This window comes from Enterococcus sp. LJL51, from assembly GCF_049894025.1.
Lineage (GTDB): Bacteria > Bacillota > Bacilli > Lactobacillales > Enterococcaceae > Enterococcus_L.
In genome coordinates, this window is the sequence record NZ_JBNEQE010000014.1 from 57,672 (window position 1) to 101,910 (window position 44,239).

The following is a 44,239-nucleotide window of genomic DNA, read 5'->3' on the forward strand; positions in this document are numbered from 1 at the left end:
TTTTTAAATATTTGTTTTCTATCATAAAACGAATATATGAACCAACACGTCTCAACATAGATTTCTCACTGTAATTATCAAAGTACAATTTAACAATTCGGGTTTCTTTTTTTCCTGAGTTGAACGAATATTTAATAAAGCTATACTTTCCAAATACCTCCTCAATCACTAAAAAATAATAAGGTGTTTCTAACAAATACAGTTCTGCACCATTTGTTTCTAAAACAGCAAAACCAAGTTTTCTAAGTTTTTTAGATACTAATTCCTCCTCCACTAAAAATATACGCCCTTTCTTTAAAGTCATATTTTTTTACATACAAAAAGCGACTAGCCTTTGAAAACTAACCGCCTATTTTAACTAATTATTTTTTATTTTTTGATTCGTCACTTTGTCCTGTAACTGGTCTAGTTGCACCTTTCTTCTTAACATCCAGCGCTTCAATAGTAACAACCATGTTTGGCATTTGCCCATTATTCATATTCCGTTCAAATACTTTCGGCTCAACCAGCTCAATTTCATCATCCATTTTTAGCTGAGACAGATCCACCATCGGATTATCCTCTAAGCTAATTTTCGCTCGAAATTCTGCTCCTTGTTTTTCTGATAAAAACTCAAAGCGAACGGCTTTAGCTACGCCTCGTTCACCATCTTCTCCACGTTCTTCTTGATCAGAGATTTGCTCCAGAAAAGTCAATTTCCCAAAAGTTTCTTCAAAATTGATTAATGATGTAATATCATTTCCATCTACCTTAATTGATGACATATTATTTTTCCCCCTTCATTTTCAAACCATCTGCAAAAACACTACGCTCTACAAATCCAACATAATCCGTTTCACGCCTACCACTAGAACTTGTATATTGGGAAGAATTTACTCTTCCAACCGAATGTAAACTAGGATTAATAATTTCTACTTCTTGATTAGGTTGTACTGTTACTCCAGATCGTGCTGGTACAATTAGCTCGAATGCACCAAATTGCGGATTTCTTAATGAGTAAATTTTAACCATCATACTTTTTCCCTCAATGGTCATCGTCCGCTGCTCAACTCTTCCATTTGCCTTTGTATTTTTTAAAGCCTCGTCTTTTATTACAGGTTTTTTTAATGTTGCCATAGTTTTATTCCTTCTTTCCAATTTTATTCTTGATTATTAAGATAATAAGAATGCCTAGAGAAGCGAATCTCTAGGCATAAAAAAATAAGCATTCCATAGCGAAATACTTTCAATTATTTAGTTGGTGTTTGTTGTTTCTTTTTCTTATATAGCAGATACACGCCACAGCCAACTCCAGCAAGCAATGCCAATCCGATGATTGTTAATGTCTTTCCTACTTGTTCACCAGTGTTAGGGAAAGAACCTTTTGTAGCTGCTGGCTCTTCATTTTTAGGTGTCTCGTTTACTGCCAACAAAAACCCTTGATTTTTGTCTTTGCCATCGATATTGTGTTCAACATCTTTTTCATATTCCTTTTCAGTAGGTTTGTTAAATCCATATTCTTTCCAGAAATAAGTTGTTCCTTGCGGGTCTTTCTTATAATCGTACTCAGCAATTACTTTTTCAGTAATTTCCTTATCAGTAACTTTATAATCTACTTTTCCAGAACTCCAGACATCTTTTTGAGTACCATCTTGATACACAGCAACTAGAATGGCTTCATAAGCTCTTTCTGTTCCCACAGGGATATTTTCATGAGTAATCTTTAAATCATCATAGAAAGTGATATTATCACCCCATGTGAACGTGTTTGTCTTTCCATCACCAATATGTGCTTGTGTACTCATACCAACTTTTGGTTTTTCGACAAGAACAGCTTTATCTTTCAAAGTATATGTTCCCAAATCAACATTTTCTCCCTGAGATAATTCAAGTTGTGTAAGTGTTTCTTCGGAAAGAATATTTCCAGATTTTTGGTCTTTAACAGTGAAAACGAAAGAATCAGATTTTTTATCATAGGTATGACTAATTTCAATTGGATCAATGTCTTTATAGCCCTCAATGCCTTTTGTTTCTTCCAGCAAATAATTATCAAGCGGTAAATCAGAAAAATCAAAGTATCCTTTTTTATCATCTACAGTAGCAGTAGTAGCTACTGTTTTTTCTTTTGTACGCAAGTTAGTTAATGTAAATTCTACACCATTTTTAAAGATTTCATTGGTTTCATTTTGGATTAGCTTTTGTCCGTCCAAATTCATTCGAATTACATCATCATTACTTAAAGCATTATCAACAACAACTGCTGTGTGCTGGTCTTTATAAGTTAATTCTACAAAATGCTTTGTTTGATCTAAGACATAACCTGTAGGAGCAACTGTTTCTTGCCAGTAATAAACTCCTAAATCTAATTTATCAAGCATAGCAGTTAAATCTTTGCTCAACGTAAATTCTTCCAACATAGTACCATCCTCTTTAAAAAAGCCATATTTAGCATTCGCTAAAGGATAGTTAGGGTTTAAAGGTGTACTAGATTCTGTCGTTTTATCCTGTTTTGTTAACGTACTCTTTCCAGTAGCCTTTTCGTTTTTAAATTCTACAGTTGCCGTTTTACCAGCTTGAATGATAACCGATTTCGTATTGTTTGTTGCTAAAACATATGGAGCAGGTACAAATTTTTCTGTTACATCAACTTTCGTATCATGAATAATACCGTCAATAACAGCCTCGCCTTTCTCATTAGTTTTGGTAGCATGAACTTTACCTGATTCAACTTCCTTCACCTCAAATTCAGTATTAGGAACCAGCTCACCAGTTTTTTCATCTGTTTTAGTAATTTTCACTTCGCCTGTTCCAATAATTTTTACTTGATATTTTACAAAGGGAGGGTCACTCCAAATCCCCATTTTCTGTGTGCTATCTGTAAATTGAGATTTAGAAATCAATGTTCCAGAGCCAATCTCTCCTCCAGGATTTACTGGTGGAATCCCAGCTCTAGTTTGAGGTAAAAGTACATCAGTTAATGCTGTAAAAGTAACCACCTTATTATGAAGACTTACCAAGTCAGCACTATCATCCAGCTTCACTTCAATTTTTCCATCTTTTACAGTACCATTTACTCCATTAGTATCACTCACTGCAATAGAATTTTCTCCATTTAAATATCTACTGGATTTACTTGTTACTGTTTGCCCCTTAGTAAGGGTATCCATCGGACTATTGGTTAAATCCTCTTTGTTTCCTTCTTTCATAGCTTTTGCAGTGGCTTTTGCCCATTCATCCTGACTGCGAGCAGAAGATAGTGCTGCTGAAAGACCATATGGAGCATAGCCTTTCAAAAGAGTATAAACCTCCGCCTCAGAGAGTTTCATTAAATTCAAATGATCTGGAATTTCATTTATACCTAAAACATTGTCAATATGAACCCCAGCATGATTAGCTAAATCATTTTCATAAAGATACATTGCCGCATTCATATAAGCGAAGTCAGATAAAACCCCAACATCACTATATTTTTTTCCAACAGAATTATTTGTAAATCCATACGCATTAATCATTCTAAGCATTCTATTTAAATTGACACTTAGTCCAATATCGGAAGGATTATCATAAACATTTGTTGGTGTACCTACTGAATTTTTCAACAGAGGTTGTAAACAAGCCCAAAGATTGCCATTCACATCATCTGGAATTTCCAGAGAGCTATCCTTTACCACTCCCTGCGGAATAATTCCCACTTTTTGACCATTGATATTCACAAACCCCAAATATCCGTCATTATCAGTAACTAATTTCCATTCAGAAACGTAATTGTTACTAGACACAACTTCTGCTAATGCTTGTGAACTATTCATTAGCATTGGAGCGATAATGCTTAATAATGCTGCTCCAACTCCAATTTTCTTCAATTTCTTTTTCAGATTACTTTTCACTAAAAACTTCCTCTCTTATTTTAATCTCAACTATTGCTTTACAATTATTCAGATATTTTATTTATTAAACCTACACTATTTCTTTGCAGGAATAACCAGTAAAATCACTTCTAGCTCTTGGTTGATACATAACCAATTCACGCTCACCTCCATATTTTGTGTATAAAAAAAAGACAGCCTTTTTTAAGCTGTCTGATGTACTATGATTTTATCCGTATACAGCAGATATTCCGCCGCTACTTCCTAAAAGATTATTTTGTAATAGTTCTCGTCTCTTTGCATTCACCCACGCTATCGCCTCTTCTTGTGAAGAATAAACTGGAGAAGTATAGTAGCCTCCATTCTCATCTTCCACCCAACCTTGATATTTTACTGTAGGCTGAGGTGTTGGATCGGGTGTAGGCGTTGGTGTTGGATCAGGTTGAGCTGGTGTTGTGGGTGTTCCTCCAGTTTGCGAGTTGCCACCTTGAACTGGAACTCCAGCATTGCTGTTAGAAGCCGCAGAACCACCACCAGCCGAATTATAATCTTGTGCTGGTGTATTTTGTTGTCCCTCATTAAAATTGGCCTCAGTATTTGTTTGAGCTGCTGCCTGTTCATTCGCTACTTCTTCATTTTTATCTTCTGCTGTTACTTCTGTACTATTACTATCTACAGATTCTTTCTTCTCTTCATCTGATTTTTTCTTAGCGCTAATTTCTTTTTTTACTTTATCCAATTTTTCGTCTAAGCTTTTTTTACTTTTCTGATTCTTAATTTTATCCACTTCTTTTTTTGCAAAATCATACAATTTTTGGTCAGTAGAAATTACTTTATCCTTATACACTTTTTCTACTGCCACTTTAGCAGTTTCAATTTGTTTTACTTGATTTTTAGCAGTATCAATCAATTCATTTGTTGCTTTTTCAAATTCTGATTTTGTTTCTTTTACATAAAAAGATTCTTCAATATTTTCTAAATTCTTAGTTGATAAATCATTTTTAATAGGAAGATTTTTATCAACTTCATCACCAATGATTGCTTCCTTTTCAAAAAGCATATTAACCTGTTTTTTAGCACTTAATGTTTTTTCTGCTTTGGATAATAATTCTTCACTCATACCTTTATAATCTAAAGCAGTATCTTTTTGAATACCTCGTGGAACTGAAACTCCTTCATATTCCTTCTCAATACTTATTAATCTTTCTTCCAGCGTGGTTATCGTTTTTTCATCTACATCTTTTGTTAAAAAATCTGATTTATCCTTGCTGAACAAATTATTCGAATCATTATAAATTGCTTTTAATTCTTTTTCTTTCATTCCTAATAATTCTAATGCTAATGTAGTTTCTTTTTGGTATTGGTTATCTGCATAAACCTTATAGCCAGCACCACATGCAACAATGATTAAAGCAATACCAGAAATAATAACTGCTTTTTGTTTTTTTGATAACGATTTTACTTTATCACTTAATTTCATTTTCTTTCCTCCTATTTACCCTAAATGGAAATTATCTTATACTTTTAATTAAAAATCAATTCCAGTTAAGTATTTTCTTTGCAACAAATTTTTCAACCTCTTCTTTATAGTATCGTTCACGAGCAAAGAAGATTTTTTCTACTCTCAAGCTATCTAAAACTCCAGCCTCATCAAAAAATAAATCTGTTGCTACAGCGGATTGTTTCATCATTCTTTCACCAATTTTTTGTTTTAATTCATGAATTTCACTTTCATTTTCATCCACATTCAAACTAAATCGATGGAGTTGACTATCTACCTTTTGGAAAAATTCGTTCTCTAATGTCTCCCAAAAATTATCCAACTGTAATTCTGAATCTAAAATTGCCATATTCTTTTCCTCTTCTCTTCTTATTTTTCTGTCACTATTTCATCAGTAATGATTACTTGCTTTTCAAAATCTCTATTCATTTTTTTCTCACAAATTCTTACTAGCTTTTCTAAAAGCTGACTAAAGATTTTTTCTATATCCGTATCAGTCAGCATGATTTTTTTATAGGATAAAAAATACTCCATATAAAAATCACTCATGCGATCATAGAGATATTTATAATGTTCTACAAAGTAATCGTAGCTTTGCCAGCACCTATACACCTGAAATTTCTTAATTAAAAACCCCCGATACTTTTCTTGAATTTTTTCTAATTTTTCCTTCACGTTTTTCTAAATCCCTTCATACACTAATTCTTTTTCCTTTTTTGATTTTTTATGAACAATTATCATCCTTCCATTACTCAAATTTCTTACAAGCCATTTTGATGGATTCAAATATTGATTTCCAATTTTTTCTCGTGCAATACGTTCTTTCATCCTTCTAGTCGGTCGTCTATCTCTTGCCATCTTTTTTCCTCCTAAATTTTTACTTGATAATAAAGTTTTCCATTAATCCGTATGTATTCCAAAGCAACTTCTTTGCTTTCTTTAAAAAAACGAATGAAAGTAATTTGTTCTGTTTGTTTCTCTATTGCCTGAGCCTTAAAGAAATCTTTCAACAGAACTACTTTCATTCGTTCTTTTCTTGCATATTCTTTTAACAATTTCATCCCTTCACCACTACTCAACATTCTTGTTTCCATAATTTTTCCTTTCATGTTATTTATTTTTCAGTTTACATATTCTAGTAATTCCAAAGTAGCTACTTCAACCTTAGAGAAATATATACTTTACATATAGAAGTATGCGAATTATAATTGGTCTAGGTGGAGGGCACACTTTAAACCCCATTAGATAAGTTTTTTCACTCTTTAACTATTCGTGAAATTATTTTGTCCTCCACTTATTGCTTGTTATTTTTTTTACATCTTTCAAGTGTTCTCAGCTCTTTATCTGTAAACTTTACTACTTCAAAATCCTCTTTAAATGCATTCTCATAATCTCTTATTGCATTCGCAGCCGTTTTTTCTGATTTATATACCTTAATTTTGTGGATGTTAGGAAAACCTAATACACTTCTTTTTCCTGAATCAATCCTCGTAACAGAAACATATCTATTTCCCTGATGAATAAAGCTACCTGTAACAAAACCTCTTAATCCATCAACATTACATCGTATTCCGTACATGTTATTCATCCTTTCTCAGTGTGGAGTGGTTGCTACTCTATAAAAATAAAACGTTGATTCGGACTTAACGTAGCATGATAAACGGTTTTTCCATTAATATCTGCTATAAATGGGAAGCAGCTTAGCCCTTCTTCTTCAATAAGAAACGATGGTATTGCAACCTCTTTTTCTTTAAGCAGTTCTTCAGCATAATAATTTTTATCTAATCCATACCTTGATAAAACATTTTTCAACACTTCAATTTCTTCTTCCATTCAAACCTTCCTTTCTTAGTGTGGAGTGGTTGCTACTTTACAAACAGTTTCATCATTTCACTATAATCTGTTGGAAAGTATCTTTCTTTGAAAATTTTTAATTGATTACTTCCATCTTCATTACATATATCAAAAAGTATTGCTTCCATTTCTTCATACAATTCAATGAGACTATTTTTACAAGCATTTACATCCCCTAAATCTTCTGATTGCTCTAAGTCTCTTATGATACTTTCAAATGAATTGCTATCCATTCATACCATCCTCTCTTTCTGTTGTGGGGAGTGGTTGCTATTCTTCATTACTTTCTTCGTATATTTCAAATCTTATTTGCTCAATCTCATATCGAACTGTTGCAACTACATCATCAGCATTTTCAGCATTCATTTCTCTAATTTTTTCAATCAGAACCTCTTTTTTTCTCTCAATAGTCCTATTCATTACCTACTTCCTTTCTTAGTGTCGAGTGGTTGCTTAATCAAGAATTTTTACCTGATTTCTAATTTCTCTAACAAATCCTTCAACAAATTCTTTTTTCAACATTTATTCCTCAACTTCCTCTCCATCAACAAACAGTGTTCTTGAAACCCTGTAATCATTAGAAGTAACTACATCATCCTCAAAATATTGTCCTGATAAAAATTTCTTGATCGCTTCCTCTTTTGAACATGCCTCGATTACTACTCCACGTTCTCTAAGTTCTGACCATTCAAATGAGAAATCCATTTCGTTACTTTTCATCAGAATAGCCCTCTTTTTCCAATCGCCTGTACTCGATAAGACCTTCCAGCAATTTCACCATAGCTTCGGTGTTATCTTTTAAATGTTCATCTGAACAAAACATACTTCTAACTTTCAAAAATTGTAGCTGGTCAATAATAAATTTCTCTAAATCAAAAGTTACACCGTCAGCAGTTTCTGATTCTTTTTCATCAATCATTAACACACTAACAATCCCTGCCGCTCTTCCTTTACAAATGATTGCCTCCAACTCTTCCATTATTTCTTCCTCGCTTTTCTTTTTTAATAGACTTAAAATACTCATTTACTTCTCCTCTCTTCTTATTCATATTTATCTAGGTCTTTATAAATCATTTTCAATGCTCTGCGTATTTCTTCATCGGTTAAAACCCAACTATCCTCAATAAATTCTGTCATTCCTACCAACATGGCACCCGAAACTACTAACAGCATCAGTAATTCAAAACTAAATTTAAAATTATTTAAAAATAAATAACATAATGCCAGCACAATTATTGCTACAAATCCACACACAAAACTTTTAAACATAGGTTGTTTTCTAATTCGTTGTACTTTTGTCAAATCAATCAATGAAATGTAAAATTCCTCTTTTCTCTTCAATGTAAGTTGTCGCTGCTTTTTGAAGTTCTCCTCCTCCTTTTTCTTTTCTTCACTAACTCTCTTACTTAATTTGGTATACTCTTCTCTACTCATAATCTCCTCCCGTTTTTCTGCATTACAGCAAAGTCAATTCTTTAACTAAACTGGAATACAGAAAAAGGACACTCTTAAAATAAGATTGTCCTTATATTTCTGCTATTCTATTGATTAATCAAAGCTACTTCTCCTTTGAAAAAGAACTTTTTCTACTTATGGATTATAGCTTTGTTTTTTTAATTCAGATTCTTAATTCATGGCATAGAATGCTGATACTTTAGTATCTCAAGAAGTTTCCTGCAAGTTCCCAATTAAGGTATGAAATCAGAACTCCCTACATTCATTTCTTAGAATCATCTTCAATGGCTAAGAGTTTCCCTCTATCTCGGCGCATTAATAGATTGCCACATACGGTGTACCAGCCCTGCCGCTTCTCGTTCATGCTTACACATTCCTTATCATTCGAAATGCTGCCACCTTTAGAAGTAACTTTCATCCAATTAGACACCGATCTATCCTAAGCGGGATTTCCCCATTGCCTCATCCTTTAACTAATAAGTTAAAATCAGAAACCTAGCCCTCAGCTATAGACAAGAAGTTCTAACCTTTGAAAATTCATGAACACTCAGCTTTACTCTACTGCCACCTTGCTAAACAATCATAGGCTGTTCTGCACTACCTCAAAAAGACTGATAACCTAAATCGAAAATATCATCCTTGCATTATTTCGTAAATTCACTTAGAATAAAAGTGTCGAAGTTTTACTATAAGTGTTTGCGAAACAGAAATTTATTTTCTTTTCGTGAATGCTTTTTTGTTTATTCAATTACTAGGTAACATTTCGTTTCCTTAATTACATATTATACTACGTTTTGTAGTTTGTCAACACTTTGTTTCCTATTTTTGCTATAATTACAAAAGAACGTCGAGGGAGGGTATTATGGTGTTTAAAGACCGATTACTAGAACTAAGAATAGCCCACAATCTAACTCAACAAGAGCTCGCTGACAAACTAAATGTAGTTAAGCAAACCGTTGGCAGCTGGGAACGTGGGAGAACTGAACCATCACTAGAAAGTCTAAATGGCTTAGCAACTGTTCTACACACAACTACAGATTATCTAACTGGGCAATCTGATTTTACTGAACCCGACGAACGATCTATCGAAGCAACAACTCGTTTAATTTTCCCCGACAAAAATCCTATTTTTACGGAAATTGTTCAGAATTTAACTTTATTAAACAACAGTGATTTATTACATATAAACGCTTTAGTAAAATCTTACGTTGAGCAAAAATAGAAAAGAGCTGAGTAAATTCTCAACTCTCTTTTTTTATGTTCTCTAAAACTCTTAAAAAATGAATTATGACAGTTGGGTCTTCTGTCTCATTAATAAGTTTTATCAACTGCTCCTTTTTTTCGTGCATAACATCCACCGCCAAAAAGTAATTATAGAAAGTGCTTTATCATAAACGGGTCTGATTATAATAGTTTATAGTCATTTTCTACTGTTTTATTTATAACGATTTGTTATACTATAATACAGATTAATTAATTAACAGAGCAAGAAAACATTGTGCAATGAATGCTTTCTTGCTTTTTTCATTACTTGAGGTAATTTACACTCCTCCAACAAATCCCAGAGTGACAATTCCCCACAAAGTAGTCAGAAACATTATCTCACCTCTTTCTAATAGTATGATTATAATTTACCAGATTCATCAAAACATAGATATACTTTAAAGTAAGATTTTCAATACAGCAAAATTTAGTCTTAAATTCTCTTATAATCAGAAAAAAAACATGTGTTTTCTTATAATTATTTGCTATAATGCAAAAAAGGAGGTGGAAATACTGAAAACAGGAGATTTATTTCGTTTTTTCAGATTAAACAATAAACAAAAACAAAAAGAACTCTTAGATACTAATGTATCTACATATTCAAGAATCGAAAATAACACTAAGGCTGTAAATATTGATGAATTTAGCACAATAGCGGACAGATTATCAATTACAGCAGAAGAGTTTGTTCGCATGTCTGATTTAGACAAAAAGCAAAACGATTTCATTTCACTTTTCAGATATTGTTCTGAACATCCTAAAAACAATGAAAAGAAAAAGAGGCTTCTCTCTCACTACTTTAATAAATCAATAGAAAAATTGAATTTAAGAGAACTTAACAACTACATAGCGATTAAGTTAATGTTTTGTGCAGTATATGAAGAAGTTGAAGATATCAATGAAGAAGAGAAAGAGTATATTTGTAGTTATATCGAAAAAAGGACATTTTTAACACACTACGATTACAATCTTTTGTTAAATGCAAGTGCCAGATTCAACAAGAAACAGGCTGAAAGAGTTGTAAGGAAGGCAATCCCTGTCAAGAATGAACTCGAAAGATCACATAAAACAGTGATCTTTGCATACAATATCATGCGAAACATCATAACTATGCTTATCTACAAAAGTGATTATGAGACTGCTGAAAAATATATTTCAATGACAAAAGAACAACCTGTCAATTCTTCAAACTACGAACAAAGAATGAATATAGAGTATCTCCACAACTTAGTTCAATATCTAAAAACAGGAAAAAAAGAATATTCAGAAAAAATTACACGTTACATCAGAACATTAGAAGATTTAGGACTTAGCGAAACAGCAAAAGTAGTTGATGAAGAATATGAATACGTTATAACGAACAAAGGAAGAGAAGTAGATTTAGGTGGCGGGAACCATCCTATTAGACACATAAAAGAAAATTGATTAGTTATTACTACATGCTTACTTTGCTACAATATCTTCTTTTTTTTGATGATGACAAGCCAAAAAAATCAAAACAAAGAGCACTATCTATTTTCTCTTAGATAATGCTCTTTGTTTTAATTTCATTTTTTTCTAGTGAGAACATTTTTGAGAACAATAACAACATTTTTGTTCCCAATGCACAAAACAAGACTTTCAAGAATGCTGATATTACCGCTTTTTTACGATTATTCACGTCTTTTATGAAATCGTAATAAAATGATTTTCTAAAACATATACAGACAAACAGAATCTTATCTATTAACAGATAATCCTTACATATTTTCAAATGATTTACCAAGAGATTTCAGTGCTTCAGTAAATTGTGCTAAATCAATTGAAGAATTGGTTACTACAGCAAGATCTCCAAGTGCTTTTGTAGCTCTATTTACACTCTCAATAGGAATACTTTTGGTAGCACTAAGAATTAGCTCCGTACCCACTTTCAAACTATTAGTAAAATCAACTCCAATTGGATACAAATCATTTTGTGTAAGCATTTGCTTAATTTCAAGGTCAAAATCTTCATTCAATTTTACAAACAACTCACTAGCTTTTGCATAAGTAGCCTTATTTATGTTGTGCGCATGCATCACGTTATTACGGAATTTTTTTATTTCAGAAAAGTTATTTTTAAGTAATGGAATAGAGTTTCCTCCATTAATTTTATCCCAAATTGTGTTTTCCTCAATTTCTCCAATTACTTTCAGAACTTCTTCTTTTGAAAACGAACCATCAAGAATAAATTTTGATTTATCATTTTTATTTTTGTTGACGATTGTTTTAGTTCCAGTTATAAATTTTTCATCTGTAAATAACAGCCTATAAAGCTCCCCAAAGTCTAATTTTTCTAATTCTCCATGTAAATCATAAAATCTTCCCTCATCACTTTTTATTATAGCAATGTATACAAATTCTCTAAGTTTTCGTTCCATTTTATTAATTAGTTTAAACAGTTTTTTGTTAAAATACTCAGATGAACCGCAAGATGTTAAGTATATTTCATCCATATTTAACTTTATCTTAGTATTAATTTCATCCAATAAAATTGCGTTTTCCATACTCTCTTCTTTTGTTGAATAAAAAACCAAGACCATATCTTCTACAATCTCAAATTTATCTACTTCAACTATATCAGTAGAATATTTTTTTAGTTCTTCTAATCGAACTGATTTGGCAATATAGCTGTTTTTCACAATCCAACCTCCTAATTTACATCTATAAATAAATCTTCAATTTGCTTTTTCATTTTCTTATATAATAGAACCCATTAATTCAGTAATCAAAATTATGTGTTCTCTAAGTTTCACAATTTTTAAGTTTTCGACTTGCTCAGCTCCCCCTAATCCCAAAAGAGGAACATAACCAAAACATTCTTCAAATTTAGGAACACCATTGATTTCTATAGCCTCAAGATAAGGAGCCCATCTTAAATCCTCTTCTCTAAAATCTTCATCAGATAAATCTTCAAAGAAAAACTTAAATCCAGACATTATTGTATCTGTCACTCCATATCTAAACCTTATTATTCTAACAAAATTTCCTTCCCAAATAATCAAGTCTCCCAATGCTGTAGCAAACAAAACAATCCCATCATGGAATCTTTGACTTCCTTCAATTAATAACTCTTGAAAATCATCAGGATTTACGGATTTTATAAATCCATTTAAAAATGTACCAAATCCGTATTCTTTCCAGAATAATAGCATTTCTTCTGGTATTCTATCTTGATACTTTTCAATTACTTCTTTACTGGCTTTCTGCTCTATTACAAAATCATCAAATAATTGATTCATAAATATTCTCCTCTTCTGCTTATTCAATCAACTTAACATTCAAATACGTATTTTTCAACTGCTCTGGAGTCATGTCTTTAGATACCTCATAGATATATTTATCAAGATCATTTATCCTGTATCTCCACTGTGCACCTAGTGAAGAATTTATATTTGCATCTCCTACGCCTTGTATATTCCAAGGGTATCCACCAGCTACCATGTCTGGATTATGCAAGGCAGCTTGATTCTTAAGCCATTCTTCAGCTTTTACTTTTGCGTCAGTTCTTGAAAGTCCCTGATTTCTTAAATCAAGAATTTTTTCAGCCAATGCTTCTTGTCTAGCGGTTTTCTGAAATTCTGCCGCACTATTACTACGACCGTTAGAAAGATATTCTTGACGATTTTTCATATATTCTTCAATCGATAACTGATTCATCCCATTTTGCTGATCTTTCAGTTGTCTTGCAAACTCTTCTGCATCGTGTGTTGATTTTCGATTAAAACTGATTTCAAATTCATCTACGATTTGTACATTCTTTTTCGCATTACGCATTTCACCAGTTTTTTCGACAATCTTATAATCTCCGACATCATTCAGTTTGTTGAATAATTTCAGCTCTTTTTCTGTTAACGATACGCCATCCAATAATTTATTACCTAGTCTGACATTTTCTATTAAACTGAGTACTTTTTTGGCAGATAATACTTCTAACACTGTCCAAAATCCTGCTTGCATCCATTCACCAAAGGTTAAACTCTCTCCTGTAACAGGGTCTCTTCCTAAAACAACCCTGTACAAGTCATAAGCACCTGAAAACTCACCCGCTACGTTTAACATGTCCTTTAAGCTCTCCTGCATGGATAGCCAGACATATTTTTCAGTCAATTCTTTATCATATTTTCCATTCTTATAGACTTTTAACTGGACATCTTTATCTCTGCCCCAATCAACTGTAAACCTAACAGACCTTTTTTCTGGCTGATTCTCATTGAAATCTGTTAACCGATTAAACCAGTCCGCTTTTTTATAGCTTCTTGGGGCATATCCTTGCGTAGGGGTGAAGTGTTTTTGTGTGCTGATTTGTCTCATCCCTGTTTTCAAGTCTGAGATTGTCCCCTTTACATCATCAAATACATTTCCATGTTTCGCTTCAAAGTCTCGGTATTTCGTCAGTAGTTCAATTTCTTCGGTAAAGTAACTGGTGCTTGAATCTAGCCCGCTCAAGCGATTGGCTAGGTTGCCTAAAACATAGTCCTCAGCCTTCGCCATTTCGCTGATGATATCTCGTCGCCTTGCTTGAATAGCTGTAAGCCTTGCCTGCATTTCTTCAAGTTTATCTGTATCCAGCTGATTTCTAGGTGCTCCGACTTCTGACTGGAAATCAGATAGATAAGAGGTCAAAGTTTCTGAGGTGGTCACAACACTATTCCAAATCCCTTTTGAAAGAGTAGGGTATACATCAAAATAACTTTTTGTGTTCTTCCACGCTGTTCCGTCTAGCTCAGAGGTTTCATTTAGTTCGTTTGCAGCATCTGACACAGCAGATAGTGACGAATCTAACCGCAAAGCGACACCATTTAGAGCGTTAGCCACCTGAGACAGTTCAGCATAATCAATCTTTGGCATAGTCATACACCGCCTTTTGCTGTCGTCTTATCTGGTCTTCTAACTCTTCTCGTGCGACTTTCGTTTTTCGTTCCTGTTCGTCTAGTTCTTCATACTCTGATTCTAGCATAAAGCGACTATGACGGGCGGTTTCTTCCCGCTCATGTAAGCCACGTTCGGCGTGAATATTTGCTGTTGTGCCGTCTGAAAGAAAAGCAATTTCATCTAATAAAGCCAGTTCTTCTTTGTTTAAGTGATTGTATTCTTCCATAGCAGAGTTCAAATATTTTTTTGCTTTTCCAAAGATTGTTTCTTTTTCCTCCGCTTTCCAGTGTTCCTGCTTTAGCTCGTTTAACCGTTCGAGCTGTTTTTCTTTCTCGTTTACATTCTTCTCATTCACTGAATCACCGCCCCGCTACTTTTTCATCAGTTCGCTGTAGTGTGGTTGCCAATTTAACCAGATTCGCACTGTCAGCGTTTAGATTTGCTGAAAAGTTTTGAACGATTCTCGACAGATCAGAAAGACACGTTTCTAACCCTGAAACTGCTGGACTTGACGAATAAGAGATAGTAGCATCCAGTTTCATTGATAGTGAACTAGCGCCAGATAATTTACTAGCGATTGCTGCTGCTTTTTGTGGATTATTCTTTAACAATCGTTTCACTCCTCTTGATTTCTATACAAATTTTATTGTAAGAAATTGATAAGTAAATTGTATCATATACTTATTCATGAGAAATAATTTTTTTTAACCTTATCTATGAGAATATAATTTGACTTATTACTTCTCTATATTTCTTTCAGAGCACAAATAAATCTTCATCACTGGAATAGTAACAAGCAAAAAAATCAAAATAAAGAGCACTATCTATTTTCCCTTAGATAATGCTCTTTATTTTGATTTCATTTTCATTCTAGTGAGAACATTTTTGAGAACAATAACTACTTTTTGGTTCCCAATGCACAAAACAAGACTTCCAAAAATGCTGATATTACAGCTTTTTACTTATTGCTTACACCTTTTCTGAACTCATGTAAAAATAACTTCATCATATATTTGATCTTTATCTTAATAGGCTCTAAAAACATACTTTTTTCACTTTTCAAACATAGACTTTATCATTTCTACATCACTATCTTTTCTATTTGTGAATTTATCTTCTAGTTTCTCAGCACCTCGAAATAAATCATATACTGTATCACTAATATTAAATCTACTGACTATTTCCCTTGTTAGATTATACACATTTCCTATTACCAATCCTTCGGGGAGTACCTCATTAAATGTTTCAATTTCATTGAAAATTTTTTCTTCTAATTTTTGAATAAGTTCTGACTCTATTAATTCATGATCTTCATAATCATAACCCATGCCAGCAATTATCTCACTAGCAATCGCGCTATCTTCATATATTAATTCATCGTGTATCTCCTCAATAACGGTATCTTCAAGAGCAGCTTCAAATATCTTCATAGAAATATTATCATTAATTAAATGATTATCTTTCATCTTACTGTATAGATTTATAATGGACCTTCTATCCATATTTTGAATTATAAGAAGCAGTTTATCATTAGAACAGAAAACTTCCGATAAATCATAAAATTCAAACATTCCATTGTGTAATAATTTTGTTATTAATAAACTGTAATTTCGAAATTTTGCCGCTTCCAAGTTTTCATGGGCTCTTTGTACCGATTTTTTAACTTTCTCAAGCAGATTTGCATCCAATATCTCATGTTCTATTACTTGTTCTAAAAAGTAGTAAAAACTTGAATTACGCAATGTTTTAACTTCCAATATATTATCAGAAAATAATTTATTCATCAAGATTTTATCTGATTCATTAGATTTGTTATATCTGATAATTTGCTCAAAAAAAACTGCGCTTTTAATAGTCTTCAATTGCTCGTTCTCATTTATACTAATTTCTTTTAAGAGATAATCATTAATTGAAGGATTCAAAACTGATATAAACCTTTTTTTTCTTTAAATCTTATCGTTACCAAAGATTCTGTTAATCGTTTTAAAACTCTATTAAAATGATTCGTGGTGGTATCTAAACTTTTTTCATTTCTGATTCTTGAATTGAATGCCTTTTCTAATTTATCACTTTCTACATTGGTATCTGTTAATGAGTATAGCGTATTCATGAAACATCTGTCTTCGATACTCATTCTATTTTCAAACTCGTCTCTCCATATATCTGCTGGATGATCTAATTTTTCTAAAACATAGTTATAATATCCTTCTGGAGAAATCGATTGATAATTTCTTTTTTTCGTAACGTATTCAATAATCCGTGGATTATAATTTTTATGAGAGACAATTTTCAAATAATTATTATCCACTTTTATATTCTTAAAATATGCACTAGGTATTCCGTTGAAGTATAAATGATTGTATAATATCTTAGCTTTTTCATATTTTGAAATTTTATCTAAATCAATTAGATATTTCTGAAGTTCGTACCTATTCATCAAATCATTAAATTTTAATGACCATTCCATCGCTTCATTTAATATAGTAATTCTGCTATTTAATATTATTTTTTTGCTACTACTTCTACTAATAAATGATAGTAGTGTTTTCAATTCATTAGGCTGATCGTCCCTCAATCTTAAATAATGCTGTCCCAAAAAATCATCTAAAAGCACAAGCTCCTTTTTTTCCAATTTTAAACTTATTGATTTTTTTAAATCAGATAAATTATTGTTAGTTGCATACTTTATCGCAAATCCTTGCTCGATGTAATGTAAAAGAAGCATCTCAGAAATTGTACTCTTGCCTACCCCAGGAGCACCTACGATAATTAATACATTATTCTCTTCTAACTTATCTATAGCCTCACTATACGAACTAGTACTAACAAATAATTCTATTTTTGATTTAATATCCTCGATTAATTCCGCAGAATCTAGAAAAACATTCTGATTTTGTATAATTGAAAGTACATTGGAAGCATTAAGCCATAATTTGAAATTTTGTTGAACTATTTCAGAATTTTTCTCCATTTCCAGAAAAGAATCAATATCATTCTTCCCCCATATATTTGAAATATCACTCATGTATTTTGAAAATAAATTTAGTATTTCCAATTTATTTTGTCGAGTTAAAGGTTGTGTAGTCATAATAAAATATTGTTTTGGTCGATGCTTATCCACCTTTGGTAATTCTTCTTTTAAGGAACGGAATAATTGTGAATATGAGCTTTTAGCATAATGCTTCGCTTGGATTAAAATCTCAGGATGAACTTTGCTATCACATATATCTATGCCTTGGTCTACTCCTCTAGGAAATACAAATAAAGGTTTATTTAACTTAATCTGCATTATATCTCTACATAAGATTTCAAACTCATAATCATTTAGCATTGTATAATCAAACATTTAATTTCTCCTTATTAACCTTTTCTCCCATGACTGTTGCACATAATGCTAGCTTTATTACAACTTCCTAGTAAGTCTATTTTAGATTTCATTAGAAAGATAACGCTGAGGATTTTAAAAATTGCTTTCATATTTTCTCTTGGTTTCTAAATCATAATTTAGTTGATATAAATTTCAGAGTATCTACCACTATTCAAGGGTAACAGTGAAGGTAACAAAAACTACTTTTTAAACTTTTATGATGTAACTACAAAAATTGAAAGTAGAGTAATAACAAGCATTCCAGCATTATCATACCTGAACCATTATTGAATCTTTATTGGTTCAGGATACTGCATAATTCTTTATACTTCCTTTCATATCGAGTGTTTAAAGCCATTATCTTCCATTATTTTGGCTCGCATTTGCTATTAGTAAACGTCCAAGATTCAACAAAAGTTAACGTAATAAAATTTCCTTAATCCGTGGATCGTTAAAATCATCAATAACAAAGTCAACTAGCCCAGTTTCTTCCAGTTGCTTATGATTTTCGTCAGTAGCTACCGCAATAATATGTTTTGCTTTAGCATTTGCCGCACCAGTCAATCCAATGAGCGAGTCTTCAAAAATAATCATCTCACTTGGCGATGCGTTAATATTTAAAGCGGCTTGAATATAAAAATCCGGAGCCGGCTTGCTTTCCAAGATGCCATCATTATAAACTACCTGATTATAATCAAACCAGCGATCCAGTTGAAAAATCTCAAAATAAAAATCAAGATTGACCTTGGGAGAAGCAGTCGCAATATTCATAGGAAAGTTATGCTCCTTCAAAAATTCAAAATAATCCACCACTCCTGGAATTAGCTGTTGGTGCTCTTCCTTCACTACCAAATCGCGGTAAAGTGCTTCTTTGCGGTCAGATAATTCTTCGCCCTCTGTTTTCGTCAGAGGCTTTCCTAAGATTGCTTCCATAATCAAATGATTCGTTCGACCATGAACCTGACTAAATTCCTCTTGGGAAAATTTACGCCCAATCAGCTCTTGAATAAACTGCTGCCATGCTTCCTCATGTAAATAGGAATCACTAAATAAGGTTCCATTAAAATCAAAGATAACAGACTGCATCTTTCTCCTCCTCCATCTGACTGCACAGCAGCGCAGTACATTATTATCTTTTATAATAAGAATTCAATCTTTTCTTCTCAAACAAAATCAGCACTCTATACTCTTTTCTCATAAAAATAAAAAAATCATTTTTACGACAAAAAATCAGCCGCCTTCTGAGTGCTTCTGTACATCTTAGCAGCCAATTTCTTTCTTTAGCTCTATTGTCTATTTTAACACATTCCTGTTATCAAAAACAAAAAGTATTCCTGTCATCTCAACTGATTATATTTCTATTTTTCATTTGCAGTCTTCAACTTTTTTTGTATGGCAATTTTTGACCTTTTCGATAATATCCGACATAAAAAGTCGAATGATTCCCTTACGAATTATGATATGATGTGGATACTAAAAAAGGAGATAATTACTTATGAATTGGATGAAACAAATCAACGAGGTAATCGAATACATCGAAGCAAACCTTGAAGGGGATATCAATAATGACGAAATCGCACTACTAGCTAATTGTTCTATCTATAATTTTCAGCGAATGTTCTCTTATATTGCCGACAAATCATTAAGCTCTTATATTAGAGAACGGCGCCTGACCAAAGCTGGTGTCGCTGTCCAGCATACCAAAGAATCCATTGGTACAATTGCCAACTGCTACGGATATGATTCTCAGGATTCATTTGCCCGGGCTTTTAAAAAATTTCACGGGGTTCTTCCTTCCGAGGCAAGAAAAGCTCCTCATTCCTTAAGGTCAACCTCTAAATTGCATTTTGAATTGACTGTCAAAGGGGATTTTAATATGAACTATTCTATTGAAGACTGGCCGCAGTTTTCAATAGCTGGATTTATCCACAAGCTGGACAAAGAAACTATTTATCAGTCGGTTCCCCAGGTGTGGGAAACCCTATGGCGCTCCAAACAAATAGAACAGCTAATTGAATTGTTTAAGCAGACGGATTATCGACCTGCTGGCTTCATCGGCTCAAGCATCCATGATTCAGAAAATACTGTTGACTATTTGACTGGCGTTACTAATTATGTTGACGCTCCTGATGTATGCTATGCTGCACCACTAGCAGGGATGGAGGAAGTCACCATTCCAGCTTCAACCTGGATTATCATTACAGCAAACGGAAAACTACCGGAAGCCACCCAGCTTCTCTATCAGCAATTCTATAGCGAGTGGCTGCCAAGCTCTGATTATGTATTGTGCGATATCCCTATAATAGAAAGCTATATGCAAAATGACAGACAGGAGATATGGGTTGCTATCAAAAAAGCAGGAGACCGCACCTGACACTGTCAAAAATTGCTTCTGACTACTGACAGGTGAATAGCTCCTTTAGTACAATGAATGTATCCATTAAAAATCAATCGTGTATTTCTTGTATTAAAGGGGGATAAATAATGAAAATCGGTGATAAAACTGTATTCGGCAGCTATCAATGGCGAGTGCTTGACATAAAAAATGAGCATGCTTTGCTGCTGGCAGAAGATATTGTGGGACAACAGGCCTTTCATGATAAGGCTGAAGATGTTACATGGGAAACTTGTGCATTAAGAAAGTACTTAAATACTGAATTTCTGCACCAATTTAATGCAGCTGATCAAGCTAGAATTGCCGCAGTAACCAATAAAAATTCAATCAATCAGTGGTATGGCACCACAGGTGGAGAGGATACGGAAGACAAAATTTTCTTGCTGAGCCTTGAAGAAGCCGCTTGTTATTATTTTGGCAACAGCAGTAGATTGCTCTATCATCCGGGAAAGAATCAAAAATACTGGTTTCAAAGAAAAGATGAAAACAGCGTCAATAGAAGAGCGCAGCTTGACGGCTACAGCTGGTGGTGGCTTCGCTCAACCGGCCGTGACAAGCGGAGAGCTGTTTACATCTGGGGCAACGGCACTATTGGCATTCAAGGCAATGGTACCTTTAACTACAACAGTCAAGACTGTCATCCATTAACCGGAGATAACAGCGGCGGCATACGTCCCGCTTTATGGCTGAGTTTATATTAAATGTTCAACAAGTTTTGACTATCTAAAAAACCAAACAAGTCCCTTTACTAATCATGAAAGAGACCTGTTTGGTTATTTCTTCTATTAAATATTTCGATTATCATTAATAAACAGGAGAATCGATGAAACAGTGCCCGTTTCTCCGAAATCAACACTAATATTTCTTCCCACTAACCCATCGCTCATCGCCTGCTCAATCGTTTGTTCAAAAAACAAGGTCTCTTCCGCTGCCTTCTCATACTCTGGCGTAAAGGTAGCCAGCTTGTCATCAATATCCTTCACCTTCGCCAACTTCGCAAAGCCTTCGACTGCTTTCAACGGATCAGCCATATACAGCTTGTTGTCTTCTGAGTAATGAGACAACTCAACCTCTTGATACTTTAATTGCGCCTTTTGACGGTCCGCATTCCATTCATAGGTCAGCTCTACTTTTCCATAAGCATAATATTTTCCATCTGCCCATTTGTAGGGATACGCGGTCGTAAACCGCAAACTATTCCCCGTAGATACCACTTCACATATCGGTTTCTCTTTGGTTGTTTCACCGCTCTTAAGCTGCTCATCAAAAACCGCTTCTGCTCCCTCATAAAGCGCAGGGATTTTCACCTTAAATTTATCCGTCATCAGTTCTTTCGCTTCTGTTTGATCAATCTCAAGATAATCAAACTTGCCAAACCATTTTTCTCTCTTTTCCGCCCAAACAATCGCTTGATCTTCACTGGAAAGCGTTGCTGCTGCAGGGTCTTCTTTTTTCCCGCAGCCTGCTGCCAACAGACAGCCCAGCAGAAACATAGGGATTAGTTTTTTCATATGTTTTCTCCTTTTAATTTAAAGTAATGATAAGTCAAAGGTGAGCGGCTCTTGCTCTGGAAAATCAGCGGCTGTAAAGGTCAATGTCACCTCGTCTGTTCCATTGTCCAAACGGTATACACTCACCGTTTCTCCGCTCTTCTCTGGGTCGATTGGCTGCGCTCTTTTTTCCCATAAATCACCAGCTTCATTTTCACTCTCTGATTCAGGTAATTCTGTTCGCTTTAAGGTCTTCTCCTTTTGCGTTAGAACGATGCTCTGATCAAAGACTTCTGGCAAGATTGCTTCAGTGCCTAAATTCTTCACTTTGTAGCGAATCACAATCAACGAATTCCCATCGGCATCCTTTGCCTTCTGAAACCCGCGAATGTCAAACGCCACCGCGTCATTTTTCACGCCAATCCCTTCGATTTCCTCTTCGGTTGTTTCCTCGGTCTCTTCCTGCCACTCTGGATCCACCTCGGTCTGTTCTAAAGAAAGTACTGATTCTTCAATGATTTCTGAGCGCTTCTTATACCCGCCGTCATCGGCAGAATAATAAACAATCTGAACAATCCTATCCTCCGTCTGCAGGTAGTAAATGTGCGCCCATACCTCCACCTTACTGAACTTGGTAAAAGCGGTGTACTTATAGGCTTCTTTTCCGCCCCACTCCAGAGTCTTCATGTACATATCCTCTGGATCATCATAACCATAGGTTTTGGCCAGCTCCTTGCGTCGGTCTTTAGCGAAGGTTTTCATGTCAGCTTCCTCTAAACGGTTCGTACTGACAAACATAAAGGAATTACTATTGGTATCGCTGGCGCCTAATACTGCACTTTGTCCATATTTTTCTATCGGATTCGAATCCAGCTCCCAGCCGCTAATCAGCTGAATCTCATAGGACACGCCTTTATCTGAAAAAGCTTCCTTCTCCTCAGATAATTTAGCCGAACAGCCGCTAAGAAAAACAACGAGTAGTACCAAACTACTGATGATTTTTTTCATATTAGTTCTCCTTCGTTTTCTGTTTTCTTAAATAAAGTAGATAGAACACGAACACACCACTACTTCCTATAAATAGACCAATCCCCAGCTTTAACCCCTGAGGGAAGTAGACAAACTTAATCGTATGGGTACCTTTTTCCACAGGAAGCGTCAATAATGCTTCTTTAAAGGTTGGAATCTCTACTTTTTTCCCATCCACATAAGCACTCCAGCCCTTATCATAAGGAATGGTCGTTAAGATTACCTGGTCCTCTGCCAACTCAACCGTTGCTTCTGCTGTGCGGCCCTCTACTTTAAAGTTCACACTCTTCTGTTGAATTTTCTCCATCATCTGATCAAATTTTTCTGTATCCAGCAATAACGCATCCGGCTTAAACATGCGGACGACAGAGCTTTCTTCATTTGTAATGGACGCCTTCACCTTTACCGTTTTGGCTTCTTCATAGTAGCCTAAATCATAATACTGACCATCTGAAATTAACTCACCCGACAAGGTGCGACTTCCCACCGTCACACGAATGTTTCCACGATTGGAGGTATCAAAGGTTGTAGGCATTAGACTAATATATGCTTGTGTTTTAGCCGGTACCTCTACTTCCCAGTGAAGCACCAGCGGGTCAGAAGCACTTTCCCGGACATATTGTACCTCTTCTCCATTTCGATGCATCACGCCATTTTCCAGCTTGGTCTGTTCAATTTCCGCAACCTTAAAGACACTGTTTTCTTCCTCTGACAGATAACGAAGCAATTCGGTCTGATTCGCCACGGCATCTTTTTTATAAATGCCCTCATCCGTAAGCATACCCAACGGCAGAGCATATTGATTTTCGTACAGACGATAGGTTCCGGATTTTCCCACCTCTTTGAAGCCAAACTTGCTAATCCGTTCGCCTGAAAGATTGTACTTAATCCCTATCAACGCATCCATCACCAGGGTATTGTTTTGATATTTAATATTTAAATTGGTCCCATTCGACCGATACCCCAACTGATTCAAGTATTGGGAAGAATGCCGGTTTCGAATTGAGGAGAACATCGTCACCCCACTATAGCCGTATTTAAAGCTGTCATTAAACATCCCCGTCAGATTTTCCATGCGGTAAAACTGATCATTGCTTTCCTTAGTTTGAGTCACCAGCTGATCAATCTCCTTATAATTCTTGGTATAGGCTGTTCGATCCGCATATCCCCAGTCTGAGCGAATGCCCACCACCATATAGTACGCATTCACCCCTGTTTCTGTAAGCATGACCAGACACAACAGGCCAAACATCACGGAGTGCCGTTTGCCCTTTTGGACACCGATCCATAAAACCAGATAGAGAACAAGATAGACCATGGTGAAGATGAGCGCCAGCGGAGTCAAATAGCCATAACGCTTCCGATTGGCCAATAGATAGGTCGCTAAAAACAGACCGATGACCACTAATACACTTGTAGAAAAACGATCCACATCCGCCTGCTCAAAGCGCTCCAATCCATACCCTGCTAGTAAAATGATTAGGAAAGAGAAGAGGAAGCTAAAACGATACAAGAACATATTGGGACTATGTAGACCATGCCAGAAAAGATTTAAGGGAGAAATGTACACACTGGCAATCAATAAAACAAACAGCGAACCATACAGTAGTTTATTCCGTAGAGGAATTTTTTTAGAGAGAAAATACCATAGGCAAAAGAGTAAGGGAAACAACCCTATATAGATAAACGGTGCACTGCCATATTTACTGGTATCGTACACGCCAACCATACTTTTCGTGAGTAAATCCCAAGGGCCTGTATTCCATTGCCAGAAAACAGATAACTGATCCAGACTCTCTCCATTACTGCTTAAATCCAAGATTGTCGGTAAAATCGTCACCATCGAGGCCAAACCAGCTAAAATGGAGGTAAGTAAGTATGAACCGATTCGGGAAACATAGCGTTTGCGGTCCGTAAACAGCCGGCAGAAAAAGTACAGAAAGCTGAAAACCCCAATCATAAAGGCCATATAAAAGTTCGACAAAAACAACAGTAAATAGCTAATAAATAATAACCCCGGACGTTTTTCGTCCATCAGCCGATGAATCCCTAAGAAAATCAGCGGCAGATAAACCAAGGGATCCAGCCACATAATTACTTCAGAATACGCCGTCGCATAGCTCATCAAAGCATAACAGACACTCAGTGCCAGATATAACCACTCGGATAGCTTAAAAGTCTTTCGTGCAAAAAACCAAAAAGAGCCGCCTACTGCGCCAAATTTTACTAAGGTAATTACATAGAGGGCATCCGGCATATGGATATTATCAAAGAAATACACCAAAGGTGTAAAAAGCCCATTGAGATAATAAGCAGACAGTGCCCAAAAATTTAGACCTAAAGAGCCGCTCCAAGTATAAAAAAGATCTTGTTTGCCATGAAGAACATTATTCATCGTGGCATGAAAATTCGCGTATTGAACCAAGGCATCACTTGCCAGCACCGTCCGGTCACTTCCGTAGTAAATACCATTTAAGTAATAACAGATTGCCATAATAACCACAGGGATCAGTACACTCGCTGCGCCAAAGGCCAGAACCTTTCTGTTTTGTATTAATATTTTCATATGTACCTGCTCCTCATTTTTCTTATTCTTTCTCACTAACGAACGCCGCCTAGTTTAGTAAACGGAAAATAACGGAAAACAACAACCCCTTCGATTTGTTCGTCTTTGATTAAGCCTAGCCAACGGCTATCAGTGGAATGATTACGGTTGTCTCCCAAGACAAAATAGTGCCCGGCAGGAATAGTTTTCATGTTTTTGAGCTGCGCTTCAACGTCTACTGTAATATTAACTTTTACTGTTCCATCCGGCAGATCAATGGCCCGCTTGTCCGTATTGCTGGCGACAGGGTTGTTCGTCTTCATTTGATGATTAATGAACAGCTTGTTCTCCTCCAGCCAAATAACATCACCAGGCATCCCAATGACTCGTTTGACGTAAGTCTCGTTCTTCTCCTCTTCCGGGTGGAAGGTGATAATCGCATAGCGCTCAGGTGCTGCTCCTTTTCGGACAAACACACGGTCACCGTTTGCGAATGTCGGTGCCATCGATTCACCACTCACCACATGGGTCCCTATGTAGATAAAAAAAAGAAAGGCGCCAATCACAAAGAATAAGAAGAAAACATTCTTAAGTATCTGATGAGGCTCCTTTCCCCGGAAAACAAAGGGACGCTTTCTATCTGGTGATTCAGTTGTTCTATGTTTGGTTGTTTTTTTCTTTTCTGTCATTTTTTTGCCCTCTTGTTTTTCCCTCTAGAAGTATCTCGCTGTATGAAATGGCAGTAGCCTTAGCTCAACGACTCCAATAATATCCTTTTTATTAATTAATCCGTAATTTCTGCTATCAATTGAAAACTTCCGATTATCTCCTAATACAAGATACTGCCCTTCTGGAATAACCGGCTGTTTTGAAACCTGCTGCAACGTAAAATCCTCTGTGAGGATATAGCCGCCGGATTTTGCCTCCGCTGCAGCGGCTTCCAGAAAACGCTCGGGAACCAGTTTGTAATCAATAAACAGTTCATCATTTTTATAGGCCACATGCTCTCCCGGCAAACCAATCACCCGTTTAATGCTTCTCTCTCCCGTTTTAGGGTCGTTAAAATAAACCAGACGGAAACGTTTAATCCCCTTCCACTTATTCACAATTAACCGGTCCTTATCATTGACTGTGGTAGCCATGGAATAACCGGTCATTTTTGGAAAACGAAAACTGGAACCAATAACAATAGTAAGCAGCAGTGTTGTAATAGCGAAAGCAAGTAGGAGGTCTTTAAGCAGGGAATGCTTCGGCCCTTTTTTTCGCAGCCTTTTCTTGCCCTTCATCCCTTTACCAGCTCCAGAGGTACGCTTTCTTGGCTGGTTCTTTCCCACGACTGCTCTGCCAGTAGTAAAACCTGACGGTTTTGTTTGACGTTTCCTCTGGGCTGGCCTCGGCTCATTTTTCTTTTTACGCTTCGTATGTTTAGTCGGTTGTTTTCTTCGTTTCCTTTCAGGCGATGACGCTTTACCTGAAGAAGGCACTCGTTTCTTTGTTCGTTTTTTTACTTGCTCTTCCTTCATCTGCATACACCACAACTACTTCTGTTTCAGTGAAGACTCATTGATACTGAATTTTTTAAATACCTTTTGTTCATGTTCCTTCACCTTTTCAATGTCGCTCCGGTATTCTCCCCGTTTTTCGGCATTTTCCAAATTCTCACTGCTTAAAGTACTAATATTGACCGCTAAATCCTTTAACATCGAGAAATGCCGATTAAGCAGCTTCTGTCCATCCTCCGACAATCCTTCTGAAGCAATTCGAACAGTGACGCTTCCTAATTGCGACGTTAAATCCTTCAAATTCTTTACCGTCTTTTCAGCACCGGCTCCGTTTTCCACAGATTCCAGCTGCTTGTCCATTTCATCAATTAAATAGTAGCTTTTCGCAAGTGCCGAAGCATCATCAGCTGTCAAATTGGTTAGCTGATAATAACGGGCATAAAACGCACCGGCTCCGCTGGATACACCAACAAGCAGACAAATGATTACGCCCATTAATTGATTCTTTCTTTTTTTCTCTAGCTTCTTCCGAACACGAATAAGCTTCTTCCGCTTTTTCTTATTCTTAACTTTGCGCCCTTTCAAGGCCTTGATTTTCTTACCTGTCGACAGGCTGACGAACAGATAAAGGAAACTGAATAACAAAAAGAGGATAGCACTAGATAATAACCCTATAAAAGACATATCCAAAACACTCATTTTACCCTATCCTCTCTTCATCGTTCTTTATTTTTTCTTTCTTTTTACTGCTTTTTTCTTCTTTGACTTTTTGTTCTTACGCACAAAGTGAATCACCAAGAAGAGGAGTAACACAACTAGAAAGACAGCACCCACAATCAGCACAATTAGCTTCCAGTCAATTCCCCGTTCCTGTGTTAACGCCACATCCTGAGAGTTGAATTTGTCCGCCTCTTCATTGGTAATCGTGAAATCTTCCGTCCACTCCCATTTCTTTTCTCCAGCAGACACTACAATATGAGCCGTATAGTCGCCTGCCACCATGCGGTCTCCATTCATTTCAACTGGAAAATCAATCAGTGAGTTAGGAGCCATCCGCATGCCCGCTTTTTTGGTGTCATACAGGACTTCATCTTCCCCTTTTTTGGTGATTTGAACATCTGTTGTCGCCTCTTCAAGATACGCTGGCTGAACATTTGAAAAATTCACATAGACTGAATTTCTATAATTGAATAGTCCGGCATAGACTTTATTGAAGCTTAGATCAGGCGCAACAGGTGTATCTGTTTCACTTAACAACATGCCGACTAAAAAGGCATACTCATTGATGACCCCTGTCTTTTCTGTTTCATCTACTTCTTCTGTGCTCACTCTCTTTAGCTGAATTCCTCCGGAAATATACCCGTTAAACTCTTCCTCCGGCATAGTAATATCCAGATTCAATGCCACAACTGAGGCTGGTGGAATAACTACCTCTGTTGGTGCTTTCACTACATCGACAAAATCATATTTTAGCGATGCATCATTTTCAATTGCGGTCGGACCATATTCAATAACGCCGTTGGCGTTAGTCTTTGCACTATTAAGCGAGACACCCACTGTAATTTCTTCCTGCCCACTGTTAGACAATTCAATTTGTACTGTCTGCTTTTGTCCAGGGCTCATTTTTAAATCAAAATAACCAGCTGTACCAATCTGATTTTCAGGCTTTACTACGTTGTAGCTGAACCCCATCCCATCCTGAGATGCTTCGGCTTGTACGGGAATGAATGAAACCACGATTGTTGTAATAAGTATGTATAATAAAAAGAATGCTCTTCCTTTGCTTTTCACGGGACCTCTCCTTTACGGGTATGTTTACATAAAAGTAAAGCGTCGATTCAATTGAACCGGCGCTTTACCGATCGCTCTACTTAAAATTATAGAGTTTCAGACAATGTCCATTCGATTGTTGCAGTGTATTTTGTGTTGAAGATGTTTGTGCTGCTAGGAATATTCATTTTGATTGAGCTTCCTGCAGTTCCTTGTGCATCATCACCAAATGTAAGGAAGTAGTAGCCTTTTCCTTTGTCTTCTTCAGTATTTTGTGCGAATGGTACAGTTGCAGCACCTTCGCTTAATACTTGTGTACCACTTCCGTTACCAAAGATCATAGCTGTTGGTTGTAATGCTGGATCTACACCATCAGCAGCCAAGTTCATGTTTGTGTAAGTGATTGAAGCACCATCAAGATATTTGTCTGTTCCGCTTACGCTACCTTTGAATTGCTCTTTCAAACGGCCGCTTAATTTCCATTTTTGATCCAAAGTAGAACGAATGTCTTTGATTGCAACAAAGTTTTCGATTTCTCTTCCGCCATCTTTAAATGGTAATGCCCAGTATTCTCCGCTAACACCTACTGTTGCAGCGTGCTTGTCGAAATCTAATGGTGTTACTGCACGGATACCAAACTCATCGACTGAATGTGTGGTTAAACCAGTAATTGGTTCACTATCACTTGTTGTTGGTGGTGTCAGTGGTGGTTCTGATGTGTTTTTAGTGAACTCGATATCTGCGTTGCTGTCTTTTACGTCATCAACGGCCTTTACTGCGTTTGGCGCAACAAGTGCTACCCCTAGTCCTGCCAATAGTGCTGCGCTTAATACTTTACGTGTTAATTTCATGTTGTGTTTCCTCCTAAGTTTGTGTGTGTGTGATTTATGGTAACTCGGCTAATATCCAAGTTAGCACCGTTGAGTAGTTCACCGGATCTTTTTTGGTTCCTCCGGGAACAGATAGTTGTACCGCAATGTTTTCGTACGTCTGTTGATTATTAAATACCGAATCTGTTACTGCCTTGCCCTCCTGCATTCGCGGTGACAAGGTGGCTGGAGCCCCAGCGGCATTGTCTGCCGAGGCGCCAAACGCGATGCTCCAAATACCGTTGCCGGTTCCAGGCTTCGCTTCAGCCAGATTATAGGTATCGCCAATGTTGCTCAGGCGAATAATATCTTTAGAGACAGTGGGGGCATTATCCAGTCCTGAAACAGAATTTGTCCAGGATTTATCAAAGGATATTACCGCACCATTCAATTGCGTATTGGTTGTCTGATCGTTTTTGAACTGCGTTTCCTGACGAACCTGCAACGCCCAGCCTTGAGCGCCCCCTCGAAAGTCAGCCACCTGAATGAATGTGCCTCTGGCACTGGTCTCATCCAAAAACAGCTGCCCATTGACGGGGTAAAGCTGATCCTTGTCAGAACGTTTATACTGTCCGAAATTCAACTGAGGAACAAAGTCCAGTCTCAGCTTGCCAGATGTACTTGGCGTTTCTCCCGGATCAACAATTGTTCCTGGGTTTTCCGGATCGCGGATGCCTTCTTCCTCATTCAAGGTTAAGTCCACCACTGCGTTCCCATCTCCGGAATTTTCAGCAAATACCTGATCAGATGGATAAATACTTAGAAATAGAATCGTAAGTATCGCGGAAAAAGCTGCCACATGTTTCATAATCAGTTTTCCTCCTTACGCTTGTTTTCTCTACGTTTCATCCAGAAAAATAGTAGTACCATTCCGACTACAACCGCCCCTGCAATAGATAAGCTGGTTTTCACCAGTTCCCCTGTTGAAGGATATTTACCAGTCGGCTTTTGTACAGGAGCAGGTGTACTGCTTGTACTTGTACTGGAACTAGAGCTGGATGACGGTTCTGTACTATCATCGTAAAAGCCAACGACTCCCGTTGTCTGAACAGCTCCGCCATTAACCTCACTTGCCTCTGCAGACTTTCCTGCAGTAACAGAAAATAGTCCGAGTACAATAGAAGCAATGACAAAATAGGTTGCTTTTTTCATTTGTTCATTCCTCCATTGTTATTTTGCATCCGTAAGTGTGAATAATAGTTTTGCTTGATAGCTCCCCAGCTTTTTAATACTTCCAGCCGGCACTTCAAAGACAAAGCCGTCTCCTTTGGCCGTCCACTCATTTTGAGTAATATCGTAGTCTCCCGGTAAATTGTGGGTATGAATCAAGATTTCTTGCGCCACACCTGTTAAGGCGTATTCATTATTGCCTGCTTTGTATTTCAACGCATTAGGCAACACTTGACTCCCATTAGTAAATGGTGTCGTTAATGTCGCTAACATTTTCCATTGATCCAGGTTCCCGCGATTATCCGATACCACTAAAGGTGAACCAACAACTGTTGGTTTTTCTACACGAGTCTTTCCGTTTAAGTTTTCTTTCTGTGAACCAAACTCAAGAGAAGTTGGTGCAGAAATTAACTGTAGGGTTCCGTGGATTTCACCACCTGGCACGCCAATTTCATTGGATGTCACAGTAATTGGCTTAAATGGTCCCGCTGGATTGATTGGTCCAGGAATAAATGGATTATTGTCTTCCTGCGGTGAATAACCATTTGCGTCCGCTGTATTCTTAATATCCACGCCAACTTTACTGTTATTAACGGTGGTTTTAAAGGTCACTGTATAACTGTAAAGAGCAGGAATATCTCCAACTTTGATTGACAATACGCGCGTACTTGGTTCATACGTGAAAGTATCAGGCTGTAATGGAACATCTGTAACCGTTCCACCTGCATCTGTTTGTTTAATAGTGATGCCATGATCCGTTGAGTCGAATTCCATTCCAGCTGCTAGTGTGTCTTCCAACACAACACCTGTCCAGTCTTCAGAATCAGCTTTATCATTTTTCACCGTTAAAGTGTAGGTTAGTTCATCGCCAACAGAAGTAGTCGCGCCGCCACTAGATACTACTGATTTCTTCAAATCAGGATTATCTGGTAAAACATCCGCTGTAATTTTCCGCAGGGCTTCATCAAAACGGTCATCTTCATTGCCAACCTTGACTGCATCATGGTAGCCAACATAAGCATCATAGCCATCTACTTCTTCGTTAATATTCCCATAGACGCCATCCGGCTCTTGTGTGTAGGTTACCGGCAATGTGTATGTTGGTTCAGGATTGATTTCTGTTGTATCCTTCAAATAGATATCAACTTTATCCGTTTTATTAATGTAGCCTGGCAGGTTAAGCGTCCAAGCACCGCCGGAAACAGTTGTTGAGACGATTTGATTTGCATCATCCTTCAACCAGCTTCCATTGACTTTAACGAACACTTTCGCGCCGTCTTCATCACTGGTCCCTTTCAGCTGTTTAGTTGCATTGGTTACATTTTCAGTTGAAACTGCCTGAGTCGGCGGTGTGACATCGATTGCTTCAACAACGCCCGTTTTGATATCATCCGGCCCACTAACGTGAACTCGATTAGAAGTTGAATCAGCGCCACCACGCCATGCAGCTAGAACTTCAATAGTCATACCTTCTTTAACAAACTCACCATTCGGCATTGGGACAACAAACATCCCGCCGCGGGCTGCTTCACCATAAACTGATAAACCAGGACTTGAATCATCCTTACCAATCGTTTTTACAGTTGTAGTAAATGCTCGCGAACCGTCAGGATTTTTGACTTCCACTTCCACGTACACTTCATCAGTCCAAGCATCACGAATGTCATCCAGACCTTCCGGTACAGAAGCATGTCCGTAGAAATACTTGTCAGCATTCGTTGGCACACGCAATTCATCAATAACCGCTGAGGCATTATTGGCACTCATACGTGAGTATGCTTGTGCTCCAACAGAACCATAAGAATCCACGTTTGTGTTAAATTCAAGCGGTACGTTAGTATCAGCAATAGTACGGAAATTTGCACCAGTTAATTTATAGTCAAAAATCGACCATGCTCTGAATGGATTTCCATCTAAGTTAGACCCTGATTTCCAAACAGATAAATCTGAGTTTTTAGAAGTCATAACTGAAGATGAACCACCTGATAATGCATATCCTCCACCTGAACGATTATTTCGAAGATCGAAATATTTTGGTGCATCTAAATCAAAGGACAGTGTCCCTGCATTGATTGCACCACCTTCATTGTTACTATTAGTTCTTCCTTCCAAGATATAAATTGCTCCTGGACCTACTGTTGCTCCTAATGTTGATGAAGAATAAATCGCTGGCCCTTGATCTGCAGAGATATCAACTAGACTATCTTTACCTTCCAAATTGAACGAGCCTGTTCCAGTGTATTGAATTCCGCCTTTGTCGCTATCAACAGCATTACCACTGTTACCTTCATTTATGATACGCAGCTGTCCAGCATTAGTAACATTAACATGGTTATTATCACCGTACATCCGAATACCAAAGGAAAGCGAGTTTTTGTTTTCAATAATTACCTGACCGCCATCGATATTAAAGGTCTGAGTTCCTCTAATTCTAAAACGTAAGGTTGCTCCTAAAGTGTAATTAGTTGCACCTGCGGAATCTTTAATCAAATGCATTTTGGCACCATTTGTTACATTAAATACCGAGTTTTGCGACTGCATTTGCAGTGCAGAAGTACGAACATTGGTACTGTATAGCTCAGCCCCATCTTTCAGGTTGAATACAGAACCGTCACCCTGAACACGCATTGTAGCGCCATCATTCATTGTAAAATCTACATTATCTGATGACATGTCTAGCTTAGTACCAGCACCAGAAATATTAATGGTTGCTGGCTTATCTGTATGTGCACCATCACCAAAATCATATGAGAGTGCTAAAGCTTCTCTGATTTTAGAGTGAACATTCATATACGCTCCACCAGACATATTCAGTTCATTTTTACCACGAACCCAGTAACCAATAGTATTTGCATTAATATTCACTCTTGCATTTGGCTCAACAGTAAACTTAGAAATCAAACCATAGATTCCATGAGATCCTTCTGCACCACTTGCATAGTTAGCATTAGCAGTTACAGTCTCTGCTGTTCCATTATTAGTGATAGCAACTTTCGCGTTTTCTTTGACTAACACTTCTGCATTACCCATTAGGAATATGGCTGCATCACTGTTTGCAGAGTTACTTGCTATCTCTACATCAGCACCGGTACCAACAGTAAAACCTGTTCCGTAAATTCGGTGACCTGTTCCTGTTGGTGTTAATTTGAACGTTGCATTATCCTCTACAACAAACTTATTCACATAAAATGAGTAGCTTGTTGTATTTGTTGTATTCGTATATTCAACATTCAGATTTGCACCATTTCTAACGATAAATTCTGCCGCATTCGACTTAACCTGAGTAGTATTTACTCCACTCGCAGTTAGATCCAATGTTGCTCCGCTCATAACATTAACTGCACCGGCCGCATCAATCTGTGTGTTGTTCGCCCCGCTATTGGTTCCTTTAACAGTAGCACCAGTTTCCAACACAACATCTCCTGACGCAGTAATTACACTTGTATAGGTAGATGATGTTGTTGTTTCCAGAAGCGAACCTGTTTTGGCTGTAAAAGTACCTGTATTGATAATCTTGGAATAGTTTCCAGAAATCGCACCAGTTTTTACGGTTGAACCTTCATCAAGAAGCACACTAGTAGAGGCGTTGAACCCATAATCATTGGCTGACGCTGTACCATTTATAGTCCATAGACCCATATCGACAACTGCATTTTTCCCAACCACGACTGTCTCTCCGGTAAAAATCGATGACCGATAATTAGATTGTGCAAATGTAACGTTCGCACCATCCGCAATATTCAACGCTTTCGCTTTGATATGAGATAAATCAGCTGCTGAATACATACGAAACTTATTATTTGTTCCACTAATATTAACTGTTGCACCTACCGCATCAATCAGTCCGCTCTGTGCAGCTGTAGTCTGAGTACCAGTCGTAACATTATTCACATTGATAATCCAGTTTGCTCCATCACCTGAAAAAGTTGCTGTTCCCGGTGTTGTGTACTTATGAATATCTACATTATTCAATGTTAAAGTAGTAGTTTGACCAACGCTGCCTAAAATCACCCCATTCGGTGTTCCTGTACCAAAATTAATTGAAAATCCATTCCCATTAATTGTGATATCTCTGGAAATACTTCCTGGAGCAGTTGTTGTTTTAGCAAATGATCCACTTAAATTAATTTCTGAAACATTTGGATCTTGCAGCGCATTAACAAAGCCTCCCCAATCATTCACATCAGCAGGCGCTGCCTGAGCTTTTTCTGCTCCTATAAAGCTAAAGCAAAATGAAAAAACGACGATTCCTACTAGTTTTACAAAATGTTCAGCTATATAAGAACTTTTTCCGAATTTCATTTTCTTCCTCCTTTCCTCTAAAAATAGTTGTCTAAATAAATAGACAGATTTATTTCAAATTCCTTCCAAATAGTGATAAACTCAGAAATTCATATTGTGTTTTCCTTCTGTCATTTATCCTTTGTCAGAAAATGAAACCTGTTTTAGGTCACCCGTAATACTCCTTTAGTTCTGCTTGCTTTATCCAAAAACCGTTATAACAACCTTTAATTAAGTAGCATGTAGCCCTTTGATCGTACTGTCTGAATCAATTTAATTTTTCCAGTTTCGTTCTCAATTTTTTCACGTAAATGAAAAATCAGGTTAGCCACACGATAGTTTTTACCATTAAAAGGCTCTTTCCAGACACTTTCAAAAATTTCTTTATATGTTACTGCTGTATTTGCATTTTTATATAGAAATTCTAAAGCCTTGTATTCAAGCTTAGTCAGCGGAATTTCCTTTTGCCCATTGATTTTCACACTAGAGTTTCTAGCAAGCAGTTCAACAATCACTTTCTTCTTATCTTCTTTAAAAACTGTTCGACTTTCTCTTGTAACACTGCCTTGTCGTTTTTTCTTCGATACACTATTTGAAATTATCAGCTGCAGCTCATCCGCTTTGCAATCCTCGGAAATCACGCCTACAGCCCCCAGCTGAAGATAGACAACCTTCATTAAATTAGGAGAGCTTGATGAAAACACCCATACAAATGCATCTGAACTCTCTCTGATTTTGACTAGCAGCTGACAAGTGTAGCTGACATCTTCTTGCGGATTTTCCCTAATGATCACTGCATCCAGCTGATCTATGTATCGTTCGAAATTTTCCATTGTTAACGGTACTACATTGATATCATTCTTCTTCAGTTCTTCTGAATAAGGTTCAGCAAGATCTGCTGACAATGCAATAATACCCGTATTCACACTTGTTTTGATCATGATTACCTCCTCAAAAGCATTTTTCTTGATAGTTAAATGAAAATTATGTATCCGTTTATTCAAACACAATTGTTATTTCTTAAAAACATGCAAAAATCTAAATGAATTAGAACAACTTTGATTTTTCATAAAATCATTACTTTAAGAAATAATAATTTGTATTATTAAAAAAATATTTAAATTTTTAAATCCAAATTAATTTTATATCAAAACTTTTTTAAAGTCTAGATGGTTTATGATTGTTTTTCTCTCACCTTTTTAATAAAAAATCAAAATAAATGAGAAAATCAAATGAACAAAAATCTGATAGAAAGAAATAAAGCGCAATAACAAAGATTATTATCATCTTTAAGCTACTATACAGCTCATTTAAGAGTCGCTATTAAATAATGAATATTTAAAATAAAAGAATTTTCGATATAATAGACCTTACTAATCAACAATTTTCTTTACTTTTACTGACAAAAAAGAAAAATAAACTAAACTTTATTTCTTTTAATTCAAATAAATCAAATTATTTGTACTGTTTATTTATTTTGGTTTCTAAGATAAATTTAATCTCTAAATACTACATTAAGTTGATTATTTTGAAGCGGTAAGCTTTAAAATCGCACGACGTTTATTTACGAAAACAAAAAAAGAACTGAAAGGAAATTCCTCTCAGTTCATTCTCTTATTTATTATTTTCATTGTATTGGCTCAACTACAAAGGAAGCTTCTGTAATCCAGTTTTCTGGGTTTGGATCTTGTCCTGGAGAAACATGGGAGCGATTAATCATTGGTCCAGATACCTTGTATTGATTCGTTTCAATCCAGACCGCAATAGCCTGGGTAACTTGAGGCATTTGTTCAAAGCTGCCATTAAATGTGACTGAAGCTATTGTTACTTCCGACGCATCATAGAATTTGATTTCATCTGTATCTTGACGACCGGCAGCAACAGCTACTTGAACCTCAACATCAACATCTGTTTCCCGATATTCTTTGTCATGATACAGACTTGTCGGCAGTGATCCAGGAAGCGGAATCACTCCTTGTTTTTGCATTTCTGCTCCAAGAATCCCCCACAGCCTCCCTTCCTCTTCAAAATTTGACATCACTTTTCTTACGCTGGCTACGGTTCTTGCAGGAATTGTTTTTAGTACAACATTATATTTTTCCATGTTGGTTCCCACTTTCAATTGTTTTTGTAATTCATTAATTAAATTTTTCTTTCTATTTAATGCATCAATTTCCTGATCTAATTCTTGTTCTCTAATCTCATAGTAGTAATTTAAAACGTCCATTTGTTGTTTCTCCAGAATTTCTTTAATTGATTCAAGGGATAAGCCTACCTGCTGCAGCAGTTTAATTCGATTTATTTTTGACAGCTGTTCGGCTTTATAATAACGATACCCTGAGTACGGATCAACTTCAGAAGGAATCAGCAGTCCCAGCTTTTCATAGTGTCTTAATGTGCGCACAGTAATATTTGATATTTTTGAGAATTCTCCAATTTTGAACATGTTCATCTACTCCATTTCTATTTCTTTTGCTAGCTTACTTACAGTCTAAACCGTTACCATAGGTACGGGTCAATAGTTTTATTATATTTCTTCAAAAAAAGTCAGCTGGGAGAGACCAGCTGACTTCTTGCTTCATTTTCTTTCTATATAATAGCTTCTATTTTTTATAATCCCGGCATTCCTTTAGCATATTTGCCTAAAGTTGCTTCTGTTTCTTTTTCAATTTTAGTTAACGCATCATTAACAGCCATAACAATTAAGTCCTGCAGCATCTCTACATCATCTGGATCAACAAGCTCCTCTTTGACGATAACATCTTTCATTTTACGATCTCCGGTAAATACAGCTGTTACGAGCTGGTTGGTTGCTTCTCCTGTAAATTCCTTTTCGTTTAAAGCAGCTTGAGCTTTCTCCATCTCTTTCTGCATTTTCTGAACCTGTTTCATCATTCCTTGCATATTTCCCATTCCACGCATCATTTATTTCTTCTTCCTTTCTATGTCTTTAATCATTTACTACTTCTACTAGTTCTTCACCAAATCTGGCAACAGCTTCATCAACAAGCTGCTGCTCGCCCGAAGAATTCTGATTTTCATCTGGGACAAGCTGAATTTCTTCCTCCTCAGTAATTTCGTCAATCGCAGGAGGTGTGTTATCTTCTGCCTTATGCTGCTGAAGAAACGTCTGACGCAGCCCCGGCCAGCTGTCTCTAGTGATACAGACTATCTGAGGGGCGTAATCAATTAGCCGGCTTAGATTGTTGTGAACCGCCAGCTGCAGCTCATCATCTCCTGTTGCCCGAGTGCAGACAATTTCATAATCAAACGCTATTACCAAGCTAGTTGGACTTCCTGCAACAGGTTCGCTCGCTTTCAGCATCGCCCGCTGTGTTACAGACATCATCTGCAGCATGTCTTCCCAAACTTCCTTGACCTTAAGCAGGTTGTCTCGTGTTGCTTCCCGCAGAACCTGATAAACCCGCTCCGTTGGAATTTTTACAGCAGTCCGATTAGTAGGCTGACGCGGGGCAGCTTTCGCTGGTTCCACAGCGGCAACACCATTTTTCTTAAGCTCTTCAAGCTCCTGACGCAGCTGTTGAATTTCTGCCTTTAACTCAGAAACATCCGGGCTATTTTCCGGAATACCTGCTGCCTGAGCCACTTTTACTGAACCACTGCTTTGAGCCAGCTTCACCGTTGCTACTTCTAAGTAAACCGCTGCATGATTGGTGAAGCGGATATCGTTTTGTGTATCACTTAAAATCTGAATCAGCTGGTATATTCGTTCTGGGGCAATCTGCTGGGACAGCTCTTTAAACTGCTCAGTGATTGTGCCTGTCTTGCTTTCCAATAATTTTGGTGCCTGCTGATACATCAGTAAATCTCGACAATACAATAGAATATCTTCTAGAAAACGACTAGCCTCTGTTCCAGCTCCGAGAATGGATTCCATGACCTCCAGCCCTGTTTCTGCCTTTCCCGAAACACAAGCTGCAATATAGTTGTCCATCATCTCAAAGGTCAGGCTTCCTGTTACCTGAAGAGCGTTGTCCAGTGTTACCTCATCATCGCCAAAGGAAATTGTCTGATCCAGAATACTTAATGCATCCCGCATCCCGCCCTCAGCAGCTCTGGCAATCGTGTATAATGCTTGCTCCTCATAGGTTAACCCGATTTCTTTCAGAATATGTGCAAGATGCTCGACAATATCCTGCGTTCCAATCCGCTTAAAATCAAAACGCTGTGTTCTGGAAATGATGGTTAGCGGAATCTTATGAGGCTCTGTAGTCGCAAGAATAAAGATGACATTTTTCGGCGGCTCTTCCAAGGTTTTCAACAGCGCATTGAACGCACCAGTGGAAAGCATATGTACTTCATCAACAATATATACTTTATACTCAGCCTGTGTAGGAGCATACTTCGCTTTATCTCGAATATCTCTAATTTCTTCCACACCGTTATTACTGGCTGCATCAATCTCAATCACGTCATTCAGGCGACCTTCAGTGATTCCTTTACAAATTGCACATTCGTTGCACGGTTCCCCGTCAACACTATTTTTACAGTTAATTGCTTTAGCAAAAATCTTTGCCGCGCTCGTCTTCCCAGTTCCTCTAGGGCCTGTAAATAAATAGGCATGAGACGTTTTCTGCTGCATAATGGCATTTTTCAACGTCTGCGTTACAGCTTTTTGACCCACAATATCATCAAAACGCTGTGAACGCCATACACGGTACAATGCTTGATATGCCATGCTGTACCCTCCTCTGAAATTTCACTATGTACTATTATACGTGATTTTATGTATTTAAGCATTAAAAAGATCATGATAAAAAAAGAGACGCATTCCGCTTAGATCCACTGGCTTTCTCGGGGCGGAGAACTACTCTTTTTAAAAATTAGTCAAAACGCTTTTCTATCAACGTTTCAACCAGTTTTTCTTAACTTGCGATTTTTTCTTCAATCTTCGGTAATTTATAGTCTGTTTTTTGTTTCATCATGCTATAAATTATCTTAACTAATTTTCTCATAATACACAATAACGCTTGTATCTTTGTTTTTCCCTCTGAAACTTTCCGCTCGAAATAAGCCCGAAATACTGGATTTCGTGGTTCTCTCTTATTCGTTAGATAAATCTGTTGTATCGCAAGAAAGTAAAGCGTTGAATACAGTTTTCTATTACCTTGTGATTTGTTTTGTACGTCTTTTCCTTTTCCAGCTGAACTAAATCTCAATGGTGCGACACCCGCATAATTCGCTAGTTTATCTGAACTAGAGAATCGTTGAATATCCCCTATATGACCGACTAAGGCACAAGCGGTCACAATATCTATTCCCGGCATGGTTTCTAGATGATAACCTAGTTCTTGATACATTTGTCTTTCTGTCCGTTCCAGCTCTTTAATTTCTCGTTGATACGCTCTTAATTGCCTTGTAATGCTCTGAATCACTGTATCTCGGGCAAATTGATAGTCTCGTTCTTTTGTCGTCTCTTGTGCCACTAAATCAAGGATTTTTCTAGCTCGATTTGTAGAACAAGTATTATGACTAGGTACTCGTAAAAATGCGCCTAATTCGTCTTCTGTTACATGTTCTAAGTACTTAGGTGACGGATAATGTTCAAAGAAGGTAAGAGAGGTTCTACAATCTAATTCTTTGAAAAAACCTTTATAGTTCGGATAGGCTGTTTGTATCTGTTCATGAAATTGTTGCATTAGTTTTGTACTTGCTTTTACCAGTGCATTTCTTCGATTGACTAAGTGGCGCATTGTCCAGTAATAGTCTTGTGGGTTTGCATCGGGTAATACATGTGAGCGTCTCATAAGTACTGCACTGATACATTGAGCGTCCCATGTATCATTTTTTCTAGTACTTGCATAACTCATCCGCTCCATATATGAAAGAGACGGGTTCACTTCTTTTACTGGATAGTTTCTATCGAGTAAGAAAATAGATAAGGTTCTGCCATAGTGAGTGACGTCTTCCAATCCGAAAACAGGTATCAATTCATTTTTTTGTTTAAGTATATACTCCTCTAATTTGTGAAATCCTTGTAAGGTGTTCTTGATTTTGATTTCTCCTAGCTTTTCTTCTAGGTAATTCAGTAATACAGCGGTATGCGTTTCTTTGTGTATGTCCATACCTACATACAAATACTTGCTTCTATCCATAGTCCTCCAGTTCTATCCAATCAATTAGTGGCAATCTCAGTTTGAAGCCTCTACGTACTCAATGGTGACGAGTAGCGGGCAAGAAAGCGTCAGCCGATCTAATTTCTTGAATTGGAGAATTTCTTAAATTATGGTATACTCGACTTGCGATGGTGGAGTTTTGAATCTAAGAAATTCAGTTTCTTATTTTTGAAATTCTGCTTTTTTATTTAAGCAATGTTGCATAAGTAAATCTGTTCCTTGTACACGTAGCCCCCCTATTAGTAGTGGGGGCTTTTTAATTTCCGATTGAACCACCTCCTTAAATGGTCATTTCAATGCACTTTTCAAATCGCTGTAAGCACTGATAAATCAACGTTTCTATTCGAATTTCGGTAAATGTCAGGGCGGTGTTACTTTGCGCCCTTCCAACGAGCTTCGCTCGGTTTGGTCGTTGGCACTCATTGCTTGCGCTCCTGCCTTGGGGGCGTCGCGCGCATGGCACCACGACCAAACAATCTAAGTTTCAAACTCATTTTAACTTTACCTAAAAAATAATATATCATAATTTTATTTTACCTGTCAACTTATTCATAAAATTAAATTTGACTTTTTATAAATCAAAAGATAAAATATTAACATACCAACGGAGGTGATAACTTGAATCCTGAATTCCAAACTTTCGCAGAAAATCTTAAGTCTATTCGAAAAAAGAAAGGACTCACTCAATCTCAACTCGCTGAAAAAATTGGCTTAACCAAGCAAAGCATTATAAACTATGAAAAAGGTCATACTTTCCCTACAGGTAATCGCTTATCAAAAATTTTAGAAGTACTAGAAATTCCAGCAGAGCAACTTATCGGAAGCGATAATGTTCAATCACATTCTGAACTCGAGTTGCTTAATTCAGTTCAGTCAAAAGCTTCTTTTCTAGCTCATTACAATATTATGACCGAACATTTTACTGATGAAATTTTCAAGTTTTTCATGGAACGACTTTCTACATTTTCTGAATCAGAATTGAAACAAGCGATTCTTTATCTCTACGATAAACGTATTCAAAAAGAAGTTGATTTCTATGCCAATGATCTAGCTGAAAATATAATCCGAACAACTGAAAATCAAAACAAATCGAACTTAGATATGGATATTGTCATCAATCCACCAACTGAATAACACTCTACTAAAAGTAAATGGTTCACTTCGTCGATTTCATCGCCATTGACTTTTAGTAGTAGGCATGTGCATTTGTCAGTGCCCGAGGAACTCACAAAATAGCTATCACTTTGACTAGTTCCTCGAACTTTTTCAGCCTAACATGCCTACCGCTTGCTTTAGCACTTGAATTTTCTTTCCTAAAAACTTCTTTCTTCACCCTCGGAATCTAGCAAAATAGCATTGGAAGACCTCTAAACCTTTTTCTTGCTTCGTAACTCTAATAACTGCTTTTCCATTCTTTGCATAGTTTGACTAAAATCTTGGTAAAACAGCATAAAGACTCGTGAACACGCATAGTATTTTCTAGCCATTTGTTGCTTATTGACGGGTCTATTTTCATCCTCGAAGAACTTTTCCAGAACTGGTAATACTTCTTTCCATGATTGTAGTTGTTCCCAATTGTCATATAGACTATAAATATCTTGGTAGCTAATTTCTTTAATCGGTTGCTTGTTTTCTGTTTGAATCATTTATTTCACTCCTTCAATTTTGATACACGAAAAAACGGTATCAGTGATTGTTTCCTCACTAATACCGTTTCAATAGTTTCACATTTTTCTAGCTGAAATTACTGTACGCTTAATAAACATTCAAAAAGGCTAGAAAAATCCCTTGAATTTTTGTACAATAAATACAGCTAGCTTTTTGTTAGCTATTGGCAACTTGATTAGTGAGTTCGCTCTTACTATTCAAGGCTCTATTTTCTCGATTCCCGTCGATTGATAGAGTGCCTTTTTAATTTATCTAATAATCTTTAATTACTGTCAAACACTTCTTCTTCTAAACTATAAATATCAAATTTTCCTTCTTTGAAATAGAAAAGTCTCCCACAAACTCTGCACTCCCACATTGACCCTAAAGGCATATTATCCACAAGTTCTTCTACGGTTTTCGGATTTGACTCTAACACATCATAATACTCGTTCTCCGGAAAAATAATTAAAGGATTCGTTGTTTCCAAATTCTCATCATTAAGCACATTTCCACATAAACATTTTATTTTCACGATTAAATCACTCTCCTATTTTATAAATGTAATTCTATCAACTATATCCTTTCCATATTTACCAATTAGTCTAGAAATTATTTCATCCATTTGTTGCGGTGTAAAGTTTGCTTTTGATATATCATAAACAATTTTACCGTTTCCATCTACTTGTTTTAATGCTTTACCCACTTTTGTAACTAATGTATTGATATTATTTCCATTAAGTGTTTTAATTTCAGTTTCTATCCCATTAACTAAAAGATCGGGAGTCTTACTTACATTTGGAGCTTCTGGAATAAGTTTAACATCTTTCCCTTGTTCCAAAAGTGATTCTACTACTTTTTTCTCATCTGCAGTAAGTGATTCAAAAGATTTCGATGATACATCCAATTTACCTTTAGCCCCACTGGCTTTCTCACCCGGCACCGTCTGTCCATGATACGTACTTCCTGCATCCCCATCTACTTCCGGAACCTTAGTTACTTTTCCCTTAACCGTCTTAGCTCCGTTATATCCTAACATAAATCCTTCCAATACCGCAAACGACGCTTTGAGTATTCGCTCTCCTGTGGATAGCTTCCGTCCAGTAATCAGCTCTTTTCCTGTCCATGCCTCGGTCGCATTAGTGACAGTTCCTATCATATCCAGGGTATTGGCAATGGCCAACGGCAGCTTCGATTGGAAAAAGATGAGGGCTCCATTGACAGCA

48 protein-coding genes (1 of these 48 running past the window's edge) are annotated in these 44,239 nt (G+C 36.7%); 5 read left to right on the forward strand and 43 right to left on the reverse strand.

Features of this window, described 5'->3' with window-relative positions; genetic code table 11:
• From ACPWSO_RS12950 to ACPWSO_RS13025, 16 genes are all read right to left on the reverse strand, one after another.
• On the reverse strand, nt 1-274 hold the 5' portion of the coding sequence (locus tag ACPWSO_RS12950; RefSeq protein WP_426083992.1) for a hypothetical protein. It extends 62 nt beyond the left edge of the window; the window shows 274 of its 336 coding nt (coding positions 1-274); it begins with the start codon at nt 272-274; the stop codon falls past the left edge of the window.
• Nucleotides 275-362: 88 nt separating this feature from the next.
• The gene (locus ACPWSO_RS12955) at nt 363-764 is read right to left on the reverse strand and encodes a DUF961 family protein (RefSeq protein ID WP_426083993.1); all 402 of its coding nucleotides are present in this window, start codon (nt 762-764) and stop codon (nt 363-365) included.
• 1 nt (nt 765) lies between these two features.
• Nucleotides 766-1,116: a hypothetical protein gene (locus ACPWSO_RS12960; RefSeq protein ID WP_426083994.1), complete on the reverse strand. Its 351-nt coding sequence runs from the start codon at nt 1,114-1,116 to the stop codon at nt 766-768.
• Between the two features lie 113 nt (nt 1,117-1,229).
• Nucleotides 1,230-3,866 (reverse strand): MSCRAMM family protein, encoded by a 2,637-nt coding sequence (locus ACPWSO_RS12965; RefSeq protein WP_426083995.1) that lies wholly within the window; start codon nt 3,864-3,866, stop codon nt 1,230-1,232.
• A gap of 208 nt (nt 3,867-4,074) precedes the next feature.
• Entirely contained in the window at nt 4,075-5,325 is a 1,251-nt protein-coding gene (locus ACPWSO_RS12970; protein ID WP_426083996.1) for a hypothetical protein, read from the reverse strand.
• A 55-nt stretch (nt 5,326-5,380) separates the two neighbouring features.
• Nucleotides 5,381-5,695 (reverse strand): hypothetical protein, encoded by a 315-nt coding sequence (locus ACPWSO_RS12975; protein WP_426083997.1) that lies wholly within the window; start codon nt 5,693-5,695, stop codon nt 5,381-5,383.
• A 20-nt stretch (nt 5,696-5,715) separates the two neighbouring features.
• A complete protein-coding gene (locus ACPWSO_RS12980) occupies nt 5,716-6,021 on the reverse strand; it encodes a hypothetical protein (RefSeq protein ID WP_426083998.1) in 306 nt (101 codons plus the stop codon).
• Nucleotides 6,022-6,027: 6 nt separating this feature from the next.
• Complete coding sequence (locus tag ACPWSO_RS12985; RefSeq protein ID WP_426083999.1) at nt 6,028-6,204, reverse strand: DUF6906 family protein; 177 nt, start codon at nt 6,202-6,204, stop codon at nt 6,028-6,030.
• A gap of 11 nt (nt 6,205-6,215) precedes the next feature.
• Entirely contained in the window at nt 6,216-6,440 is a 225-nt protein-coding gene (locus ACPWSO_RS12990) for a hypothetical protein (RefSeq protein ID WP_426084000.1), read from the reverse strand.
• Between the two features lie 200 nt (nt 6,441-6,640).
• Complete coding sequence (locus ACPWSO_RS12995) at nt 6,641-6,934, reverse strand: hypothetical protein (RefSeq protein WP_426084001.1); 294 nt, start codon at nt 6,932-6,934, stop codon at nt 6,641-6,643.
• A gap of 23 nt (nt 6,935-6,957) precedes the next feature.
• Complete coding sequence (locus ACPWSO_RS13000) at nt 6,958-7,179, reverse strand: hypothetical protein (protein WP_426084002.1); 222 nt, start codon at nt 7,177-7,179, stop codon at nt 6,958-6,960.
• Between the two features lie 32 nt (nt 7,180-7,211).
• Nucleotides 7,212-7,433: a hypothetical protein gene (locus tag ACPWSO_RS13005; protein ID WP_426084003.1), complete on the reverse strand. Its 222-nt coding sequence runs from the start codon at nt 7,431-7,433 to the stop codon at nt 7,212-7,214.
• A 37-nt stretch (nt 7,434-7,470) separates the two neighbouring features.
• On the reverse strand, nt 7,471-7,620 hold the full coding sequence (locus ACPWSO_RS13010; protein ID WP_426084004.1) for a hypothetical protein: 150 nt from the start codon (nt 7,618-7,620) through the stop codon (nt 7,471-7,473).
• 102 nt (nt 7,621-7,722) lie between these two features.
• A complete protein-coding gene (locus ACPWSO_RS13015; protein WP_426084005.1) occupies nt 7,723-7,920 on the reverse strand; it encodes a hypothetical protein in 198 nt (65 codons plus the stop codon).
• On the reverse strand, nt 7,910-8,224 hold the full coding sequence (locus tag ACPWSO_RS13020; RefSeq protein WP_426084006.1) for a hypothetical protein: 315 nt from the start codon (nt 8,222-8,224) through the stop codon (nt 7,910-7,912). The genes ACPWSO_RS13015 and ACPWSO_RS13020 overlap by 11 nt, the downstream gene beginning before the upstream one ends.
• A gap of 17 nt (nt 8,225-8,241) precedes the next feature.
• Nucleotides 8,242-8,634 carry a hypothetical protein gene (locus ACPWSO_RS13025; RefSeq protein WP_426084007.1) on the reverse strand — a complete coding sequence of 131 codons (393 nt, stop codon included), beginning with the start codon at nt 8,632-8,634 and terminating at the stop codon, nt 8,242-8,244.
• An 883-nt stretch (nt 8,635-9,517) separates the two neighbouring features.
• On the opposite strand from ACPWSO_RS13025, the gene ACPWSO_RS13030 reads away from it, so the two are divergent.
• Both ACPWSO_RS13030 and ACPWSO_RS13035 read left to right on the forward strand, forming a co-directional pair.
• A complete protein-coding gene (locus ACPWSO_RS13030) occupies nt 9,518-9,877 on the forward strand; it encodes a helix-turn-helix domain-containing protein (RefSeq protein ID WP_426084008.1) in 360 nt (119 codons plus the stop codon).
• A 545-nt stretch (nt 9,878-10,422) separates the two neighbouring features.
• Nucleotides 10,423-11,343, forward strand: coding sequence for a helix-turn-helix domain-containing protein (locus ACPWSO_RS13035; RefSeq protein ID WP_426084009.1), 921 nt, complete (start codon nt 10,423-10,425; stop codon nt 11,341-11,343).
• A gap of 314 nt (nt 11,344-11,657) precedes the next feature.
• Here ACPWSO_RS13035 and ACPWSO_RS13040 read toward each other — a convergent pair whose 3' ends face one another.
• The 8 genes from ACPWSO_RS13040 to ACPWSO_RS13075 all read right to left on the reverse strand — a co-directional run bounded on the left by ACPWSO_RS13040 (nt 11,658) and on the right by ACPWSO_RS13075 (nt 19,264).
• A complete protein-coding gene (locus tag ACPWSO_RS13040; RefSeq protein ID WP_426084010.1) occupies nt 11,658-12,578 on the reverse strand; it encodes a hypothetical protein in 921 nt (306 codons plus the stop codon).
• A gap of 57 nt (nt 12,579-12,635) precedes the next feature.
• Nucleotides 12,636-13,178 carry a T6SS immunity protein Tdi1 domain-containing protein gene (locus ACPWSO_RS13045; protein ID WP_426084011.1) on the reverse strand — a complete coding sequence of 181 codons (543 nt, stop codon included), beginning with the start codon at nt 13,176-13,178 and terminating at the stop codon, nt 12,636-12,638.
• Between the two features lie 19 nt (nt 13,179-13,197).
• Nucleotides 13,198-14,787: a polymorphic toxin type 15 domain-containing protein gene (locus ACPWSO_RS13050; protein ID WP_426084012.1), complete on the reverse strand. Its 1,590-nt coding sequence runs from the start codon at nt 14,785-14,787 to the stop codon at nt 13,198-13,200.
• Complete coding sequence (locus ACPWSO_RS13055; protein WP_426084013.1) at nt 14,774-15,166, reverse strand: hypothetical protein; 393 nt, start codon at nt 15,164-15,166, stop codon at nt 14,774-14,776. Before ACPWSO_RS13055 ends, ACPWSO_RS13050 begins: the two co-directional genes overlap by 14 nt.
• 4 nt (nt 15,167-15,170) lie before the next feature.
• On the reverse strand, nt 15,171-15,422 hold the full coding sequence (locus tag ACPWSO_RS13060) for a DUF3130 family protein (RefSeq protein WP_426084014.1): 252 nt from the start codon (nt 15,420-15,422) through the stop codon (nt 15,171-15,173).
• A 441-nt stretch (nt 15,423-15,863) separates the two neighbouring features.
• Complete coding sequence (locus tag ACPWSO_RS13065) at nt 15,864-16,673, reverse strand: hypothetical protein (protein WP_426084015.1); 810 nt, start codon at nt 16,671-16,673, stop codon at nt 15,864-15,866.
• Nucleotides 16,674-16,729: 56 nt separating this feature from the next.
• Nucleotides 16,730-18,157 (reverse strand): hypothetical protein, encoded by a 1,428-nt coding sequence (locus tag ACPWSO_RS13070; protein ID WP_426084016.1) that lies wholly within the window; start codon nt 18,155-18,157, stop codon nt 16,730-16,732.
• A gap of 438 nt (nt 18,158-18,595) precedes the next feature.
• The gene (locus ACPWSO_RS13075) at nt 18,596-19,264 is read right to left on the reverse strand and encodes an HAD family hydrolase (RefSeq protein ID WP_426084017.1); all 669 of its coding nucleotides are present in this window, start codon (nt 19,262-19,264) and stop codon (nt 18,596-18,598) included.
• 409 nt (nt 19,265-19,673) lie between these two features.
• Between ACPWSO_RS13075 and ACPWSO_RS13080 the strand changes: the two genes are divergently transcribed.
• Complete coding sequence (locus tag ACPWSO_RS13080) at nt 19,674-20,552, forward strand: AraC family transcriptional regulator (RefSeq protein WP_426084018.1); 879 nt, start codon at nt 19,674-19,676, stop codon at nt 20,550-20,552.
• Nucleotides 20,553-20,662: 110 nt separating this feature from the next.
• Complete coding sequence (locus ACPWSO_RS13085) at nt 20,663-21,274, forward strand: DUF6273 domain-containing protein (RefSeq protein WP_426084019.1); 612 nt, start codon at nt 20,663-20,665, stop codon at nt 21,272-21,274.
• 84 nt (nt 21,275-21,358) lie between these two features.
• Here ACPWSO_RS13085 and ACPWSO_RS13090 read toward each other — a convergent pair whose 3' ends face one another.
• The 16 genes from ACPWSO_RS13090 to ACPWSO_RS13165 all read right to left on the reverse strand — a co-directional run bounded on the left by ACPWSO_RS13090 (nt 21,359) and on the right by ACPWSO_RS13165 (nt 41,345).
• Nucleotides 21,359-22,084, reverse strand: a complete 726-nt coding sequence (locus tag ACPWSO_RS13090) for a hypothetical protein (RefSeq protein ID WP_426084020.1) — start codon at nt 22,082-22,084, stop codon at nt 21,359-21,361.
• Nucleotides 22,085-22,102: 18 nt separating this feature from the next.
• Nucleotides 22,103-23,071, reverse strand: a complete 969-nt coding sequence (locus ACPWSO_RS13095; RefSeq protein ID WP_426084021.1) for a DUF5067 domain-containing protein — start codon at nt 23,069-23,071, stop codon at nt 22,103-22,105.
• 1 nt (nt 23,072) lies between these two features.
• Complete coding sequence (locus ACPWSO_RS13100; RefSeq protein ID WP_426084022.1) at nt 23,073-25,658, reverse strand: YfhO family protein; 2,586 nt, start codon at nt 25,656-25,658, stop codon at nt 23,073-23,075.
• A gap of 35 nt (nt 25,659-25,693) precedes the next feature.
• Entirely contained in the window at nt 25,694-26,326 is a 633-nt protein-coding gene (gene lepB / locus ACPWSO_RS13105; protein ID WP_426084023.1) for a signal peptidase I, read from the reverse strand.
• A 24-nt stretch (nt 26,327-26,350) separates the two neighbouring features.
• Nucleotides 26,351-27,160: a signal peptidase I gene (gene lepB, locus ACPWSO_RS13110; protein WP_426084024.1), complete on the reverse strand. Its 810-nt coding sequence runs from the start codon at nt 27,158-27,160 to the stop codon at nt 26,351-26,353.
• A gap of 15 nt (nt 27,161-27,175) precedes the next feature.
• Complete coding sequence (locus ACPWSO_RS13115) at nt 27,176-27,838, reverse strand: hypothetical protein (protein WP_426084025.1); 663 nt, start codon at nt 27,836-27,838, stop codon at nt 27,176-27,178.
• A gap of 27 nt (nt 27,839-27,865) precedes the next feature.
• Entirely contained in the window at nt 27,866-28,930 is a 1,065-nt protein-coding gene (locus tag ACPWSO_RS13120; RefSeq protein ID WP_426084026.1) for a DUF916 and DUF3324 domain-containing protein, read from the reverse strand.
• 86 nt (nt 28,931-29,016) lie between these two features.
• Nucleotides 29,017-29,760: a WxL domain-containing protein gene (locus ACPWSO_RS13125; protein WP_426084027.1), complete on the reverse strand. Its 744-nt coding sequence runs from the start codon at nt 29,758-29,760 to the stop codon at nt 29,017-29,019.
• 34 nt (nt 29,761-29,794) lie between these two features.
• Nucleotides 29,795-30,586, reverse strand: coding sequence for a WxL domain-containing protein (locus ACPWSO_RS13130; RefSeq protein WP_426084028.1), 792 nt, complete (start codon nt 30,584-30,586; stop codon nt 29,795-29,797).
• Between the two features lie 2 nt (nt 30,587-30,588).
• Nucleotides 30,589-30,930, reverse strand: coding sequence for an LPXTG cell wall anchor domain-containing protein (locus ACPWSO_RS13135; RefSeq protein WP_426084029.1), 342 nt, complete (start codon nt 30,928-30,930; stop codon nt 30,589-30,591).
• Between the two features lie 18 nt (nt 30,931-30,948).
• On the reverse strand, nt 30,949-35,250 hold the full coding sequence (locus tag ACPWSO_RS13140) for a pectate lyase-like adhesive domain-containing protein (RefSeq protein ID WP_426084030.1): 4,302 nt from the start codon (nt 35,248-35,250) through the stop codon (nt 30,949-30,951).
• 206 nt (nt 35,251-35,456) lie between these two features.
• A complete protein-coding gene (locus tag ACPWSO_RS13145) occupies nt 35,457-36,170 on the reverse strand; it encodes a winged helix-turn-helix domain-containing protein (RefSeq protein WP_426084031.1) in 714 nt (237 codons plus the stop codon).
• 686 nt (nt 36,171-36,856) lie between these two features.
• Entirely contained in the window at nt 36,857-37,675 is an 819-nt protein-coding gene (locus ACPWSO_RS13150; RefSeq protein WP_426084032.1) for a MerR family transcriptional regulator, read from the reverse strand.
• 164 nt (nt 37,676-37,839) lie between these two features.
• Nucleotides 37,840-38,154 carry a YbaB/EbfC family nucleoid-associated protein gene (locus ACPWSO_RS13155; RefSeq protein WP_426084033.1) on the reverse strand — a complete coding sequence of 105 codons (315 nt, stop codon included), beginning with the start codon at nt 38,152-38,154 and terminating at the stop codon, nt 37,840-37,842.
• A gap of 25 nt (nt 38,155-38,179) precedes the next feature.
• Nucleotides 38,180-39,928, reverse strand: a complete 1,749-nt coding sequence (gene dnaX / locus ACPWSO_RS13160; protein ID WP_426084034.1) for a DNA polymerase III subunit gamma/tau — start codon at nt 39,926-39,928, stop codon at nt 38,180-38,182.
• A 187-nt stretch (nt 39,929-40,115) separates the two neighbouring features.
• Entirely contained in the window at nt 40,116-41,345 is a 1,230-nt protein-coding gene (locus ACPWSO_RS13165; protein ID WP_426084035.1) for an IS110 family transposase, read from the reverse strand.
• 639 nt (nt 41,346-41,984) lie between these two features.
• On the opposite strand from ACPWSO_RS13165, the gene ACPWSO_RS13170 reads away from it, so the two are divergent.
• The gene (locus ACPWSO_RS13170; protein WP_426084036.1) at nt 41,985-42,500 is read left to right on the forward strand and encodes a helix-turn-helix domain-containing protein; all 516 of its coding nucleotides are present in this window, start codon (nt 41,985-41,987) and stop codon (nt 42,498-42,500) included.
• Nucleotides 42,501-42,733: 233 nt separating this feature from the next.
• Here ACPWSO_RS13170 and ACPWSO_RS13175 read toward each other — a convergent pair whose 3' ends face one another.
• The 3 genes from ACPWSO_RS13175 to ACPWSO_RS13185 form a co-directional block, all read right to left on the reverse strand.
• Complete coding sequence (locus ACPWSO_RS13175; RefSeq protein ID WP_426084037.1) at nt 42,734-43,012, reverse strand: hypothetical protein; 279 nt, start codon at nt 43,010-43,012, stop codon at nt 42,734-42,736.
• Between the two features lie 284 nt (nt 43,013-43,296).
• Nucleotides 43,297-43,548, reverse strand: a complete 252-nt coding sequence (locus ACPWSO_RS13180) for a hypothetical protein (RefSeq protein ID WP_426084038.1) — start codon at nt 43,546-43,548, stop codon at nt 43,297-43,299.
• A 15-nt stretch (nt 43,549-43,563) separates the two neighbouring features.
• Nucleotides 43,564-44,239, reverse strand: a 676-nt coding sequence (locus ACPWSO_RS13185) for a pre-toxin TG domain-containing protein (RefSeq protein ID WP_426084039.1), incomplete at its 5' end; no start/stop codon positions are given.

Bases quoted from the DNA above. Each gene is read 5' to 3' on its own strand.
- ACPWSO_RS12955 (WP_426083993.1), bottom strand. From the start codon at position 764: ATGTCATCAATTAAGGTAGATGGAAATGATATTACATCATTAATCAAT.
- ACPWSO_RS12960 (WP_426083994.1), bottom strand. From the start codon at position 1,116: ATGGCAACATTAAAAAAACCTGTAATAAAAGACGAGGCTTTAAAAAAT.
- ACPWSO_RS12970 (WP_426083996.1), bottom strand. From the start codon at position 5,325: ATGAAATTAAGTGATAAAGTAAAATCGTTATCAAAAAAACAAAAAGCA.
- ACPWSO_RS12975 (WP_426083997.1), bottom strand. From the start codon at position 5,695: ATGGCAATTTTAGATTCAGAATTACAGTTGGATAATTTTTGGGAGACA.
- ACPWSO_RS12985 (WP_426083999.1), bottom strand. From the start codon at position 6,204: ATGGCAAGAGATAGACGACCGACTAGAAGGATGAAAGAACGTATTGCA.
- ACPWSO_RS12990 (WP_426084000.1), bottom strand. From the start codon at position 6,440: ATGGAAACAAGAATGTTGAGTAGTGGTGAAGGGATGAAATTGTTAAAA.
- ACPWSO_RS12995 (WP_426084001.1), bottom strand. From the start codon at position 6,934: ATGAATAACATGTACGGAATACGATGTAATGTTGATGGATTAAGAGGT.
- ACPWSO_RS13000 (WP_426084002.1), bottom strand. From the start codon at position 7,179: ATGGAAGAAGAAATTGAAGTGTTGAAAAATGTTTTATCAAGGTATGGA.
- ACPWSO_RS13005 (WP_426084003.1), bottom strand. From the start codon at position 7,433: ATGGATAGCAATTCATTTGAAAGTATCATAAGAGACTTAGAGCAATCA.
- ACPWSO_RS13010 (WP_426084004.1), bottom strand. From the start codon at position 7,620: ATGAATAGGACTATTGAGAGAAAAAAAGAGGTTCTGATTGAAAAAATT.
- ACPWSO_RS13015 (WP_426084005.1), bottom strand. From the start codon at position 7,920: ATGAAAAGTAACGAAATGGATTTCTCATTTGAATGGTCAGAACTTAGA.
- ACPWSO_RS13020 (WP_426084006.1), bottom strand. From the start codon at position 8,224: ATGAGTATTTTAAGTCTATTAAAAAAGAAAAGCGAGGAAGAAATAATG.
- ACPWSO_RS13025 (WP_426084007.1), bottom strand. From the start codon at position 8,634: ATGAGTAGAGAAGAGTATACCAAATTAAGTAAGAGAGTTAGTGAAGAA.
- ACPWSO_RS13030 (WP_426084008.1), top strand. From the start codon at position 9,518: ATGGTGTTTAAAGACCGATTACTAGAACTAAGAATAGCCCACAATCTA.
- ACPWSO_RS13045 (WP_426084011.1), bottom strand. From the start codon at position 13,178: ATGAATCAATTATTTGATGATTTTGTAATAGAGCAGAAAGCCAGTAAA.
- ACPWSO_RS13050 (WP_426084012.1), bottom strand. From the start codon at position 14,787: ATGCCAAAGATTGATTATGCTGAACTGTCTCAGGTGGCTAACGCTCTA.
- ACPWSO_RS13070 (WP_426084016.1), bottom strand. From the start codon at position 18,157: ATGTTTGATTATACAATGCTAAATGATTATGAGTTTGAAATCTTATGT.
- ACPWSO_RS13075 (WP_426084017.1), bottom strand. From the start codon at position 19,264: ATGCAGTCTGTTATCTTTGATTTTAATGGAACCTTATTTAGTGATTCC.
- ACPWSO_RS13080 (WP_426084018.1), top strand. From the start codon at position 19,674: ATGAATTGGATGAAACAAATCAACGAGGTAATCGAATACATCGAAGCA.
- ACPWSO_RS13085 (WP_426084019.1), top strand. From the start codon at position 20,663: ATGAAAATCGGTGATAAAACTGTATTCGGCAGCTATCAATGGCGAGTG.
- ACPWSO_RS13090 (WP_426084020.1), bottom strand. From the start codon at position 22,084: ATGAAAAAACTAATCCCTATGTTTCTGCTGGGCTGTCTGTTGGCAGCA.
- ACPWSO_RS13095 (WP_426084021.1), bottom strand. From the start codon at position 23,071: ATGAAAAAAATCATCAGTAGTTTGGTACTACTCGTTGTTTTTCTTAGC.
- ACPWSO_RS13100 (WP_426084022.1), bottom strand. From the start codon at position 25,658: ATGAAAATATTAATACAAAACAGAAAGGTTCTGGCCTTTGGCGCAGCG.
- lepB (WP_426084023.1), bottom strand. From the start codon at position 26,326: ATGACAGAAAAGAAAAAAACAACCAAACATAGAACAACTGAATCACCA.
- lepB (WP_426084024.1), bottom strand. From the start codon at position 27,160: ATGAAGGAAGAGCAAGTAAAAAAACGAACAAAGAAACGAGTGCCTTCT.
- ACPWSO_RS13115 (WP_426084025.1), bottom strand. From the start codon at position 27,838: ATGAGTGTTTTGGATATGTCTTTTATAGGGTTATTATCTAGTGCTATC.
- ACPWSO_RS13125 (WP_426084027.1), bottom strand. From the start codon at position 29,760: ATGAAATTAACACGTAAAGTATTAAGCGCAGCACTATTGGCAGGACTA.
- ACPWSO_RS13130 (WP_426084028.1), bottom strand. From the start codon at position 30,586: ATGAAACATGTGGCAGCTTTTTCCGCGATACTTACGATTCTATTTCTA.
- ACPWSO_RS13135 (WP_426084029.1), bottom strand. From the start codon at position 30,930: ATGAAAAAAGCAACCTATTTTGTCATTGCTTCTATTGTACTCGGACTA.
- ACPWSO_RS13140 (WP_426084030.1), bottom strand. From the start codon at position 35,250: ATGAAATTCGGAAAAAGTTCTTATATAGCTGAACATTTTGTAAAACTA.
- ACPWSO_RS13145 (WP_426084031.1), bottom strand. From the start codon at position 36,170: ATGATCAAAACAAGTGTGAATACGGGTATTATTGCATTGTCAGCAGAT.
- ACPWSO_RS13150 (WP_426084032.1), bottom strand. From the start codon at position 37,675: ATGTTCAAAATTGGAGAATTCTCAAAAATATCAAATATTACTGTGCGC.
- ACPWSO_RS13155 (WP_426084033.1), bottom strand. From the start codon at position 38,154: ATGATGCGTGGAATGGGAAATATGCAAGGAATGATGAAACAGGTTCAG.
- dnaX (WP_426084034.1), bottom strand. From the start codon at position 39,928: ATGGCATATCAAGCATTGTACCGTGTATGGCGTTCACAGCGTTTTGAT.
- ACPWSO_RS13165 (WP_426084035.1), bottom strand. From the start codon at position 41,345: ATGGATAGAAGCAAGTATTTGTATGTAGGTATGGACATACACAAAGAA.
- ACPWSO_RS13175 (WP_426084037.1), bottom strand. From the start codon at position 43,012: ATGATTCAAACAGAAAACAAGCAACCGATTAAAGAAATTAGCTACCAA.